58 protein-coding genes (1 of these 58 running past the window's edge) are annotated in these 53,801 nt (G+C 74.7%); 31 read left to right on the top strand and 27 right to left on the bottom strand.

Features of this window, described 5'->3' with window-relative positions; genetic code table 11:
* Positions 1–805: the 5' portion of a class I SAM-dependent methyltransferase gene (locus ACIQ8B_RS30170; protein WP_290009302.1), read on the bottom strand. 113 nt of this gene lie to the left of the window's left edge; the window shows 805 of its 918 coding nt (coding positions 1–805); it begins with the start codon at positions 803–805; its stop codon lies beyond the left edge, outside the window.
* A gap of 13 nt (positions 806–818) precedes the next feature.
* Positions 819–1,694 carry a hypothetical protein gene (locus tag ACIQ8B_RS30165; RefSeq protein WP_403551180.1) on the bottom strand — a complete coding sequence of 292 codons (876 nt, stop codon included), beginning with the start codon at positions 1,692–1,694 and terminating at the stop codon, positions 819–821.
* A gap of 238 nt (positions 1,695–1,932) precedes the next feature.
* On the opposite strand from ACIQ8B_RS30165, the gene ACIQ8B_RS30160 reads away from it, so the two are divergent.
* The 5 genes from ACIQ8B_RS30160 to ACIQ8B_RS30140 all read left to right on the top strand — a co-directional run bounded on the left by ACIQ8B_RS30160 (position 1,933) and on the right by ACIQ8B_RS30140 (position 5,627).
* A complete protein-coding gene (locus tag ACIQ8B_RS30160) occupies positions 1,933–3,462 on the top strand; it encodes an MFS transporter (protein ID WP_403551179.1) in 1,530 nt (509 codons plus the stop codon).
* A gap of 255 nt (positions 3,463–3,717) precedes the next feature.
* Positions 3,718–3,882: a 50S ribosomal protein L33 gene (gene rpmG, locus ACIQ8B_RS30155; protein WP_290009300.1), complete on the top strand. Its 165-nt coding sequence runs from the start codon at positions 3,718–3,720 to the stop codon at positions 3,880–3,882.
* Positions 3,883–3,934: 52 nt separating this feature from the next.
* A complete protein-coding gene (locus tag ACIQ8B_RS30150; protein ID WP_403551176.1) occupies positions 3,935–4,192 on the top strand; it encodes a type B 50S ribosomal protein L31 in 258 nt (85 codons plus the stop codon).
* Between the two features lie 47 nt (positions 4,193–4,239).
* Positions 4,240–4,365 (top strand): ribosomal protein bL36, encoded by a 126-nt coding sequence (locus ACIQ8B_RS30145; RefSeq protein WP_403551174.1) that lies wholly within the window; start codon positions 4,240–4,242, stop codon positions 4,363–4,365.
* Between the two features lie 197 nt (positions 4,366–4,562).
* On the top strand, positions 4,563–5,627 hold the full coding sequence (locus ACIQ8B_RS30140) for an NAD(+)/NADH kinase (RefSeq protein ID WP_403551172.1): 1,065 nt from the start codon (positions 4,563–4,565) through the stop codon (positions 5,625–5,627).
* Between the two features lie 20 nt (positions 5,628–5,647).
* Here ACIQ8B_RS30140 and ACIQ8B_RS30135 read toward each other — a convergent pair whose 3' ends face one another.
* Positions 5,648–6,070 carry a DUF6003 family protein gene (locus tag ACIQ8B_RS30135; RefSeq protein ID WP_403551246.1) on the bottom strand — a complete coding sequence of 141 codons (423 nt, stop codon included), beginning with the start codon at positions 6,068–6,070 and terminating at the stop codon, positions 5,648–5,650.
* A 120-nt stretch (positions 6,071–6,190) separates the two neighbouring features.
* A complete protein-coding gene (locus ACIQ8B_RS30130; protein WP_290009297.1) occupies positions 6,191–6,598 on the bottom strand; it encodes a DUF4190 domain-containing protein in 408 nt (135 codons plus the stop codon).
* Between the two features lie 280 nt (positions 6,599–6,878).
* Between ACIQ8B_RS30130 and ACIQ8B_RS30125 the strand changes: the two genes are divergently transcribed.
* A complete protein-coding gene (locus tag ACIQ8B_RS30125) occupies positions 6,879–7,307 on the top strand; it encodes an OsmC family protein (protein ID WP_106415809.1) in 429 nt (142 codons plus the stop codon).
* Positions 7,308–7,315: 8 nt separating this feature from the next.
* Here ACIQ8B_RS30125 and ACIQ8B_RS30120 read toward each other — a convergent pair whose 3' ends face one another.
* Genes ACIQ8B_RS30120 through ACIQ8B_RS30110 form a run of 3 tightly spaced genes read right to left on the bottom strand, consistent with a single transcriptional unit; the run spans position 7,316 to position 9,945 of the window.
* Positions 7,316–8,137, bottom strand: a complete 822-nt coding sequence (locus ACIQ8B_RS30120) for a polysaccharide deacetylase family protein (RefSeq protein WP_403551168.1) — start codon at positions 8,135–8,137, stop codon at positions 7,316–7,318.
* Between the two features lie 28 nt (positions 8,138–8,165).
* Positions 8,166–9,083: a DMT family transporter gene (locus ACIQ8B_RS30115; protein ID WP_403551166.1), complete on the bottom strand. Its 918-nt coding sequence runs from the start codon at positions 9,081–9,083 to the stop codon at positions 8,166–8,168.
* Positions 9,084–9,096: 13 nt separating this feature from the next.
* Positions 9,097–9,945 carry an SDR family NAD(P)-dependent oxidoreductase gene (locus ACIQ8B_RS30110; RefSeq protein ID WP_403551164.1) on the bottom strand — a complete coding sequence of 283 codons (849 nt, stop codon included), beginning with the start codon at positions 9,943–9,945 and terminating at the stop codon, positions 9,097–9,099.
* Between the two features lie 152 nt (positions 9,946–10,097).
* Here ACIQ8B_RS30110 and ACIQ8B_RS30105 point away from each other — a divergent pair, with 152 nt between their 5' ends.
* Positions 10,098–11,267 (top strand): galactosyldiacylglycerol synthase, encoded by a 1,170-nt coding sequence (locus ACIQ8B_RS30105; protein WP_403551162.1) that lies wholly within the window; start codon positions 10,098–10,100, stop codon positions 11,265–11,267.
* Positions 11,268–11,280: 13 nt separating this feature from the next.
* Here ACIQ8B_RS30105 and ACIQ8B_RS30100 read toward each other — a convergent pair whose 3' ends face one another.
* Together ACIQ8B_RS30100 and ACIQ8B_RS30095 are read right to left on the bottom strand one after the other, a co-directional pair.
* A complete protein-coding gene (locus tag ACIQ8B_RS30100; protein ID WP_290009422.1) occupies positions 11,281–12,051 on the bottom strand; it encodes a ribonuclease BN in 771 nt (256 codons plus the stop codon).
* A gap of 285 nt (positions 12,052–12,336) precedes the next feature.
* Positions 12,337–13,173 (bottom strand): MBL fold metallo-hydrolase, encoded by an 837-nt coding sequence (locus ACIQ8B_RS30095; RefSeq protein ID WP_290009293.1) that lies wholly within the window; start codon positions 13,171–13,173, stop codon positions 12,337–12,339.
* A 196-nt stretch (positions 13,174–13,369) separates the two neighbouring features.
* Here ACIQ8B_RS30095 and ACIQ8B_RS30090 point away from each other — a divergent pair, with 196 nt between their 5' ends.
* Positions 13,370–14,410 carry a DNA topoisomerase IB gene (locus tag ACIQ8B_RS30090; RefSeq protein ID WP_403551160.1) on the top strand — a complete coding sequence of 347 codons (1,041 nt, stop codon included), beginning with the start codon at positions 13,370–13,372 and terminating at the stop codon, positions 14,408–14,410.
* Between the two features lie 15 nt (positions 14,411–14,425).
* Here ACIQ8B_RS30090 and ACIQ8B_RS30085 read toward each other — a convergent pair whose 3' ends face one another.
* Positions 14,426–15,343, bottom strand: a complete 918-nt coding sequence (locus tag ACIQ8B_RS30085) for a UbiA family prenyltransferase (RefSeq protein ID WP_403551158.1) — start codon at positions 15,341–15,343, stop codon at positions 14,426–14,428.
* A 7-nt stretch (positions 15,344–15,350) separates the two neighbouring features.
* Between ACIQ8B_RS30085 and ACIQ8B_RS30080 the strand changes: the two genes are divergently transcribed.
* Genes ACIQ8B_RS30080 through ACIQ8B_RS30070 form a run of 3 tightly spaced genes read left to right on the top strand, consistent with a single transcriptional unit; the run spans position 15,351 to position 18,038 of the window.
* A complete protein-coding gene (locus ACIQ8B_RS30080) occupies positions 15,351–16,487 on the top strand; it encodes a type III polyketide synthase (RefSeq protein ID WP_403551244.1) in 1,137 nt (378 codons plus the stop codon).
* Between the two features lie 10 nt (positions 16,488–16,497).
* Positions 16,498–17,013, top strand: coding sequence for an isoprenylcysteine carboxyl methyltransferase family protein (locus tag ACIQ8B_RS30075; protein ID WP_290009291.1), 516 nt, complete (start codon positions 16,498–16,500; stop codon positions 17,011–17,013).
* The gene (locus ACIQ8B_RS30070) at positions 17,010–18,038 is read left to right on the top strand and encodes an NAD(P)/FAD-dependent oxidoreductase (RefSeq protein ID WP_403551156.1); all 1,029 of its coding nucleotides are present in this window, start codon (positions 17,010–17,012) and stop codon (positions 18,036–18,038) included. The genes ACIQ8B_RS30075 and ACIQ8B_RS30070 overlap by 4 nt, the downstream gene beginning before the upstream one ends.
* Positions 18,039–18,050: 12 nt before the next feature.
* On the opposite strand, the gene ACIQ8B_RS30065 is transcribed toward ACIQ8B_RS30070, so the two are convergent.
* From ACIQ8B_RS30065 to ACIQ8B_RS30055, 3 genes are all read right to left on the bottom strand, one after another.
* Positions 18,051–20,120 (bottom strand): SpoIIE family protein phosphatase, encoded by a 2,070-nt coding sequence (locus ACIQ8B_RS30065; RefSeq protein ID WP_403551153.1) that lies wholly within the window; start codon positions 20,118–20,120, stop codon positions 18,051–18,053.
* Between the two features lie 125 nt (positions 20,121–20,245).
* Entirely contained in the window at positions 20,246–21,058 is an 813-nt protein-coding gene (locus ACIQ8B_RS30060; RefSeq protein WP_403551151.1) for an alpha/beta fold hydrolase, read from the bottom strand.
* A gap of 176 nt (positions 21,059–21,234) precedes the next feature.
* Positions 21,235–21,603: an STAS domain-containing protein gene (locus ACIQ8B_RS30055; RefSeq protein WP_403551149.1), complete on the bottom strand. Its 369-nt coding sequence runs from the start codon at positions 21,601–21,603 to the stop codon at positions 21,235–21,237.
* Positions 21,604–21,940: 337 nt separating this feature from the next.
* Between ACIQ8B_RS30055 and ACIQ8B_RS30050 the strand changes: the two genes are divergently transcribed.
* Positions 21,941–23,674, top strand: a complete 1,734-nt coding sequence (locus tag ACIQ8B_RS30050) for a SpoIIE family protein phosphatase (RefSeq protein ID WP_403551147.1) — start codon at positions 21,941–21,943, stop codon at positions 23,672–23,674.
* Positions 23,675–23,707: 33 nt separating this feature from the next.
* Here ACIQ8B_RS30050 and ACIQ8B_RS30045 read toward each other — a convergent pair whose 3' ends face one another.
* The gene (locus ACIQ8B_RS30045; protein WP_106415822.1) at positions 23,708–23,950 is read right to left on the bottom strand and encodes a hypothetical protein; all 243 of its coding nucleotides are present in this window, start codon (positions 23,948–23,950) and stop codon (positions 23,708–23,710) included.
* 313 nt (positions 23,951–24,263) lie between these two features.
* Between ACIQ8B_RS30045 and ctaD the strand changes: the two genes are divergently transcribed.
* Both ctaD and ACIQ8B_RS30035 read left to right on the top strand, forming a co-directional pair.
* Entirely contained in the window at positions 24,264–25,979 is a 1,716-nt protein-coding gene (ctaD, locus tag ACIQ8B_RS30040) for a cytochrome c oxidase subunit I (RefSeq protein WP_403551144.1), read from the top strand.
* On the top strand, positions 25,979–26,353 hold the full coding sequence (locus ACIQ8B_RS30035; RefSeq protein ID WP_106415824.1) for a hypothetical protein: 375 nt from the start codon (positions 25,979–25,981) through the stop codon (positions 26,351–26,353). Before ctaD ends, ACIQ8B_RS30035 begins: the two co-directional genes overlap by 1 nt.
* A 313-nt stretch (positions 26,354–26,666) precedes the next feature.
* On the opposite strand, the gene ACIQ8B_RS30030 is transcribed toward ACIQ8B_RS30035, so the two are convergent.
* Positions 26,667–27,167 carry an N-acetyltransferase gene (locus ACIQ8B_RS30030; RefSeq protein ID WP_403551142.1) on the bottom strand — a complete coding sequence of 167 codons (501 nt, stop codon included), beginning with the start codon at positions 27,165–27,167 and terminating at the stop codon, positions 26,667–26,669.
* Between the two features lie 182 nt (positions 27,168–27,349).
* On the opposite strand from ACIQ8B_RS30030, the gene ACIQ8B_RS30025 reads away from it, so the two are divergent.
* Positions 27,350–27,928 (top strand): Dps family protein, encoded by a 579-nt coding sequence (locus ACIQ8B_RS30025; RefSeq protein ID WP_290009283.1) that lies wholly within the window; start codon positions 27,350–27,352, stop codon positions 27,926–27,928.
* A gap of 60 nt (positions 27,929–27,988) precedes the next feature.
* On the opposite strand, the gene ACIQ8B_RS30020 is transcribed toward ACIQ8B_RS30025, so the two are convergent.
* Both ACIQ8B_RS30020 and ACIQ8B_RS30015 read right to left on the bottom strand, forming a co-directional pair.
* A complete protein-coding gene (locus ACIQ8B_RS30020) occupies positions 27,989–29,131 on the bottom strand; it encodes a polyprenyl synthetase family protein (RefSeq protein ID WP_403551140.1) in 1,143 nt (380 codons plus the stop codon).
* A 137-nt stretch (positions 29,132–29,268) separates the two neighbouring features.
* Positions 29,269–30,828, bottom strand: coding sequence for an SDR family oxidoreductase (locus ACIQ8B_RS30015; RefSeq protein ID WP_403551138.1), 1,560 nt, complete (start codon positions 30,826–30,828; stop codon positions 29,269–29,271).
* A gap of 585 nt (positions 30,829–31,413) precedes the next feature.
* On the opposite strand from ACIQ8B_RS30015, the gene ACIQ8B_RS30010 reads away from it, so the two are divergent.
* Complete coding sequence (locus ACIQ8B_RS30010; RefSeq protein ID WP_106415830.1) at positions 31,414–31,881, top strand: universal stress protein; 468 nt, start codon at positions 31,414–31,416, stop codon at positions 31,879–31,881.
* A 10-nt stretch (positions 31,882–31,891) separates the two neighbouring features.
* Here the strand turns inward: ACIQ8B_RS30010 and ACIQ8B_RS30005 are convergent, their stop codons facing one another.
* Positions 31,892–32,074, bottom strand: a complete 183-nt coding sequence (locus ACIQ8B_RS30005; RefSeq protein ID WP_403551135.1) for a hypothetical protein — start codon at positions 32,072–32,074, stop codon at positions 31,892–31,894.
* Between the two features lie 55 nt (positions 32,075–32,129).
* Positions 32,130–33,647, bottom strand: a complete 1,518-nt coding sequence (locus ACIQ8B_RS30000; RefSeq protein WP_403551133.1) for an MFS transporter — start codon at positions 33,645–33,647, stop codon at positions 32,130–32,132.
* Between the two features lie 307 nt (positions 33,648–33,954).
* Here ACIQ8B_RS30000 and ACIQ8B_RS29995 point away from each other — a divergent pair, with 307 nt between their 5' ends.
* The 5 genes from ACIQ8B_RS29995 (at position 33,955) to ACIQ8B_RS29975 (ending at position 38,492) form a co-directional block, all read left to right on the top strand.
* A complete protein-coding gene (locus ACIQ8B_RS29995) occupies positions 33,955–35,025 on the top strand; it encodes a sulfite oxidase (protein WP_403551131.1) in 1,071 nt (356 codons plus the stop codon).
* 65 nt (positions 35,026–35,090) lie between these two features.
* Positions 35,091–36,053, top strand: a complete 963-nt coding sequence (locus ACIQ8B_RS29990; RefSeq protein ID WP_403551129.1) for a Rieske 2Fe-2S domain-containing protein — start codon at positions 35,091–35,093, stop codon at positions 36,051–36,053.
* A gap of 96 nt (positions 36,054–36,149) precedes the next feature.
* Positions 36,150–36,620: a hypothetical protein gene (locus ACIQ8B_RS29985; protein WP_290011510.1), complete on the top strand. Its 471-nt coding sequence runs from the start codon at positions 36,150–36,152 to the stop codon at positions 36,618–36,620.
* On the top strand, positions 36,617–37,792 hold the full coding sequence (locus ACIQ8B_RS29980; RefSeq protein WP_290011512.1) for a zinc-dependent alcohol dehydrogenase: 1,176 nt from the start codon (positions 36,617–36,619) through the stop codon (positions 37,790–37,792). Before ACIQ8B_RS29985 ends, ACIQ8B_RS29980 begins: the two co-directional genes overlap by 4 nt.
* Positions 37,793–37,802: 10 nt before the next feature.
* Entirely contained in the window at positions 37,803–38,492 is a 690-nt protein-coding gene (locus ACIQ8B_RS29975) for a phosphodiesterase (protein ID WP_403551127.1), read from the top strand.
* Between the two features lie 27 nt (positions 38,493–38,519).
* Here ACIQ8B_RS29975 and ACIQ8B_RS29970 read toward each other — a convergent pair whose 3' ends face one another.
* The 4 genes from ACIQ8B_RS29970 to ACIQ8B_RS29955 all read right to left on the bottom strand — a co-directional run bounded on the left by ACIQ8B_RS29970 (position 38,520) and on the right by ACIQ8B_RS29955 (position 40,990).
* Entirely contained in the window at positions 38,520–39,209 is a 690-nt protein-coding gene (locus tag ACIQ8B_RS29970) for a hemerythrin domain-containing protein (protein ID WP_290011515.1), read from the bottom strand.
* Positions 39,206–39,361, bottom strand: a complete 156-nt coding sequence (locus ACIQ8B_RS29965; protein WP_157951299.1) for a hypothetical protein — start codon at positions 39,359–39,361, stop codon at positions 39,206–39,208. The genes ACIQ8B_RS29970 and ACIQ8B_RS29965 overlap by 4 nt, the downstream gene beginning before the upstream one ends.
* Positions 39,362–39,486: 125 nt before the next feature.
* Positions 39,487–40,020, bottom strand: a complete 534-nt coding sequence (locus tag ACIQ8B_RS29960) for an SRPBCC family protein (protein WP_403551124.1) — start codon at positions 40,018–40,020, stop codon at positions 39,487–39,489.
* Positions 40,021–40,114: 94 nt separating this feature from the next.
* Positions 40,115–40,990: a PhzF family phenazine biosynthesis isomerase gene (locus ACIQ8B_RS29955; RefSeq protein ID WP_403551122.1), complete on the bottom strand. Its 876-nt coding sequence runs from the start codon at positions 40,988–40,990 to the stop codon at positions 40,115–40,117.
* A gap of 182 nt (positions 40,991–41,172) precedes the next feature.
* Here ACIQ8B_RS29955 and ACIQ8B_RS29950 point away from each other — a divergent pair, with 182 nt between their 5' ends.
* The 6 genes from ACIQ8B_RS29950 (at position 41,173) to ACIQ8B_RS29925 (ending at position 47,984) form a co-directional block, all read left to right on the top strand.
* Positions 41,173–43,491: an FdhF/YdeP family oxidoreductase gene (locus ACIQ8B_RS29950; protein ID WP_403551120.1), complete on the top strand. Its 2,319-nt coding sequence runs from the start codon at positions 41,173–41,175 to the stop codon at positions 43,489–43,491.
* A 230-nt stretch (positions 43,492–43,721) separates the two neighbouring features.
* Entirely contained in the window at positions 43,722–43,895 is a 174-nt protein-coding gene (locus ACIQ8B_RS29945; RefSeq protein ID WP_403551118.1) for a hypothetical protein, read from the top strand.
* Between the two features lie 27 nt (positions 43,896–43,922).
* Positions 43,923–44,897 carry a hypothetical protein gene (locus tag ACIQ8B_RS29940; protein WP_403551116.1) on the top strand — a complete coding sequence of 325 codons (975 nt, stop codon included), beginning with the start codon at positions 43,923–43,925 and terminating at the stop codon, positions 44,895–44,897.
* 763 nt (positions 44,898–45,660) lie between these two features.
* Positions 45,661–46,500, top strand: coding sequence for a patatin-like phospholipase family protein (locus tag ACIQ8B_RS29935; RefSeq protein WP_403551115.1), 840 nt, complete (start codon positions 45,661–45,663; stop codon positions 46,498–46,500).
* A gap of 62 nt (positions 46,501–46,562) precedes the next feature.
* A complete protein-coding gene (locus ACIQ8B_RS29930) occupies positions 46,563–47,381 on the top strand; it encodes a nucleotidyltransferase domain-containing protein (protein WP_403551113.1) in 819 nt (272 codons plus the stop codon).
* A 129-nt stretch (positions 47,382–47,510) separates the two neighbouring features.
* Positions 47,511–47,984 (top strand): SRPBCC family protein, encoded by a 474-nt coding sequence (locus tag ACIQ8B_RS29925; protein ID WP_290011525.1) that lies wholly within the window; start codon positions 47,511–47,513, stop codon positions 47,982–47,984.
* 88 nt (positions 47,985–48,072) lie between these two features.
* Here ACIQ8B_RS29925 and ACIQ8B_RS29920 read toward each other — a convergent pair whose 3' ends face one another.
* A complete protein-coding gene (locus ACIQ8B_RS29920) occupies positions 48,073–48,564 on the bottom strand; it encodes a hemerythrin domain-containing protein (protein ID WP_106415847.1) in 492 nt (163 codons plus the stop codon).
* A 125-nt stretch (positions 48,565–48,689) separates the two neighbouring features.
* On the opposite strand from ACIQ8B_RS29920, the gene ACIQ8B_RS29915 reads away from it, so the two are divergent.
* Positions 48,690–48,911: a hypothetical protein gene (locus ACIQ8B_RS29915; protein ID WP_403551110.1), complete on the top strand. Its 222-nt coding sequence runs from the start codon at positions 48,690–48,692 to the stop codon at positions 48,909–48,911.
* 19 nt (positions 48,912–48,930) lie between these two features.
* Here ACIQ8B_RS29915 and ACIQ8B_RS29910 read toward each other — a convergent pair whose 3' ends face one another.
* The gene (locus ACIQ8B_RS29910; RefSeq protein WP_403551108.1) at positions 48,931–49,446 is read right to left on the bottom strand and encodes a GNAT family N-acetyltransferase; all 516 of its coding nucleotides are present in this window, start codon (positions 49,444–49,446) and stop codon (positions 48,931–48,933) included.
* Positions 49,447–49,671: 225 nt separating this feature from the next.
* Between ACIQ8B_RS29910 and ACIQ8B_RS29905 the strand changes: the two genes are divergently transcribed.
* The 3 genes from ACIQ8B_RS29905 (at position 49,672) to ACIQ8B_RS29895 (ending at position 52,121) form a co-directional block, all read left to right on the top strand.
* Positions 49,672–51,099 (top strand): APC family permease, encoded by a 1,428-nt coding sequence (locus ACIQ8B_RS29905; RefSeq protein WP_403551106.1) that lies wholly within the window; start codon positions 49,672–49,674, stop codon positions 51,097–51,099.
* Between the two features lie 307 nt (positions 51,100–51,406).
* A complete protein-coding gene (locus ACIQ8B_RS29900; RefSeq protein ID WP_403551104.1) occupies positions 51,407–51,601 on the top strand; it encodes a hypothetical protein in 195 nt (64 codons plus the stop codon).
* 64 nt (positions 51,602–51,665) lie between these two features.
* On the top strand, positions 51,666–52,121 hold the full coding sequence (locus ACIQ8B_RS29895) for a tellurite resistance TerB family protein (protein WP_290011531.1): 456 nt from the start codon (positions 51,666–51,668) through the stop codon (positions 52,119–52,121).
* A 92-nt stretch (positions 52,122–52,213) separates the two neighbouring features.
* On the opposite strand, the gene ACIQ8B_RS29890 is transcribed toward ACIQ8B_RS29895, so the two are convergent.
* Together ACIQ8B_RS29890 and ACIQ8B_RS29885 are read right to left on the bottom strand one after the other, a co-directional pair.
* Positions 52,214–53,149 carry a M56 family metallopeptidase gene (locus tag ACIQ8B_RS29890; RefSeq protein ID WP_403551101.1) on the bottom strand — a complete coding sequence of 312 codons (936 nt, stop codon included), beginning with the start codon at positions 53,147–53,149 and terminating at the stop codon, positions 52,214–52,216.
* Between the two features lie 6 nt (positions 53,150–53,155).
* Entirely contained in the window at positions 53,156–53,542 is a 387-nt protein-coding gene (locus ACIQ8B_RS29885) for a BlaI/MecI/CopY family transcriptional regulator (protein ID WP_403551099.1), read from the bottom strand.
* Between the last annotated feature and the right edge of the window lie 259 nt (positions 53,543–53,801).

The following is a 53,801-nucleotide window of genomic DNA, read 5'->3' as shown; positions in this document are numbered from 1 at the left end:
CCGCCAGCCGCGGTGACTCCAGGTAGGCCAGCGCCTCGTCCACCCCCCGTGCGTCGACCCGCCCCGTCGCCTCCAGTTCCGGGCGCATGCGCTGCCAGGTGTCCGACCAGAAGTGGGCCGCCGGGCCGCCCGGGAGCAGGGGCGGGCAGACGACCTCCGCGCCGATGTCGCGCAGGCCCGCCTCGCGCAGGTAGCGGGGGTACGCCGGCACCTCGCCGATGTCGGTGCCGATCGTCGCCCGCAGCGCCGCCCACATGGCGTCCATGGTCCGCCGGTACGCGGAGGAGCGGTCACGGGTGTCGGGCAGTTCCACCGCGTCGCCGAGCACCAGCAGCCCGCCCGGGCGGAGCAGGCCCGCCAGCCGGCGGACGAGCCGCCGGCGTCCGGGCAGGTGCATCAGCACGAACCGGGCGTGCACCAGGTCGAACCTGCCCGGGTCCAGGTCCTCGTCGGTGATGTCCGCGGTGAGCACCCGCAGCCCGGGCAGCTCCCACGCGGTCAGGGCGCGGGTGTCCCGGTCCAGGGCGACGACCTCCGCCACGCCGGCGTCCTCCAGCAGCCACCGGGCGACGGTCCCGGTCCCCGCGCCGACCTCCAGGCACCGCATGCCCGGACCCGCGCCCAGCTTCCGGAGCCGGCGGGCGGTGACCGGGTCGTACACCAGCGCGGCGGCGTCGATGCGCTCCGACTCGTGCGGGTCCTCGGGCGTGAAGAGGTCCCGCCCGTAACGCCCGGGGCCGCCGTCACCGCCGGGCGTGCCCCCACCGTCGGGCGCGCCGCCCGAGGGAGCTGCCGGATCCGTCACCCGGCCACCCCGGTCAGTCGATCCCGCTCGGCGTCGGCGACGGCGTGCGCCCCGCGAGTACTTCCTGCAGCCGCTGCGTGCCCTGCTCCACCGCGGCCGACGTGGTGTCGTGGTCGGCGCCCTCCAGCCCGCCGTTGGTGACCGTGATCGCGTCCGCGCCGATCTGCACGGCGGCGACGTCCAGGCTCAGGGTGGCGGGGACGCCGTTGCTCTCGCCCTTCACCGTCACGGTCAGCCCCTGCCGGTTGTCGCCGACCTGCGGCAGCGACGTCTCGATGACCTGGACCGTGCGCTCCCCGGCGTCTCCACCGGTCAGCGTGAACTGGTCACAGATGTCGGGCAGCCGGCTCAGCCACTGCAGGGAGTCGTCCAGCTCCGCCTTGTCGTACGCGGCGACCTGGTACAGCAGCCGCGAGTCGCCCTCCTGGAAGCCGGTGAGCGCGGAGGCGCCCGTGGGCCTGCCCAGCAGGGTCTCGTCGAACAGTGCGTCGACCAGACGCCGGCAGTCCGCCGTGCCGCTCGTGCCGTCGACGAACGCGGCCACGTCGACGCTGCCCACCAGCAGCGAGTCCCGCCACTCGCGCGGGTCCCGCACCTGCGTCCAGTCGTCCTCCAGGTCCGCCGGGGTGATCAGCGCGTTCCGGGCGCCCTCCTCGCTGAGGTCCGACGGTGACGCCGAACCGGAGGGCGATTCGCCGGCGGGCGTGGAGGCCGCGGGCGACGTGGTCTGCGCGGCGAGGCCCCGCTCGGCGGCCGTGGACGAGGTGCCCGCCCCGGGCGACACGCTGCCGTCCGAACCGGAACAGGCCGCCGCGGCGAACAGCGTGCCGACGGCCAGGGCAGCGGCCAGGGCGCGGACCGGCCGGGTGAGCGGACGAGGGGTGGTCACGTGTGCCTCCTGTGGGACGGACGGTCGCCCGGCGCCTCCCCGCACCGGACACGCTTGCCCCCCTGACCTCCCACCGCACCACCGCACCGCCCGTACGACCAGCGCAGCGGAGGCATACAGGTGAGAGCGCCGGGAACACGGGCCCGTGGCTCCGGCCGGACGCGTACCGGCCCGGCGGCCGCGACGACTCCGACGGGCGCCCCCACGGCGCCCGCGCGGGAACGCTGATACGTTCCCGTTGCACCGCTATGTCCCGGAAAGGAAAGAAGCCACGTCCCCCACCGACAACGGCCCGACTCCGTCCACCGAGGCGGCCAGGCGCCATCCGAGGCTGTTCCGCGCCGTCCGTCGTCGGCAGAATCCGCCGCTGCGGCGGTCGGACATCACGGTGACGGACGAGCGGGCGGTCAAGCGTGCGGTGAAGGCCGCCTCGCTCGGCAACGCCATGGAATGGTTCGACTTCGGGATCTACGCGTACCTGGCCGGCACCATCGGCAGGGTCTTCTTCCCCTCGGGGAACGAGACGGCGCAGCTGCTGTCCTCCTTCGCCACCTTCGCGGTGGCCTTCCTGGTGCGCCCGCTGGGCGGCATGGTCTTCGGACCGATGGGCGACAAGATCGGCCGCAAGAAGGTCCTCGCCCTGACGATGATCCTGATGGCGATCGGCACGGCCGCGATCGGCATGCTGCCGACGTACGCGGCGGTCGGCTTCTGGGCCCCGCTGCTGCTGATCCTCTTCCGGCTGCTCCAGGGCTTCTCCACCGGCGGCGAGTACGGCGGCGCCTCCACCTTCATCGCCGAGTACGCCCCCGACCGGCGGCGCGGCTACTTCGGCAGCTTCCTGGAACTGGGCACGCTGGCCGGCTACACCGGCGCGGCGACTCTGGTCGTGGGGCTCACCGCCTGGCTCGGCTCCGACACCATGGACGCCTGGGGCTGGCGCATCCCCTTCCTGATCGCCGGTCCGCTCGGCATCGTCGGCATCTACCTGCGGCTGAAGCTGGACGACACCCCCGCCTACCTCAAGCTGGGGGAGGGCAACGTCCACGTCTCCGACGCCGCGAACCAGGTGGAGACCACCGCCCGCGGCGACCTCGCCAAGATCTTCCGGCAGCACTGGCGGGTCCTGGTGCTGTGCATCACCCTGGTCGGCGCGTACAACATCACCGACTACATGCTGCTGTCGTACATGCCGACGTACCTGTCCGACGAGCTGGGCTACTCCGAGTCGCACGGACTGCTGATCCTGGTCGCCACCATGGTGCTGCTGATGCTGATCATCAACCAGGTCGGCCGGCTCAACGACCGCTTCGGGCGCAAGCCGCTGCTGATGGCCGGCATGCTGGGCTTCCTCTTCCTGTCCGCGCCGGCGTTCCTGCTCGTGCAGGAGGGCAGCCTGCTCGCGGTGTCGGCCGGCATGCTGATGCTCGGTCTGTCCCTGGTATGCCTGCTCGGCACCATGTCGGCCGCGCTGCCCGCCATGTTCCCGACGCCCGTGCGCTACGGCTCCCTGTCGGTCGGCTACAACCTGTCGGCCTCGCTGTTCGGCGGCACCACCCCGCTGGTGATCACCGCGCTGATCGGCGTGACCGGCTCCGACATGATGCCCGCGTACTACGCGATGGCGGCCGCCCTGGTCGGGGTGATCGCGGTGGCCTGCATGAAGGAGACGGCGCAGCAGCCTCTGGAGGGGTCTCCGCCCTCGGTGCAGACCGAGGAGGAGGCCGCGGAGATCGTGCAGGCGCAGGCGCCGTCCCCGAAGTTCTGACGCGGACGCCGGCGAGGAGCACCACGCGCCGCCCGGGCCGGGGACCCCGGTTCTCGAAGCCCGGTGCGGCGCCGTCGGGGCCCTCCGCGGAGGGCACGCCGAGGGCAGGCCGCCCGCCCGTCCCGAAGGTCACCGGACCGAACCGGACGACACCGGCGCGGGTGGCGGAACAGGTGACCGGGGGCCGCTGTTACACCTGCTGCCTGACATGCGCGAGTCATTCGACTCGTGCGGTGACGGCGGAAGGAGCACCTCATGGCACGCAGCACGGCACGCCCCCTCGTCAAGCTGAAGTCCACGGCCGGCACGGGCGTCACCTACGTGACGCGCAAGAACCGTCTGAACGACCCGGACCGCCTGGTCCTGCGGAAGTACGACGCGGTCGCCGGACAGCACGTCCTCTTCCGCGAGGAACGCTGACCCACCCCGTCCCCGCCGCTTCCGGCGGCGGAGGCCGCGGGAAAGGGCCCCCATGAGGCACGGCACCCGCCCCGCCTCCCGCCCGGCCGTCTTCCGCGACCGCGCGGCAGGGTTCCCGTTCCTGACCCGCTCCACCCTCGACTCCGGCAGGACGGTCGAGTGGGAGGACGGCACGACCTGTCCGGTCGCCGACGTCGAGATCCCGTCGGCGAGCCACCCGTTCCGCACCGGCACCGCACGCGTCCTCCACACCGCGGGACGCGTGGAGCGCTTCGAGCGGCGCTCCGGCACCGCTCCGGCCCGCCGCTGACCGGGACCCGGCCCTTCCCGGGCGCCCCGGGTCCCCCACAGGAGCACGTGAGGAAGGTACGCAAGTCCCTGCGCTCGTTGAAGGCCAGGCCCGGCGCCCAGGTGGTGCGCCGCCGGGGCGTGACCTTCGTGATCAACAAGAAGGACCCGCGCTCCAAGGCCCGCCAGGGCTGACGAGCCGCAGGCGCCCCACGACGTCCGCACGGCCCGGCACCGCACTCCGCGGTGCCGGGCCGTCGGCGTGTTCCCGGCGCCGCCCGGCGGCCGCCTCCCGGTGCGGCGCACCCGCCGCGCGGCCAGGATGGAAGGACGTCACGGGACCGGGCGGTGACGCCTGGCGTGACGGGGCGGACGGCAGCCGGGAGGCGGAGATGACGGTGAACCGGGTCGGCCTGGTCGTGCACGGCGGACGCCCCGAGGCGGTGGCGGCCGCCGGCACGGTCCGCGACTGGTGCGTGGAGTACGGCGTCGCCTGCAAGGACGTCGACGTGTGGGCCGACGGCGGCCGGCACAGCGCCCGTCAGGAGGTGGCCGCCGCGGGCGACCCCGACCTGGTCGTCACCCTCGGCGGCGACGGCACGTTCCTGCGCGGCGCCCGGCTGGCCGCCGCCGCGGACGCCCTGGTCCTCGGCGTCGACCTCGGCAGGGTGGGCTTCCTGACGGAGGTGCCCATGACCGGGGTGCGCACCGCGCTGGACGCCGTCCACGAGGGCCGCCTGGCGGTCGAGGAGCGGATGCTGCTGACCATGCGCGCCTCCCGGCGCCTGGAGATCCCCGCGGACATCGAGGCGCTCATGCGGTACGGACGCGGCCCGCTGCTGCCGCCGACCAGCGTGCGCCCCGACTGCGAGACGGGCGGCGAGTGGGGCGTCCCGCTGGACGTGGCCGCCCTCAACGACGTGGTCCTGGAGAAGCTCGCCCGGGACCGGCAGGTCTCCGTCGGCGTCTACATCTCCGGCCGTCTGCTCGCCTCGTACTCCGCGGACGCGCTGCTGGTGGCGACCCCGACCGGTTCGACGGCGTACAGCTTCGCCGCCGGCGGCCCGGTCGTCTCACCGCGCGCGGAGGCGCTGGTGTTCACGCCGGTCGCGCCGCACATGACGTTCGACCGCTCGGTCGTGGCCGCGCCGGACGAACCCGTCGGACTGCGGGTCCTGGAGCGGTCCGGGCGGGCGGCCGTCAGCGTCGACGGCCAGGTCCGGGGCGTCATCGGCCCGGGCGACTGGATCGGCGTGTACGCGGCCCCCCGCAGGCTGCGCGCCGTACGCCTCGGCCCGATGGACTTCTACGGGCGGCTGCGCGAGCGGATGAACCTGACCGACGCGCCCGCGGCAGTCGCCGACGGCGCACCCGCCCCCCTGTGGCCGGTGAGCAGCCCCCCGCCCGGGGACCTGGCCCACCTCGCCATGCCCGTGAGCCCGGCCGCGCGGCCCTGACCGGGCGTGTGCCGGGGGACTCAGCGGGCGAGCGCCTTGACGGTCGTCAGGTCCTCGCCGGTCAGCTCCGCGATCCGGTGGGCGGGCACCCCGGCCGCCACGGCACGGGCGAGCAGCGCCTCACGGCCCTCCGCGCACGAGCGGTAGGCGAGCAGTTCCTCCTCCATCCGCGCGATGTCGTGAGGGGCGTTGAGCTGCCGCACGCGGCTCAGCTCCTCGTCGCCGAGGGGGACGGGCAGCCGCTCGGCGCCCTCCGGAATGGCCGAGGTCTCCTCCGGCGGCAACAGCCGCAGACCGGGCGACGTCACGGTGACCCCCTGAGCCTCCAGCCACGCCCGCACGGCAGGAGTGTCCAGGAAGACCGCGTCCTCCACGGCGGCGAGCGGCACTCCCAGAGACACGGCAGGGTCGTCGAACAGTACGACGTAGGCGTCGTCGGTCATCGTCGGTTCCTCCTGGAAGGCGTGTGGTCCCACTCCGGTGGACCTCCTCTACCCCTGATCGGGCGGTCCACGACAGGGACGCGGCACCCACGCCGCGTCCCTCCTCGATCGCACGAGCCCTTACCGGTCGTCGACCTCCCGGTCGAAGTCCCGCGCGCACTCCTGCCGGTCGCTCTGGCTGTTCGCGTGATCGATGCAGTCCTGGTAGTCCTTGAACTCGTCGCTGTTGATCACGGCCACGCCCAGCGCCAGCAGCACCGACGACACCACGAGGGCCAGCGCGCCCAGCACCGCGCCGATGACGGCCATCGTCCCGTTCGTCGCCACGCCCCGTTTGCCGCGCCGGAAGCCGAGCACACCGAAGACCACGGCCAGCAGGCCCAGCACGATGCCGCCGATCGCGGTCCAGAACAGCAGGGCGCCCACGATGCCCAGGACCAGTGCCGCGATGCCGAAGCCGTTGCGCCGTTCACCCGTGCCCGCCTGCTGCGGGTAGCCCGTCCCGTGGTGTCCGTGCGTCGAAGTCATCGGTGAGCCCTTCGGTTTGAGGGGTTGTCGGTTGCGCTTGCCCCGTCCGTGTGCCCGGACGGGTCACCGGCATGCCGGACGCCGGCCTCACCGCCCGGGACGGCGGCCGCCCTCGGCGGCAGGACGCCGCCCCGCCCGTGCCACCCGTCCCTCGCCTTCGTCCGGCCGCTCACCGCGACCGACGACCCGGACGGGACTTCCGCACGTCGTTCTCCCCTCCGGTGACGCGTCACCGGCCGGTGCGCACCGGGACCGCCGGGCGGCGGACTACTGTCGGCGCATGAGCGAAGCGTCCAAGCGTTCCGTCGTCGTCGAGCGGACGAGCAGCAGCCGGTTCACCGCCACCAACCCGCGTGGCGGGACCATCCGGTTCAGCACCGACGGGGGTGACGCCTTCACCCCCGTCGAACTGCTGCTCGCCGCCATCGGGGGCTGCTCGGCGGCCGACGTCGACGTCGCCACCAGCCGGCACGCCGAGCCGGCCGCGTTCACCGTGGAGGTGACCGGCGACAAGATCAGTGACGAGCGGGGCAACCGCATGACCGGCCTGCGGGTGACCTTCCACGTCGCGTTCCCGGACGAGGACGGCGCCGAGCGGGCCCGTGCGATCCTGCCGCGCGCGGTGCGGACCTCCCACGACCGCCTCTGCACCGTCAGCCGCACCGTGGAGCTCGGCACGCCCGTCACCACCGTGGTCGCGGAGGACTGACGGCCCTGTCACGCGTGCCATGACCGGCCGGGCGCCGACGGGCGCGGGACGGCGGCCGGCCCGCCCGGCATCAGGGGAGCGGTGGCGTGCACCTCCGCCGTGCCGTGCTCGGCGAGCGGGCCGACGGTCAGACCCGTGGCGCGGCACCCGGCCACCAGGTCGGGCAGCGCGCCCAGCGCGGCCCGCCAGCATCCCGGCGCCGCCGTGCGGTCCGTGTCGTGCAGCAGGACCGTACCGCCGCCGCGCAGGTCCGCCTCGACCGCGGCGCGCACCGACGCGGGGGTGGCCGAGGCCGTCCAGTCCCGCCCCCAGGCCGTCCACAGCACCGGACGCAGCCCCGCCGCGCGGGCGGCGGCCCAGCGCCCGGAGGTGAGGATGCCGTACGGCGGCCGGTACCACAGCGGAGTCAGCCCCGTGACGTCCCGCACGGCCTCGACGGCGCGGCGCAGGGAGCGGGCGTCGCGCGCCGGCAGCCACGGCCGGTCGTGGCCCCAGCCGTGCACGGCCACCTCGTGCCCCCGCCGCACCGTCTCCCGCACCACGGCCGGATGCCGTACGACCCCGTCGCCGAGGACGAAGAAGGTGGCCCGCACACCGAGGCCGTCCAGCGTGTCGAGGAAGCGGGGCGTGGACGCGGGGTCGGGTCCGTCGTCGAAGGTCAGGGCGACGTGACCGGGGTGTCCGACGCCGGCGAGGCGGGGGAACAGGCGGCCGCGGACCACGGGCAGCCAGGTGGCCGCGGGGCCGATGTGCGCCAGGGCGGCCGCGGCGAGCGGCAGCCCGACGGCCGCGGCGCGCCGCGCGGCGGACCGGGGGAGCGGAGCGGTCATGGCGGGGACCTCCTGATCACGGGGCGGCTCACCGAGGGTGGGACACCCGTCGCTGCGCCTCGGGGCCCGGGTCGTCCCGCGCCCTGGCCTGGTCCCAGCCGCCCCCGACCGACGGGGCGCGGGCCAGGCCGACGCTGCCCGCGCCCATCAGCGCGATGCCGATCACCTCCGGCACCACCCGCGCGCCGAGGCTGATCTGCTCCCCGAACAGCGCCCAGCCGAGGGCCACGCTGGTGAGCGCGTCGCCGAGGGTCAGGGCGGGCTGGGACGCGGCCAGCGTGCCCGCCCGGAACGCGGCCTGCAGCAGCAGGAACGCGATCACGCCCACCAGGGCGGTGGCGTACAGCGGCCATGCCGACAGGACGGCGGCCGGGCCGTCCGGGACCAGGCCGGTGACCTCCTTGAGCAGTGCGGCGGTCGCCGAGAACGACACGGCGGACGCCAGCCCCAGCAGCGCGGCGCGCGGCGCGCCCCGCACCGTGCGGGACACCGCCGTCAGCGACACCACCACCGCCAGCAGGGCCGATCCCGCCGGCCACCAGTGTCCGGGGACGGCCATGGACCGCCCGGGCGTCGGCGCGGCCGCGGTCAGGAAGAGGGACAGGCCCGCCGCGAGGGCGACGAAGGCCAGCCAGGTTCTCAGATCCGGGCGGCGGTGGAAGACCAGGCTCCCCACCGCCAGGGTGAACAGCAGCTCGGCCGCCATCAGCGGCTGCACCAGCGCGAGACTCCCCACCCCGAGCGCGGCCGCCTGGAACACCGTCGACAGGGCGAGCATCCCCGCGCCCGCCAGCCAGTGCGGCCGCCGCAGCACGCGCCCGAGCCAGCGCAGCGCCTGCCGCAGCCCCTGGCCGCTCCCCGGCTCGTCGGCGGCGGCCCGCCGCTGCAGCACGGAGGCCGCGGCGTTCGCCAACGCCGCGAGGAGCGCCAGGACCACGGTCAGCACGCCGCGGCGCCGCTCATCCGAACGTGGCGGCCAGCCGCCGGTACAGTCCCGGCGCCGCGCCGCGCACCCTGGCCGGCAGCCGCAGCCATCCGGGGACGTAGATCTCGTTCCGCCCCCGGACGACGGCACGCCACACGGCGTCGGCCACCCGCTCGGGCGGCACCGGCCGGGGCCGGGCCCGCGCGTAGGGCGTGCCGCGCCGGTCGAAGAACGGCGTGTCCACCACCCCCGGCACGACGAGGCTCACGCCCACGCCGGTGCCGCGCAGCTCGTACCGCAGGGCGTCGGCGAAGACCGCCACCGCCGCCTTCGACGCCGAGTAGACCGCCTCGCCCCGCACCCCGACGGCCCCCGCCAGCGAACCGACGAGCACCACGCGGCCGGAGCCCGCCTCCACCATGTGGGGGACCACCTGCCGCACCAGCCGCAGCGTGGTCAGCAGATTGACCTCCATCACCTCGTCGAAGGCGCGGCGGGACATCGCGGTGAAGTCACCGGCCCAGCCGACCCCGGCGCACGCCACCAGCAGGTCCAGCCGTCCCACCGCGTCCAGCGCGAACCGGGTCAGCCGCCGTTCGGCGGCCGGCCGGGTGAGGTCCTCGGGGAACACCGCGGCGGAGGCCCGCGCGGCGGTCTCGGCCAGACGCCGCGCGTCCCGCCCGTTGAGCACCAGACGCCACCCCTCCGCGGACAGTCTGCGCGCCACGGCGGCGCCGATGCCGGAGGAGGCGCCGGTCACCAGCGCCGTGCCCGGGCGCTGCGCCGCCGCTCCGGGACGCTCCCGTGCGTCGTCGGCGAACACCGCCGGTGTCCGGGTGCCGGAGGCGCCGGCCGTACCGGCGCGGGAGGGTGCGTGGGGCATGGGCTGACCTCGGCTGCTGGGCGGACACCGGAAGCGGCCGGCTGTGACCACTCCCGTCGTCCGGGAGGGGGTGAGCCCGGAGTATCCAGGTCAGGGACGCCCGAAACGCCCGGCGGGCGTTTCGCCGGCACGCCGGAGGTGACTCGGCGGACGTGCTTCCGTCCTCCCCGGCCGCACACCGGGGCGCCGCCCGCCGGGCCGGCGCCCGCCGGGTGCTGGTGATCAGCGCGAGCATGGGCGCCGGCCACGACACGGTGGCCCGTGAACTCGTCCGCCGCGCCCGCGCGCAGGGCCACGAGGCGGACACGGTGGACCTGATGCGGCTGCTGCCGTACGGCACGGGCTCCGGGCTGCGCGCCTTCTACCGGACGTCGGTGCGCCACGCGCCCTGGGTGTACGACGGCCTCTACCGGGCGTTCCTGCGCCCCGGCGACCACACCCGGCCCAGCGGCGTCCCGCTCGCCCGGCTCGCCGCCGACGGGCTGGTCCGGCTCGTGGAACGGACCGGCGCGGACGTGGTCGTGCCCGTCTTCCACCTCGCCGCGCAGCTCACCGGCCACCTCAGGGCACTGGGCCGGCTGCGCGTCCCCAGCGTCGTGTTCGTCCTCGACTTCGCCGTGCACCGGCAGTGGCTCCACCCGGGCAACGACGCCTGCCTCTGCCTCACCGACCAGGCCGCCGACGACGTGCGCGCGGCCGTGCCCGGCACGCACGTCGAGACCACGGGCCCGGTCGTGGCGCCCGGCTTCTTCGCTCCCGCCCCCGGCGCCGACGCGTGGGGGAAGCGGTTCGAGCGGTACGCCCCGGGACGGCCGCCCGTGCTGCTGTCCGCGGGCGCCTGGGGAGCCGCCGCGGGCCTCGGCGAGACCGCCCGGCTGCTGGCCGGCGCCGGTTACCTCCCCGTGGTGCTGTGCGGCCGCAACCAGGCGCTGCGGTCCCGCACCGCCCGGGTGCCGGGCGTGCTCGCCCAGGACTGGGTGACCGACATGCCGGGCCTGCTGCACGCGGTGCGCGTGCTGGTCGACAACGCCGCCGGCCAGACCGCCGTGCAGGCCCTGGCCGCCGGACTGCCGGTGGTCGGCCACCGCCCGCTGCCCGGACACGGCGCCGACGGGGTGCACCGGATGGCGGCGCTCGGTCTCTCCGGGACAGCCGCCGACGGCGCCGCCCTGCTGGACGTCCTGCGGCGGCTGACCACGGAGGGCCCCGACGCACGCCGGCGGCGGGCGGCACGCGGGCGTGCGGTCTTCCGCGCCGACGTCATGGAGCGCGCCACCGCCCTGGCCGGCCGGTCCGCCGTGCCGGCCCGCGGCCCGCGGTGACGGCGGTTCCCCGTCACTCGGCGCCGACCCGCTGCCGCTCCTCGTGCCGGTGCCGGTGACCGAGGTGGAAGTGGCCGTGGTGGGTGAGCAGCCAGTGCCCGAACAGTGCGCCGCCGTACACGACGAAGCCCACCCCGATCAGCCAGGACTCCACGACCAGGACCACGCCGACCGTGCCGTAACTGACGGCGTTGTCCACGATCAGCGGGGTGAAGACGTAGTACGAGAAGATGCGCAGGCCGATCAGGCCCACCATGGTGGCGACCGCGCCCGGGAGCAGGTCCCGCCAGCGGACCTGGCCGCCCAGCAGGAAACGCTGGCCCCACCAGAAGAACAGCACCCCGGTCGCCGCCGTCAGGGCGATCCGCTCGGGCCCGTGCAGCAGCGTGCGCGTGCGCACCTCCTGGTACAGGTACGCGGTCAGCACGACGAGCCACAGCGCCTGCCGCCACACCCGGTGCCAGGGGCCGTGCGGCAGCCGCCACACCCGTTCGTAGCCGTTCTGGACGCTGCCGCCCAGGGCGACGCCGAACAGGGCGAGGACCAGACCGCCCCAGACGCTGATGGCGCCCACCACCTTGCGCGGCGGGCTGATGATCTCCGTGAGCACCCGCGCGGACCGGCCGGTGAGCCCCATGCCGTCCGCCAGCCAGGTCGCGAAGCCGCCCCGGCCCAGCGGGTCCGCGGCGGCCACGACGATCAGCAGCGGCGCCAGGGTCACCAGCGCGAGGGTGGCGAAGCCCATGGCCCGGTGCATCAGCTCCAGCTCACGGCCCCGCGCCATCAGGGCGTGGGCGCCCAGCCACCTCCAGCTGTTCCGGAGCACGCCGAGGTACCGCCTCACGGTGCCCCTCCTTCGCCTGCCCGGACACGCGCCGCGAAGTGAGCCGCGGCGGGACCGGAGCGTCTCGTGCCACGCCGGGGACGGGCCGGGGCGCCGCGCGGCACCCGCTCCGCTCCCCGCGCCCATCATCCGGTGACCGCGACGGGGCCCGCCACTTCGCCCGCCCGCCCGGTCCCGCCGGACAGCCGCCCGTGACGGCCGCCCGGCGGAGCGCGGAGGCAGGGCTCAGCGGCGGGTGTCCCCGCCGACCGTCACCCGTTCACCCGGCCGGCAGCGCAGGATGCGTCCGCCGTGGCCGCGCCGGGCGGCCTCGTCGAGGAAGTCGGACAGCGGCGAGCGGAAGACGCCGTAGTCGTCGTAGTGGACGGGCAGCGCCCGGTGCGGACGGATCACGTCGAGCAGATCGGCGCCCTGCCCGGCGTCCATGGTGACGACCAGTCCACCGGGCAGCGTGGTCCCGCCCAGGTGCAGCACCGCCAGATGGATGTCGGGGTGCCGGCGGGCGATCTCGCGCAGCCCGTCGAACATCAGGGTGTCGCCGGAGATGTAGAGGACGAGGCGGATACGGCCGGAGCGGTCGCCGAACTCCAGCAGGCTCCCCATCACCGGCGGCAGCAGACGGCGGACCGGAGCCGGCGCGTGCCGCCCGGGCAGCGCGGTGACGCGGACCAGCGACGTGCCGCGCAGCAGGGTGTGGCTCTGCCAGGTGCGCAGGCCCACGGCGCGGTGGAACCCGAACACCCCTTGCAGGACACGGGAGGCGTGCGGGGTCGTCAGGAACGGCAGCCCCCGGTCCAGATGGCGCCGGGCCACCCGGTCGAAGTGGTCGCCGTGCAGATGGGACAGCACCACGGCGTCCAGGTCGGCGTGCGGGAGATCGGTGACGTCGACGGCGGGCTCGGTCAGCCGGCGCGAGACGAGGCCGTAGCCGAGGTGCGCCCGCTGTCCCCGGTGCAGGAAGTTCGGGTCGGTCAGCAGGGTCAGGTCCCCGTAGCGGATCAGCAGGGTGGCGTTGCCGATGAACTGCACCTCGACGGTGCCCGTGGGCGGTGTGTGCTGCACGGCGAACTCCCTCCGCCGTCCCCGGCGTCCCGAACACGCCCCGAGTGCTCCCGCACGGCCGTCCTACACCCGGCGGAAGCCGTCCGCGTGCCGGACGCGGGATCGCGGGTACCCGCGCCGGTGGTCCCAGTTCTCCATCCTCCCGGCCGCGCGCCCCGCCGCGTGCGACGGACGGGTTGCACGCCGGGAGGTCCGGTTGCGTCTCCGCCACAGTCGTCCCACCGACGCCGGGTACCGCAGGCTGCGTCACGGGCGTGGCTTCCGCTACCTCGACACCCGGGGCGAGCCCCTGCGCGACCCCGGGGAGCTGGCCCGCGTCCGCGCGCTGGTCATCCCGCCGGCCTGGACGGACGTGTGGATCTGCGCCCGTGCCAACGGCCACCTCCAGGCCGTGGGCACCGACGCCGCCGGACGCCGGCAGTACCTCTACCACCCGCGGTTCCGCGCCGAACAGGAGGCCGCCAAGCACGAGCACGTCCTCGACGTCGCCCAGGCGCTGCCCGCGCTGCGGGAGGCCGTCGAGGGACACCTCGCAGACCGGGGCCTGACCCGCTCCCGCGTCCTCGCCACCGCTGTCCGCCTGCTCGACCCCGGCTTCTTCCGCATCGGCAGCGACCGGTACGCCGAGCTCAACAACAGCTACGGCCTCACCACCCTGCTGCGGGAGCACTCCAGCTGCCGGGCGGGCGCGGTGCGGTTCAGCTACACCGGCAAGCACGGCAGGGAGATCATCCAGACCGTGGCCGACCCCGCCGTCTGCCGCAGCCTCACCGCGCTGCTGCGCCGCCGCGGCGGCGGCGACCGGCTCCTGGCGTACTGGGAGGGACGCGCCTGGCACGACGTGAGCAACGCCGACGTCAACGCGTACCTCAAGGATCTGGCCGGTCTCGAGGTCACCGCCAAGGACTTCCGCACCTGGCACGCCACCGTCATGGCCGCCGTCGCCCTGGCCGTCTCGGAGCCGGTCGCCCGCAGCGAGACCGCCCGCCGCCGCGCCATCGCCCGCGCCGCGCGCGAAGTCGCCGGATACCTCGGCAACACCCCCGCCGTCTGCCGCGCCTCCTACATCAACCCGCGCGTGATCGAGCTGTACGAGGAGGGCGTCACCGTGGCGCCCGCCCTGCCGCACCTGGGGAACGAGGCCGCGTTCGGCATCCCCGCCACCCAGGGCGCCGCCGAGCGGGCCGTGCTGAGCATGCTGCGCACAGGGACCCCGCCCGCCCCGACGGGGGAGTGAGGCGCGGAACGCCCCCTACGCGCCCCCGCCTCCGACCAGTTCCGCCCCGGACCACAGCAGCCGCGTCACCGCCATCCCCGCCACGCCCATCGCCGCCCGGAACGGCCACCGGCTGCGCCGCCCCGCCGCCGGCGCCGTACCCGCCACGGCCACCGCGCCCGCCGCGACGGCCAGGCACAGCCCGCCCGGACCCGCCGCGCCGGGCGGCCCCGCGACGACCACGCCCACGGCCGCCAGCATCACCAGCGGGGCCAGCCACCGGCAGACCGTACGGCCCAGCCGCTGCGGCAGCCCCCGCACGCCGGTCGCCAGGTCGTCCTCGATGTCCGGCAGCACGTTCACCAGATGCGCCCCCACTCCCAGCAGCGCCCCCGCCGTCACGGCCCACCACGCGGGCCAGGCGGGCCGCGACAGCCCCAGCGTGACGAAGACCGGGAGCGCACCGAACCCCACGGCGTACGGCAGCGGCGACAGCACCGTGTGCTTCAGCCGCAGGTTGTAGCACCAGCCCGCCGCCACCCCCGTCAGATGCGCCGCCGCCGCGCCCGGTCCGCCGAGCAGCGACAGCGGCACGCACAGCACCAGGGCCGTCCATGCCGCCCCCGCCACCGCCCGTGCGGACAGCCGCCCCTCCGCCACGGGCTTGTCCGTCCGCCCGCAGACCGTGTCGCGGCGCGCGTCGGCCGCGTCGTTGCACCAGCCCACCGACAGCTGACCGGCCAGCACCGCCGCGCCCACCGCCGCCGCCCCCGCGGGACCGTGCCCCGCCGCCACCGCCAGCGCGGTCACGAACACCGTCACGGCCAGCGCCGGCTCCGGATGGCAGCAGCGCAGCAACGCCAGGAGACGGTGCGGCGGCGTACGCGGAAGAACCCCGGTCGGGTGGTGGGACACGGGTGCACGGTAGCCGGGCGGCGGTGGTGAGGAAGGCATGACCGACATGCGTGTCCCTCTCATCGCCGACCCGGCGCCCGCCGCCCCTCCGCCTCCGGACGCCGCCGCGGCGACCACCGCCGTCGCCGCCGTGCACACCGCGCTGCCGCCCCACCACTACCCCCAGGACCGGCTCACCGAGCCCATCGGCGACCTGTGCCTGGCCCCGGGCGCCGACCGCGCCGTGCTGCGCCGCCTGCACGCGTCCGCCGGTGTGCGCACCCGTCATCTCGCCCTGCCCATCGAGCGGTACGCGGCGCTCCGCGGCTTCCGCGAGAGCAACGAGGCGTGGCTGACGGCGGGCCTCGACCTGGCCGAACGGGCGCTCACCACCGCGCTGGCCCAGGCCGGGCTCGCCCCGGCCGACGTCGACCTGCTGGTGTGCGCCTCCATCACCGGCGTCGCCGCCCCGTCCCTCGACGCCCGGCTGGCCGGACGGGTCGGCCTGCGGCCCGACGTCAAGCGGCTTCCGGTGTTCGGCCTGGGCTGCGTCGCGGGCGCCGCCGGCCTGGCCCGCGTCCACGACTACCTGCGCGGACACCCCGGCGGGACCGCCGTGCTGCTCACCGTCGAACTGTGCTCGCTGACCCTGCAGAAGGGCGACGACTCCCGCGCCAACCTGGTCGCCGGCGCCCTGTTCGGCGACGGAGCGGCGGCCCTCGTCGCCCGCGCCACCGCGACCGGCCGAGCGGGACCGGAACCGGCCGCCGGACCCACGGTCCTCGCCACCCGAAGCCACCTCTACCCGGGCACCGAGCACCTTCTCGGCTGGGACGTCGGCGCCGGCGGCTTCCGCGTCGTCATCGACCCCGCCGTCCCCGCACTGGTCCGCCGCGACCTGGGCGCACAGGTCCGCGGCTTCCTCGCCGGACACGGCCTGGGCATCGCGGACATCGGCGCCTGGGTGTGCCATCCGGGCGGCCCCAAGGTGCTGGAGGCCGTGGCCGACGCGCTCGCCCTGTCCGACGACGCCCTCGCCCCGTCGCGGCGCTCGCTCGCCGCCGTCGGCAACCTGTCCTCCGCCTCGGTCCTGCACATCCTCCAGGGCCTCACGGAGGCCCACCGGCCCGCACCGGGCACCTGGGGACTGCTGATGGCGATGGGCCCGGGCTTCTGCTCCGAACTCGTCCTGCTGCGCTGGTGAGGCGCCCGTCATGATCTGGTACACGCTGCTCGTCCTCGCCGTGGCCGTCGAACGCCTCGCCGAACTCGTCACGGCCCGCCGCAACGCGGCGTGGACCCGCGCACGGGCCGGTGTGGAGCACGGCCGCGGCCACTACCCCGTCATGGTCGTCCTGCACACCGGCCTGCTCGCGGGCTGCCTGCTCGAACCCCTCCTCGCCGGCCGCCCGTTCCTGCCCGCCCTCGGCTGGCCCGCGCTGGCGCTCGCCCTGCTCGCCCAGGCCCTGCGCTGGTGGTGCGTCGTCACGCTGGGCCCGTACTGGAACACCCGGGTCATCGTCGTCCCCGGCGCCCGCCTCGTCGGCGGCGGTCCCTACCGCTTCCTCCGCCACCCCAACTACGTCGCCGTCGTCGTCGAGGGCGCCGCCCTGCCCCTGGTGCACTCGGCGTGGATCACGGCGACCGTGTTCACGCTGGCCGACGCGGTGCTGCTGACCGTGCGCATCCGCTGCGAGAACGCCGCCCTCACCCGAGCGGTGCCCGCGTGAGACGCCCCGACCTCCTCGTCGTCGGCGGCGGACCGGCGGGCCTCGCCACCGCCCTGCACGCCGCCCGCGCCGGCCTGGACACCGTCGTCGCGGAACCCCGCCCGGCCCCGGTCGACAAGGCGTGCGGCGAGGGCCTGATGCCCGGTGCCGTCCGCGCCCTCACCGCCCTCGGCCTGCACGCCCCCGGTCACCCCCTCACCGGCATCCGCTACGTGCAGGGGCCCTGCCGTGTCGAGGCCGCGTTCCGCCGGGAGCGGGGCCTCGGCGTCCGCCGCACCGACCTGCACACCGTCCTGCACCGTGCGGTCCTCGACGCGGGCGTGTCCGTCCTCCCGCTGCGCGTGGACGGCGTACGGCAGGACGCGGACGGCGTGAGCGTCCCCGGGGCGGGACTGCGCGCCCGGTGGCTCGTCGCCGCCGACGGCCTCCACTCACCCGTGCGCCGCTCCCTCGGCCTGGACCGCCCGGCCCGGACCGTGCCCCGCTACGGACTGCGCCGGCACTACGCCGTGCCGCCCTGGTCGTCCCGCGTCGAGGTGCACTGGGGACCGGACGCCGAGGCCTACGTCACCCCGCTCGGTCCGGAACTGGTCGGTGTGGCCCTGCTGACCGCACACCGGGCCCCCTACGACGTCCAGCTGGCCGGCTTCCCCGAGCTGGCCGCCCGCCTCCCGCCGCACACGGCCGTCACCCCGGTCCGCGGCGCCGGGCCCCTGCGCCGCCGCTCCCGCACCCGCGTGCACGGCAGGGTCCTGTTCGTCGGCGACGCCGCCGGATACGTCGACGCGCTGACCGGTGAGGGTGTCTGCCTCGCCCTCACCGGCGCCCGCGCCCTCGTCGCCAACCTCCGCACCGGCACGCCCGGCCGCTACGACGCCGACTGGGCCCGCGCCACCCGCCGCTACCGCGTCCTGACGGAAGCGCTGGTCAGGGCGCGTCAGCAGCCCGTGCTCGCCCCGCACATCGTCCCCGTGGCCGCGCGCCTGCCCCGGCTGTTCGCCGCGGCGGTCCAAGCCCTCGGGTGAGCCGGCGGGCGGTCACCCGCAGTCCGGATCGGGGCCGAGGAGCAGCAGGGCGATGTCGTCGCCGGGCGTGGGGGCGTGCCGGACGAGCGTGTCGGCCATGGCGTCCAGGTCACAGGGGTCGGACTGCTCCACCAGACCGGCGAGGGCGGCGGTCGCGTCGTCGGGGTCCACCCCCGGCGCCTCGACCAGCCCGTCGGTGTAGAGCACCAGCACGCAACCGGGCGGCAGGGCGCACTCCAGCGACGGGTAGCGGGCCGTCGGGTCGATGCCGAGGAGCAGACCGGGCGGGATGCTCAGCAGCTCGGTGCGCCCGTCGCCGTGCCGCAACAGGGGCGGCGGATGCCCCGCGGTGGCCAGGCAGGCCCGCCCGCGGCCGAGGTCCAGGTGCGCGTACAGACAGCTGGTGAAGAGCCCGGGGTCCAGGTCGGTGAGGAGCCGGTTGGTGCCGCGCAGGACGTGGTCCGGGGGCGCGCCGACGGTGGCGTGGGCGTGCACGGCGGTGCGGACCTGCCCCATGAGCGCCGCCGCGTCCACGTTGTGCCCCTGCACGTCCCCGATGGCGGCCGCCGCGGTGTTCTCGTCGAGGCGGATCAGGTCGTAGAAGTCGCCGCCGACGCCCAGGCCGCGGGCGGCCGGCAGATAGCGGGCGGCGACCCGCAGCCCGGGGACGCGGGGCAGGCTGTGGGGGAGCAGCGCCGACTGGAGCCGGTGGGCGAGGCGGTCCTTGTTGTCGTAGAGGCGGGCCCGGTCGAGGGCCTGGCCGACCAGACCGGCCAGGGAGGTGAGGACGGCGCGTTCGCTGGGCGGGAAGCCGTGCGGCCGGTCGTAGGAGAGCAGCAGGGAGCCGATCGGGTGGCCGGAGGAGATCAGCGGCAGGACCGCCCACGCGGCCCTGCCGTCCTGGTGCGTCACCTCCGGGTACGCGGCCGCCATCTGCTCGAGGGTGGGAAAGAAGGCGGGCTCCCCGGTGGCCAGGACCGCCGCCCCCGGAATGTCCCGGCTCAGCGGCACGCCGTCGAACCGGGCGAGCAGCTCGGTGCTGTAGCCGCGATGGCCCACTATCCTCAGCCGGCCGTCCTCGGCCGTCATGAGCACCATGGCCTGGGCGCCGAGGGCGGGCAGCAGCTGGTCGGCGGTCTGGTCCACCACGTCCTGCACCCCGACGGCCTCGGTCAGCGTGGTCGCCAGGTGCATCAGGTGGTACAGCACCGTGGCCCGGCCGGGACCCCGCGTCGTCTCCGCGACCGGATCCGCGTTCTGCTGATCGGTGGCGCGGTCGATGCGCACGCTGATGCCGGAGGGGTCCGGGTACAGCTCGAACGACAGCCAGGTGCCGGGAGGCCGCAGCACCCGGAACTCCTGCGGGGCCCGGCTGATCACCGCCGCGCGGTAGCGGTCCTCGACATGGGGGACGTCCATCCACGGCAGGACCTCCCACGGCAGGGCGCCCAGCAGGCGGTCCGGGGCGGCGCCGACGAGTTCGGCGGCGGCCGGGGTGACGAGGGTGATCCGGCCGTGCAGGTCGAGGGCGACGTACCCGCCCGGCAGCCGGTCGAGGAGCGCCGTGCCGGCCCATGCCTCGGCAGCCGTCGGAGTGCGCCCCGGCTCCGGCGGCAGGATGCGCGGCCGGCCGGCGGAGAGGAGCGGCTCGCCGCGCCGGGCGGCCTGCTCGAAGAGGTGGCCGAGGCGACGGGAGCCCGCGCGGACGGCGTCGTGCTCGGCGCGGCTCAGCTGCGGCGGGTGCCCGCTCGGCCAGAGCAGCACCAGCCCTCCCCGGATTCCCTTGTCCGACGCGACCGGTACGGCCGCCAGGGCGAAGTCGTAGGGGAGCACCACCGCCGGCCGCGGATAGCGGCGCGCCATCTCCACCTGGCCGTTCACCCACACCAGGCGCTCCTCGCGCACCGCGTCGGCCACCGGTACCGGGTCGCTCACCGCCACTCTGCTCCACGGCGCGACCATCTCGCGTGAGGCGCCGGACACCAGGATCAGCCAGAGGGCACGACGGTCGGGGGTGAGGACGTAGAGCAGGGCACTGGAGGCCCCGGCCGCCCGCACGAGTTCGGTGAGCGCGGTGTCCATCAGCCACCCGCCCGGCCGCCCGGCGCGGGCGGGGCGGGTCCGTCGACCGGTGCCGCCCGAACTTCTCCCATACCGGGACACTACGCCGAAACCGTACCGGAGGCATCCAGCGCCGGGGCGGCAGGTCAGGCGGCGCCGCCTCGGGCGGACGGCCCGGAGGCCCCGGCGCGCAGCACCGGCATCATCGTCTCGACCTCGCCCCCCGCGAGGTGGTCCAGGACCATCCGGTTGACCTCGGCGGGCTTCTCCAGCGGCACCAGGTGGGACGCGCCGGGAACGACGGCCAGCCGGGCGTCGGGCAGGGCGCGGTACAGGGCCGCGGTGTGCTCCAGGGTCATCAGGTCGTCGTCGCCGCTCATGACGAGCGTGGGCGCCCGCACGCCGGCCAGGTCCCCGGCGTCGAGCGTCGGCTGGGTGCGCCACATGTCGATCACCCGCGTCGCCACGGACGGCCAGTGCTCCGGCCCGTCCGGGCTGACGGCCACGTACAGCTCGCGGAAGAAGGCCAGGCCGGCGCTGTCCGGGGTCATCGCATCCAGCATCCCGGGCGCCATGAACGCCTCGGAAGCGGGGCGGAAGTTCGCCCCGATCAGCACCGTCCTGCGCACCAGGTCCGGCCGTGCCAGGGCGGTCAGCAGCGCGACGACGGCGCCGTCGCTCCAGCCGACCAGGTGTGCCGGACCGCCCACCACGGTCTCCAGGAACGCCACCGTGTCGTCGGCCATGCCGGTGTACGTCAGCGGGCCCCCGACGTCCGGGGTGTGGCCGTGCGCCCGCCGCTCCGGCAGATAGAGGCGGTGGGCCGTGGCGAGGCCGGGCCGCTGCGCGCCCCAGGTGTCGTTGGTGCAGAAGCCGCCGTGCAGCAGCACCAGCGGATCGCCGGAACCCTCGGTCTCGTACCAGGTCCTGACCCCGGGAAGGTCCGCGTAGTCGCCCATGCCTCCCGGCCCCTCTCCGGGACGGACGCCGCCCCGGGCCAGTCTCCGGCACGCCCCGGAGCACCGCAACGCGACCGCGGCGGGCCTCGCGGAGACGAACGGGTGCACGGGAGCGGCCCCGCCTCGGACCGTCCGACGAGAACCGTCCTGCGGCCCTGCCCGTGGGGCGGGCCCGGTCAGGGCGAGGACGGCCGGGAGGCGCGGAACGCCTCGGCGACGCCGGAGTGGAAGGTGAACACCTCGTCCAGCCCCACCATGCGCAGCACCCGCATCTGGGCGGGGGCGACCCCGGCCAGGCTGAGCCGCGACCCCTTGTCCTGGGACCGCCGGTAAGCCGTCACGAACACGGTGATCCCCGACGAGTCGCAGAAGGTCAGCCCGGACAGGTCCAGCACCACGCCGCACGGACCGAACGGCGCCTCGTTGACGGCTTCCGTCAGCAGCGGGGCCGTGTGATGGTCGAGCTCACCGGCCACCTCCAGGACGTACGGGCCCGTGGCACTGGGGCGGGGTGTCACGGTGAACGTCTCGTCCGGTACGGACACGGAGTCTCCTCGGCGGGGTTTTCGGCGCATACGGGGTGAGCCTGACCTCCGCCCATCTCGTGGTGCCCGGCCGGCCGGTTCATCCTACGAAGTGCCGACCGGTGACTCGCGCACGCCCCGGGACTCGCGCTTCCCGTACCCGCCCGGACCCCTGCCGGCCCCGGCCCGGACCCCGCGGCGGTCCGCGGACCCGGGGCGGACGGCCCCACGGGTGAGGGACGTGTGATGATCTGGAGGGTCACATCGTGCTTTCCGGTTCCCCGTCACGGTCCGGCCGAGCACTCGGAACGCGGGAACCGTGACCGGTTCCCCGAGCGACAGTCGGCGTGGAGGGGACATGGACACGACGGCCGAAGGGGCAGAGCCCGGAGGTGAGGACGCCGGAACGGTCCCCGACGAGGCGATCGGCGACACGCTCGCCCTGATCGGCACCGGCGCCTACGCCGTGGACGGACGGGGGACGATCGTCGCCGTCAACGCCGTCGCCGAGCGGATGCTGGACCGGTCCGCCGCCGAACTCGTCGGCGGCGACGCGCACGACCTGCTGCACCGCAACGCCCGCGGCGAGTCCATGCCGACCTCGCAGTGCCGTATGCGGCCCGCCTTCCTCGCCGGCCGCCCGGCCCAGGACGACGACGAGTGGTACGAGAAGGGCGACGGCACGCTGCTCCCCGTCGCCTGGAGCATCGTCCCCTGTGCCGCCGGGGCCCACGACACCCTGGTCCTCGTCCTGTTCCACCCCCGCGAGGCCGTCACCGGGGCGCACGGCCCTGCCACGGCCCGCGGAGGGACGCTCGACGAGCTGGAGCGGCTCGCCCTGCTGGCGGAGACGACCACCCAGCTGACGTCCACCCTCTCCGTCGACGAAGCGCTGCGCCGTCTTGTGTCACTGGTGCTGCCGCGCCTCGCGGACTGGGCGGTCGTCGACCTGATCAGCGAACACGACGAGGTGTGGCGCACCAAGGTGGTGCACATCGAGGACGGCGTCCCGGTCTCCCGCCGTGATCTGGAGGGGCCGATGGCGCCCGTCCCCGCCGAGTCCCCGATGCCGCTGTCCCGGGCCCTGCGCGGCGTCTCCTCGACCATCGCCGGCCCCGAGACCTACGAGCGGTCCCCCGACTCGGGCATCGCCGTCGAGCAGCGCCGGCTGTTCGAGGCCACGGGCATGCACTCGGCGGCCATCGCCCCCATCCGCGGTCTGCGCGAGGTGCTCGGCGCCCTGACCCTCGGCCGGTCCGAACAGGCCGAGGCGTTCACCCCCGCCGACCTCACCCTGCTCGAGGACATCACCCGCCGCGCCGGACTGGCCCTGGACAATGCCCGCCTCTACCAGCGGCAGCGCAAGGTCGCCGAGACCATGCAGCGCTACCTGCTGCCCCAGCTGCCCCGCGTCACCGGCCTGGAGATGACCTCCCGCTACCTGCCCGCCCCGGACGCCTCCCACGTCGGCGGCGACTGGTACGACGCCTTCACCCTCGGGGACGGCGACACCGCGCTGGTCATCGGCGACGTCTCCGGGCACGACCTGGAAGCCGCCGCGGGCATGGCCCAGCTCCGCAACGTGCTGCGCTCCTACGCCTGGTCCCAGAACGAGCCGCCCGGCCGCGTCGTCGAGCGGGTGGACCGTGCCGTGCTGCGCATCACCGACGTCTCCATGGCCACCCTGGTGCTCGCCGTTCTGGGGACGGACCAGGAGGGGCGGTGGACCCTGCGCTGGACCAACGCCGGCCACCCGCCCCCGCTCCTGGTCACCCACGAGGGCGTGGCCGGCTACCTCACGGACGGCGGCGGCATGCTGCTGGGCACCGGCGCCGACCGTCCGCGCGGCGACGGATCGACGGTCCTGCCGCCGGGGTCCACCCTCGTCCTCTACACGGACGGGCTCGTCGAGTCCCCCACCCACTCCATCGACGAAGGGCTGGAGCGGCTGCGCCGGCACGCCGCCGTGCTCGCCCACCGCACGGTCGAGGCGTTCACCGACGAACTGCTGCGCAGGGCGCGCCCCGCCGACAACGACGACGACGTCGCCCTCCTCGCCGTGCGCGTCGGCACCCGCCCCGGACACGGCTGACCCGCCTGAGCGGGCGAAGGGCCCGTCCGCCGGTCAGCGCATGCCGTCGCGGAGCCGGGCGACGGCCGCCTGGAGGTCGTCGAAGGCCTGCTGTTCGCGCCGGGGGCTGGTGCGCGCCGTCGGCAGCAGGCTGTCCCGGGCCGCACGGGCCCGCGCGTACGCCTCGAAACGGGTGACCACGTCGGCCACGGCGTCAGGAGGCGGTGAGTCCTTGTGCGAGGGGTCGCGGGACGGCAGGGAGCGTCCCTCCCGCCGCGCGTTCGTCCGTCCGGTCATGCCCCGCATCCTTACCGGGCCTCCGGCCGCTCCACACTGCACGCCCCCGGACACGGACCCCCGGCCGATGTTGCCGGGAACGGGCAAGGAGGGCGGGGACGGCCCGGATCCGGAGACGGCCCGGGACCGTCCACGAGACGTTCATGGAACGACGCCACTCGCACGGGTGAAGTCGCCGTCCGCTCGGCGGGTGTGGGAACTCGACGCCCGGTTACCTGACATAGCGTCGATCCGGCACACCCGTGCCGATCGCGCCCGCGACGGCGTGCCTGCCCTCCCGGCCGATCTCCGCGCTGTGACCCGAAGGACCTCGATGGCGACACACACGACTGAACCCCTTTCCCCGGTGCCGGCGGCGGAGGGACGACGAGGGAAGGGGCGAGTGGTCGTCTCCTGGCTGACGACGACGGACCACAAGAAGATCGGGCACCTCTACCTGATCACCTCGTTCGCCTTCTTCCTGGTGGGCGGTCTGCTCGCCATGGTGATCCGCGCGGAGCTGGCCCGCCCCGGGATGCAGATCGTGTCGGAGGAGCAGTACAACCAGTCGTTCACGATGCACGGCACGATCATGCTGCTGCTGTTCGCGACGCCCACGTTCGCCGGGTTCGCCAACGCCATCATGCCGCTGCAGATCGGCGCCCCGGACGTGGCGTTCCCCCGGCTGAACATGCTGTCGTACTGGCTGTTCGCCCTCGGCGGCCTCATCGTGCTGGGCAGCTTCCTCACGCCCGAGGGCGCGGCGGACTTCGGATGGACGGCGTACCCGCCGCTCAGCGGCGGCGAGCGCACCCCGCACGTGGGCGGCGACCTGTGGGTCATGGGCCTGGGGCTGTCCGGCTTCGGGACGATCCTCGGCGCCGTCAACTTCATGACCACGATCATCTGCATGCGCGCCCCCGGCATGACCATGTTCCGGATGCCGATCTTCACCTGGAACGTGCTGCTCACGTCCGTGCTGGTCCTGCTGGCGTTCCCGGTGCTGGCGGCGGCGCTGTTCGCGCTGGAGGCGGACCGCCGGTTCGGCGCGCGGATCTTCGACCCGGAGAACGGCGGCGCGCTGCTGTGGCAGCACCTCTTCTGGTTCTTCGGCCACCCCGAGGTCTACATCCTGGCCCTGCCGTTCTTCGGCGTCGTGAGTGAGATCATCCCGGTGTTCTCCCGCAAGCCGATCTTCGGCTACATGGGGCTCGTCGGAGCGACCATCACCATCACCGGCCTCTCCGCCACGGTGTGGGCCCACCACATGTTCGCCACCGGCGCGGTGCTGTTGCCGTTCTTCTCCTTCATGAGCTTCCTCATCGCCGTGCCGACGGGCGTGAAGTTCTTCAACTGGATCGGCACCATGTGGAAGGGCAGTCTGTCCTTCGAACCACCGATGCTGTGGGCGGCCGGCTTCCTCGTCACCTTCCTGTTCGGCGGTCTGACGGGTGTTCTCCTGGCGTCCCCGCCGGTTGACTTCCACGTCCACGACAGCTACTTCGTCGTCGCCCACTTCCACTACGTGCTGTTCGGAACGATCGTGTTCGCCATGTTCGCCGGATTCAGCTTCTGGTGGCCGAAGATGACCGGCACCATGCTCGACCAGCGGCTGGAGAAGGTGCACTTCTGGACGCTGTTCGTCGGCTTCCACGCCACCTTCCTGCTCCAGCACTGGCTGGGCGCCCAGGGCATGCCCCGCCGCTACGCCGACTACCTCGCCGCCGACGGGTTCACCGGCCTCAACACGGTCTCCTCCATCGGCGCCTTCCTGCTCGGTCTGTCGACGCTGCCGTTCCTGTACAACGTCTGGAAGACCGCGCAGAAGGGCGAGAAGATCGAGGTCGACGACCCCTGGGGGTACGGGCGTTCGCTGGAGTGGGCCACCTCCTGCCCGCCGCCCCGGCACAACTTCGTCACCCTGCCCCGCATCCGCTCCGAGTCGCCCGCCTTCGACCTGCGCCACCCGGCCCTGGCCGGCGTCGACCAGGCGGAGAACACCGGTCAGCGCGACGTGATCGACCCCGGCGGCCACAAGGGCGACCGCTGATGGCGCGGGCCCGGTCCCGTCGCGCCCTCGCGCACGACGCCTCGGCCGTCATGGCCGAGGCGGAGGGCATCGTGATGGCGCGGTCCCACATCGCCGAGGCCCGCCGCGAGGCGGAGGCACTCTGCGCCGACCTGCCGTGGCTGACCACCGCTCAGGCCGAGGACCTCACCCGGCACTACGTCGGCCGGCGCATCGACCTCACCCGGCAGATGCTCCGCACGACGGTCCGCCGCGCCGAGGAACTGCGCCGCGAGTACGAGGCCCGGTACGCCGAACTGCGCGGGGCGCTCCTGAGACGCCACGTGGCCTGGGCGTCCGGCCTGCTGGCCTGCGGCACCGGGATCAACGCGGCGCTCTGGCTGTTCACCCGCTAGAGGCGGCCCGCCGCAGTACCCGGCCGAGCCGGCCGGTGGGCGTCCGGCGGGCCGTGACCGACAGCCCCGCCCGCGGGAACCGCGCGTCGTAGCCGTGGTGCCCGCCCGCAGCGGGGTGCCTTCCGGGGAGGCGAGGGCGGCTTCCCCACGACGGCGGGCCCGAAGGCGGCCGTGCCGCGCGCCGGGACGCAGCCGGTGCGAACGGGCTCGCCCCTGCCGGTGCCGGGAGTGCCGGCGCCCGTTCGGCGCGAGCCGTGACGCGGCCGGCCTCCGTGAGACCGCGCGCACCCTCGCGACGCCGGCCCCCTGATCCCTAACCGAGGTCCGGCAGCTCCAGCCACTTCTCCCAGGTGAGGTCCCGGCCGATGAAACGGGGCCGTTCGAACGGCCAGTCCTCGGCGATCCACCGCGGGACGAACGCGTCCAGCGCCCGCTCCAGCGGGCCGCCCGCCTCGTCGTCCACCACCCACCAGGAGATCTCCGCGTCCGCGCCCTCCTTCTCCGGCGGGTCGATGTAGACGCAGCCGCGCAGCGCCGTGCGTTCCGGGTTCTCGATCGTGTAGTTGAACGACTCGTGCGCCTCGATCTCGGCGGCGTGCCGCTCCAGGTCGGCGAGGTTCGCCTCGTACGTCATGGTGGCCGGGGGCCAGCCCCAGGCGGGCCCGAAGACCGACCACAGCCGCTCGCGCGACCCCATCACCGCCGGATAGTCCAGCGGCGCGTCGGTGCCGCTGATCGGGCGCAGCCGGTGGCCCGCGCCGCCGGGGATGCCGACGTGCAGGGGGTGGACGAAGTCACGCGGAAGCCAGGTCATGAGCCGGAGCCAACCACGCGCCGCCCCGCCCGGCAAAGGAATATGCGAGTGGACCGCGGAGATCGTGGCCCACTGCTCCAGACCGGTGAGATGCGCGGGGGTGCGCAGCGGTGAACGCCGCAAACAGCCGACGAACCGCTTATCTGGATGTCCGAGCATCGGACGATCGCAAGGAGCCCATCGTGTCGTCACCGCCTGCCGAACCCTCGTACACCGTGCCGGGCCTGCGCACCCAGGACAGCGGACGGATCATCGAGCTGTTGCAGATGCGACTCCACTCCCTCAACGACCTGCACCTGACCCTGAAACACATCCACTGGAACGTCGTCGGACCGCACTTCATCGCCGTGCACGAGATGATCGACCCTCAGGTCGACAAGGTGCGGGACATGACCGACGACATCGCCGAGCGGATCTCCACGCTCGGCGGCGAGCCGAACGGCACGCCCGGCGCGCTGGTCGGCGCGCGCACCTGGAACGACTACTCCATCGGCCGGGCCGAGGCGATCGAGCACCTGGGCGCGCTGGACGTCGTGTACACGAACATCATCGAGGACCACCGGGAGGCGATGCGGGAGACCGAGGAGGCCGACCCGGTCACCCAGGACATGCTCATCGGGCAGCTGCGCGGCCTTGAGCTGTTCCAGTGGTTCGTCCGCGCCCACCTCGAGTCCAGCGGCGGCAAGCTCAGCACGCGCGGCGCCACCACCGAGACCGGCGCCGCCGGCCAGGCCGCGGAGCAGGCCCGCCGCCAGCCCTGACCGGCGCTCCCGCATCGGCGACCCACCACGATCCGGCCCGGACCGCGGCGGGCCCGGGCCTCACACCGCTTCCCGCACCTGCGGGGCCGTGATGCCCGACGCGCGGGCGACCAGCGCGGCGAACTCCCGCCGTACCGCGGCGCCCGCGTCCGTCTCGCCGAAGTGCCGCAGAGCGGAGTCCGCCAGCTCCGCGATCTTCTCCTCCACCACGGCCCGGGCACCCGTCCGCTCCAACGCCGCCCGTACGCCCTCCACGGCGCGCTCCGGCAGCGCGGGTGCGCCGGGGGAGAGGAGCGCCACGGCCTCCTCGTCTTTGGTCGCCCTGCCGAGTTCCAGGGCGACGGCCAGCAGATAGGTGAGCTTGCGGCTCCGCAGGTCGTCACCCACCGGCTTCCCGGTCAGCGCCGGATCGCCGAAGGCGCCCAGCAGGTCGTCCCGCAACTGGAAGGCGAGCCCCGCGCACCGGCCGGCCGCGCGCAGCGCCGCCGTCACCGCCTCGTCCGCCCCCGCCAGTGACGCGCCCAGGGCCAGCGGCCGCTCGACCGTGTAGAGGGCGCTCTTCAGCGTCGCGATGGTCAGCGCCTCCTCGACGCCGGACGCGCCGGCCGCCTGCGCCTGGAGGTCGCGGTACTGCCCGGCCACCATCTCCTCGCGCATCGCCCGCCACTCCCGGTACACCCGGGGCCCGTTCGGGGAGGCGAGCGCGATGTCCGTCATCAGGTCGTCCGCCCAGGCCAGGGCCAGGTCGCCGGCCAGGACCGCCGCCGAGTGCCCGAACGACTCGGCACCGCCCGTCATGCCCTCCGCGCGGTGCATCCGCGCCAGGTCCACGTGCATCGAGGGCGCCCCGCGCCGCAGACGGGACCCGTCCATCACGTCGTCGTGCACGAGCGCGCACGTCTGCACCAGTTCGAGCGCCACGCCCGTCCGCAGCAGCGGGCCGGGGTCGCCCGCACCGCCCGAGGCCCGCCAGCCGCACCAGGCGAACGCCGTGCGCAGCCGCTTCCCGCCGCGCCGGGCGAACGCGGAGACCCGGCCCGCCACGTCACGGGCGAACACCGCGTCGAGGTCGTAGGCCCCGGACATCCGCTCGTCCAGCACCTCGCCCAGGACCCGCCCCACGGCCCCGGTGGCGGCGTCGGCGGTGAACGGTCCACCGGCCCGGTCCGCCGGTTCCTCCGTCGCCGACCGCAGTTCACGCATGCACAGCCCCTTTTCGTCGTCCGCCGCCCGCCCGCTCGCGCTCGCCACCGAGTACCCGGGAAAGGGTCCGTCGACCTTTTCCGGCGCCTGCGACGGCCCGGAGCGCCCGCGCGGCTCCCGAGATACCGGACCGGACATCAGCGGCGGACGCCTGTCCGTCGCCGGCGGGTCCGCCGGCTGGCCGGTCCGTCCGCGCCCTCGGCCGCCGCGAGGGCGATGTTGCGGGCCATGCCGCCGAACACGAGGGCGTGGAAGGGCGACACCGACCACCAGTACGCGTGGCCCAGCAGGCCCCGCGGATGGAACAGGGCGCGCTGCCGGTACCGGGTGCGGCCCGCACCGTCCGTCTCCACGCGCAACTCCAGCCACGCCAGACCCGGCAGCCGCATCTCGGCGCGCAGCCGCAGCAGCCGCCCCGGTTCGATCTCCTCCACCCGCCAGAAGTCCAGGGAGTCTCCCGCCCGCAGCCGGTGCGGGTCGCGCCGTCCGCGGCGCAGCCCCACCCCGCCGACGATCCGGTCCAGCCGCCCGCGCACCGCCCACGCCAGCGGGAAGGAGTACCAGCCGTGCTCGCCGCCGATGCCCTCGATCACCTTCCACAGCGCCTCCGGCGACGCGGGCACCACCTGGTCCCGTTCGTCCCGGTAGAGGCTGCCGCCGGCCCAGTCGGGGTCGGTGGGCAGCGGATCGCTCGGCGCGCCCGGCACGGAGGCGGACGACCAGCGGGTGGCGACCTGCGCCTCCCGCACCCGCGCCAGCGCCAGCCGCAGCGCCTCGTCGAAGGGCAGGGGCCGGCCGGGGGCGTCGGGCACGTACCGCGCGATGTCGTGCTCGCGGCACACCACCTCGTGGCGCAGCGACTCGGTGAGCGGCCGGGCGATCGCGGCGGGCACCGGGGTGACCAGCCCGACCCAGTGGCTGGACAGACCGGGCGTGAGCACCGGCACGGGCAGGATGACCCGCCGTCGCAGCCCGGCGACCGCGGCGTAACGGCGCATCATGTCCCGGTAGGTCAGCACGTCCGGGCCGCCGATGTCGAAGGCCCGGTCGACGTCGGGCGGCATCTTCGCCGAGGCGACCAGGTAGCGCAACACGTCGCGCACCGCCACGGGCTGGGTGCGGGTGTGCACCCAACTGGGGGTGACCATCACCGGCAGCCGTTCGGTGAGATAGCGCAGCATCTCGAACGACGCCGACCCCGAGCCGATGACGACGGCGGCCCGCAGCACCGTCGCGGGCACCGGCGAGTCGAGGAAGATCCGCCCCACCTCGGCGCGGGACCGCAGATGCGGCGAGAGGGTGTGCTCGGGCACCCCGTACGGGGTGAGTCCGCCGAGGTAGACGATCCGGCGCACCCCCGCCGCGTGCGCCTGCTCGGCGAAGGTGCGGGCCGCCCGGCGGTCGGTGTCCTCGAAGTCCGCACCGGTGCCGAGCGCGTGGACCAGGTAGTACGCCACGTCGACGCCCTCCATCGCCCCGGCGACGGACGAGGCGTCGGTGACGTCGCCGCGCACCGTCTCGACGTCCGGCGCCCACGGGTGGTCGCGCAGCTTGTCGGGGGAGCGGGCCAGGCACCGGACCCGGTGGCCGGCCTCGAGGAGCGCGGGGACCAGGCGTCCGCCGACGTAACCCGACGCCCCGGTGACCAGGCAGTGCGGTCCCGCGCCGTTCCCTTGGCCCTGCCCGTCCACGGTCATCCCTCCGCACGGTCGATGTGACACCGGATCCTGTCCCCGATCCTCACCTCACGCGCCCGGTACCGCGCGCCGTCAGGCGGCGCGGGGACGAAGTGGGCAGGCAGGAGGACGGGCGGCGGGGATCCGTACGGGTGACCCGGGGGAGGCCGGCCGTCACCGGGGACCGCCCCCGGGCCCTGCCGCCCGGACCGACGGCCGCCGTCACCGCTGCCCAGGGCCCCGGCACCGGCGTCGGCCCGCGGCTCGGCGTCCCGTCCGTCCGTCGGCGAACGCGGCACCGGGCACGACCCCGGACGCCTGGCGGACGGACGACCCGGACCACGCACTTCCGGCACACCCTCGTCCGCACCGACGACGGCACCCGGTACGGGGCGCGCGGCAACGGCTGGACGACCCGGGAGCCGCACTTCGTGCGGGACCGACGAGGCACCTCTGGGGTGGGCGGCCTCGCGGCGGATCGATCCGCCGCGAGGCCCCGCTGCCCCGTACGGACCCGCTGGGCTCGGCATCCGGCGCCGTCCGCCGGAGGCTGGAGACCGGACGGGGCGCACGCCGGCCGCCCCGGGCCGAGCGTGAGGAGAGAGCGTGGACGAGCAGGACCGCGTCGTGGTCGGGGTGGACGGCTCGCCGTCGTCGCGGCAGGCGCTGCGCTGGGCGGCCCGCCAGGCCGCGCTCACCGGAGGGACCGTGCAGGCGCTGACCTCCTGGGACTACCCCCAGTACCACGGCGCGCTGGGCTGGCTGCCCCCGTCGAGCGGTGACGAGGAGGCCCTGGAGGCCAGGGCGCGCGAGGATCTGACCCGGTGCGTCGAGGAGACGCTGGGCGTGCGGCCGTCGGTGGACGTCCGCACGGAGGTCCGGTACGGCACGCCGGCCAGTGTGCTGCTGCGCGCGGCGCGGGACGCGTCCCTGCTCGTGGTCGGCAGCCGGGGCCTGGGCGGCTTCGCCGGCCTGCTGCTCGGCTCCGTCGCCCAGCACTGTGTGCAGCACGCGGCCTGCCCGGTCGTCGTGGTCCGGGAGGACACGGCCACCGGTATCGGCGAGGGGGAGTGAGAGGCCCGGCTCACCCGCGCGCCGCGGTGCGCACCAGTTCCCGGGCCAGGTCCGCGGCCGCCGCGACCGTGCCGAGGGACAGGGGGCGGGTGGCCACCGCGCCCTCGTGCAGGACGAACAGCCGGGCGGCGAGCGTGGCCGGGTCCGCGCAGCGGTGGCGCGGGCGCAGGAGGAACTGGCCCGCAGGAGGCACGTGGGGAAGATCGTCCTGCATCCCGGGGCGCCGGCGGCGCGCTGACCGGCCGGTGTCAGGTCTGCCGGGAGTGCACCGGACTGTGGGCGGCCTCCTCCGGGCACTCCCCGTGCGCCGCGCGCCTGCGCCGGTCGCGCGTCCAGTCGTACGCCGCCAGGGCGAGCGACGCCAGCATCGCCGTGAGGGCCGCGCCCAGAGTGAGGAAAAGGGCCGTCTGGAAGTCGTCGCTCCGGCCGAGCGTCAGGTAGAACAGGCCCGGCAGGGCGGCGGTGCCGACCGCCGCGCCGAGCCGCTGCCCCGTCTGCAGGGCGCCGCCCGCCGCGCCCGCCATCCGCACCGGCACGTGCCGCAGCGTCATGGTGATGTTGGGCGAGACGACGAACCCGCCGCCGATGCCGCCGATGAACAGCGCCGGCGCGGCGAGCCAGGGCGCGTGGTCCAGCGGCGCGAAACGCAGCAACAGGGCGGTCGTGCCGAGGCCCACGATCACGCCCGTGAGGCCCCACACGGTGAGCAGCCGCCCGAACCGGTCGACCAGCCGCCCGGACACCACCGCCGCCCCCGCCGAGCCGATGGCGAACGGGGTCACGGCGAGGCCCGACTCCAGCGGCGAGTAGCGCAGTCCCTCCTGGTAGAACAGCGCGAAGACCAGCCAGACACCGCTGAAGCCGACGAAGTACAGGGTGCCGACGCCCGCGCCGACGGCGTAACCGCGCACGGTGGAGAACAGGCGCGGGTCGAGCAGCGGCGTCGTCCCCCGGGCGAGCAGCCGCCGCTGCCGCCGGACGAACACGGCGAGGACCGCCGTGCCGACCGGGAACAGCCACCACAGCCGGCTCAGCCCGCCGGCCTCCGCCTGCACCAGCGGGAACATGAACGCCAGCACGCCCAGGCCGAGCAGCAGCACGCCGGGCACGTCCACGTGGCCCCGTCCCGACTTCCGGGTCCGCGGCAGCAGGCGGCGGCCCAGCAGCACGGCGAGGACGCCGATGGGCACGTTGACGTAGAAGATCCAGCGCCAGCCCTGCATGCCGTCGGCCAGGGCGAGGATCGCGCCGCCGACGACGGGCCCGGAGGCGGAGGAGATGCCGACGGTCGCGCCGAAATAGCCGAACGCCCGGCCGCGTTCGGCGCCGCGGAACATCTGCTGGATCAGCGCCGAGTTCTGCGGCGCCATGAAACCGGCCGCCAGCCCCTGCGCGAGACGCGCCACGACCAGCAGGGTGATGTCGGGGGCGGCGCCACAGGCCGCGCTGCAGAGCACGAAACCGCACAGGGCGATCAGGAAGATCTTCCGCCGGTCGAGCGCGTCCCCGAGCCGGCCCGCGGTGACGAGGGCCAGGGCGAAGGTCAGCGCGTAGCCGGACACCACCCACTGCACCTCGGCGGGGGAGGCCCCCAGGTCCTTCTGCACGGTGGGCAGCGCGACCGCCACGATCGTGACGTCCAGCAGGCTCATGAAGCCGGCCACCAGCGTGACCCACAGGGCTCGCCACCGGCGCGGATCCGGCTCGTACGCGTCCCCCTGGGCACCGGGCTGCCGGTCGCCCGCCCCTGACGCCGACGCTGTCACACGCAGTCCTCTCGCAGGCCCGAACAGGGCGGACATGTTCCCCGGCCGGGCCCGGCGCACACCCGGCGTGCCAGGAAAAAGCCGCCCGCCGATCCCCTCCGTCCGGCTCGGTCGGCGCATCCGCGGCCCGCGCGCCGTGGACGTGCCGCGGCCGGTGACGCAGCAGCACACGACCGAGGGCCCGGTCATGGGCGACGCCTGACCAACGGCCGGAGGCCTCACCGCCCGGCCGTGCCTGACCGGCGATCCGCCCGCCCGGTCCCGCTCGACCGGGCGCGTCCCCGGGGACAGGCGGACAATCACGACCATGGGCATGTGGGGCAAGCGGGACGACATGGTGGTCCACGGGCAGGAACCGTTCAACGCGGAGCCGCCCGGGGCCGTGCTGGCCGGCGCGGCGGTCACGCCCGTCGACGCCTTCTACAGCCGCAACCACGGTCCGGTGCCCCGCCTCGACCCGGCGGACTGGCGGCTCGTGGTGGACGGCCTGGTGACGCGCCCGCTGCTGCTGTCCCTGGACGACCTGTCGTCCCGCTTCGACGCGACCGAGGCGACCGTCACCCTCCAGTGCGCGGGCAACCGGCGCGCCAACCTGACCGCCGTCCGCGCCGTCACCGGGGAGACGCCCTGGGGGCCGGGCGCCCTGTCGACCGCCCGGTTCGGCGGGGCGCGCCTCGCCGACGTCCTCGCCCACGCCGGGGTCGCGCCGGAGGCCGCCCACATCGCCTTCCACGCCCCCGACGTCTCCCCGTCCGCCGACCCGCCCCAGCCGTACGAGGTGTCCGTCCCGCGCCACCGGGCGCTGGCCCCGGACGTGCTGCTGGCCTGGACGATGAACGGCGCCCCGCTGCCCACCGTCCACGGCGCGCCCCTGCGGGTGGTCGTACCGGGCTGGATCGGCGCCCGCAGCGTCAAGTGGCTCACCCGCGTCACCGCGCGCACCACCCCCTCCGACGGCTACTTCCAGGCCACCGCCTACCGCCTCCCCCCGGCCGGACGTGACACCGAGGGCGTCACCCTCGGCCCGCTCCCGCTCAACTGCGCCGTCCTCACCCCGTACGACGGCGCCGTCCTGCCGCGCGGCCCGGCCGAGGTCACCGGATACGCGCTCGCCGGCGAAGGGCGCACCGTCGCCCGGGTCGAGGTGTCCACGGACGGCGGCCGCGCCTGGTCCCGTACCGCGCTGGACGAGCCGGACGGGCCGGAGGCGTGGCAGCGGTGGCGCACCACCCTCGACCTGCCGGCCGGCGACGTGCACGTCCTGGCCCGGGCCTGGGACTCCTCCGGCACGGGCATGCCGGAGTCCCCGGCCTCGCTGTGGAACCCCAAGGGCTACGTCAACAACGCCTGGCCCCGCGTACGCCTGCGCGTCCGCTGACCGGCCCCGGCCGCGCGGGCCGCCTCCCGTTGTTTGCCCGCCGCGCGCGGGGAAACTCAGCGCCCATGAGCAAGAAGCCTGGGCGCCGCCTCCTCGGACAGAACCGGATGCTGTGGCTGCTGGACGCGCTGGAGCGCGATCCCGGCCGTGACCAGCTGATCGACGCGCTCGGCGCACGCGTGCGCGCGCTGCCGCTCGGGCGCGTCCGGAACGTACTGCACGGCAAGTGGCTCGGCCACCCCGTGCACCCGATGACGATCCACCTGCCCATCGGCAGCTGGATGTCGGCCGCCGTGCTGGACCTCAAGCCCGGCCGGTCCCGGCAGGCCGACCTCCTGGTCGCCCTCGGGCTGGCCGGGTCCGTCCCCACCGCCGTGACGGGCCTGACCGACTGGGCGGAACTCCGCCGCGAACAGCAGCGGGTGGGCCTGGTGCACGCCATGGCCAACACGGCCGCCGTCGGCCTCTACGGCGCCTCCCTCGTGCTGCGCCTCACCGGCCGGGGCACGGCCGGACGTGCCCTCGGGTACCTCGGGCTGACCGCGGTCGGCGTCGGCGGGCTGCTCGGCGGCCACCTGGCGTACCGGCAGGCGGCCGGCGTCAACCACGCCGAGGAGGTCCCGCACGTCGTGCGCGACGGCTGGCACCGCGTCGGCGGCGTCGACGACTTCCCGGTGGGCGAGCCCGTACGGTGCCTCGTGGACGACGTGCCGGTCCTGGTGGTGCGGGAGACCGGCGGGGAGGTCCACGCGCTCGCCGAACGCTGCAGCCATCTGGCGGGACCGCTGTCCGAGGGCACGGTCGCCGACGGATGCGTCCGCTGCCCCTGGCACGGCAGCGTCTTCCGGCTCTCCGACGGCTGGAACGTCGAGGGTCCCGCCACCGCGCCCCAGCCCGCCTTCGACACGCGCGTGACCGACGGCCACGTGGAGGTGCGGCTGCCCCAGCACGACGTGCCCGAGACGCCGTACGGCAGCGAGGCGTTCGCGGAGACCTCCGCCGACGGGCACCGGCCCCCGCGGCGGTGACGCACGCGCGGTGCGCCGGAAGCGGCCGTTTCGTCGCGCCCGGCGCGGAAACCCGGCGCCTCACGGTGACCGCCGGTGACGAGTGGGAGGCAGTGGATGAAGAAGGCGTTGTGGATGGTTCCGGTCGCCGCGGCCGGCGTCGCGGCGGCACGCAAGGCCGGGACGGCGGCGCGCGGCGGCGATGACGACCGGGCGGGCGACCGGTGGCTCACGGTGACGGTGAACCGTCCCATGGAGGACGTCCGGCAGGACGGCAAGCTGCCCGAGCCCCTCGAGCGGCTCGCCGACCGCATCGAGGTACGGACACAGCCCGCACCGGGCGACCGCGGCACGGAGCTGGCCGCCCGGCTCAAGGAGCCGGTGCCCCCCGCCGCGACCTCCGTGCCCTCGCGCCTGGCAGGGAAGGACCCGCGCCAGGAGGTACGGCACGCGCTGCGCGAGGCCAAGGCCGTACTGGAGACGGGGGAGGTCATGCTCCCCGACGCACCGCCGACGGCCCGGCCCACACCGGGCGGCCGGCTCGTCGGCCTGCTCAGCCGCCGCTCCGGCGGGGAGGGAGTGCTGTGAAGGCCCTGTGCTGGGAAGGCGTCAACAAACTGTCCGTCGAGCAGGTCCCCGACCCGGAGCTGCGCAACGACCAGGACATCATCGTGCGGCTCGTCGCGGGCACCACCTGCGGCTCCGACCTGCACCTCATCGGCGGCTACATCCCGGCGATGCGCGCCGGGGACGTCATCGGCCACGAGTTCGTCGGCGAGGTCGTCGAGACCGGGTCCGCGGTGCGCCGCCACAAGGTGGGCGACCGGGTCGTCGTCTGCTCGTTCGTCGGCTGCGGCCGCTGCTGGTACTGCGCCAACGACCTGTGGTCGCTGTGCGACAACACCAACACCAACCCCGGTGTCGGGCAGGCCCTGTTCGGCTACGAGACCGCCGGCATCTTCGGCTACTCGCACGCCATGGGCGGCCTGCGCGGCAGCCACGCCGAGTACGTGCGGGTCCCGTTCGCCGACTACGGCGCCTTCACCGTGCCCGAGGGCATCGACGACACCAGTGCCCTGTTCCTGTCCGACTCCGTGCCCACCGGATGGATGGGGGCGGACCTCGGCGGGGTGAAGCCCGGCGACGTGGTGGCCGTCTGGGGGTGCGGCGCCATCGGCCAGATGGCGGCGCGGGCGGCGATCCTGCTCGGCGCGGAACGCGTCATCTGCATCGACCGCATCCCCGAGCGGCTGGAGATGACCGAGCGGTACATCGGCGCCGAGACCATCGACTACACCACCACCGACGTGGCGGCGGAACTGCGCGAACGCACCGGCGGCCGCGGCCCCGACGTGTGCATCGAGGCGGTCGGCATGGAGGCCCACAGCGACGGGCCCATGCACCTGTACGACCAGGCCAAGCAGCAGCTCCGGCTGCAGACGGACCGCCCCACCGCCGTACGCCAGGCCATCCACGCCTGCCGCAAGGCGGGCACCGTGTTCGTCCTGGGCGTGTTCGCGGGCGCCGTCGACAAGTTCCCGCTCGGCGCCGTGGTCAACAAGGGGCTCACCGTGCGCGGCGCGCAGATGCACGGGCAGCGCTACGTCCCGATGCTCCTCGACCGGCTCGCCGCCGGGGAGATCTCCACCGCCCACCTGGCCACCCACTCGGTGTCCCTCGACGACGCCCCCACGGCGTACGACATGTTCAAGCACAAGACCGACGGCTGCGTCCGCGCGGTCATCCGTCCCGGGCTCTGAGGGGCCGTCCATGGCCGGCGTACTGAAGACCGCCCACCGGGCCGCCGCACAGGTGGCCCGGTGGCGGGGCGCGCCCGCCGTGCACCCCACCGGGGTGCTGTGCTCCGGCACGCTGCACGTCACCGGGCGCGCCGACCGCCCGTGGGGCGAGCCCTGGCTGGACCGGCACGCCTCGTACCCGGTGACCGTGCGCTGGTCCCACGCCCTGGGCACGCCCCGGCGGCTGCCGGACGCGCTCGGCCTGGCCGTCCGCGTCGAGGACGCCGGCGGCCCGGACCGGCCGCTCGACCTGCTGTTCACGTCCAGCGGCACGGGCCGCCTCGGCCGCCACCTGCCGCTGCCGCGCCCCGACGCCCTCACCGGGGCGTACTCCACCCTGCTGGCGTACCGGACGGGGGAGTGCGAGCGGGTGCTCGCCGCGTTCCCGCTGCTCGATCCGCCGCACACACCGCGGCCGACGCTGTGGCAGGAACTCGCCTGCCGTCCTGTGCGGTTCCGGCTGTGCGCCGCCGCGGCCGGTGAGCCCTGGCGCCCGTTCGCCTCCCTCGCCCTCGAAGCGGTGCACCCCGCCCCCGCGGAGACCACGGTGTCGTACGACCCCGTCGCGCACAGCCTGCCCGGCCTGCGGCCGGCCGGACGCCTCAACCGGCTGCGCGACGCCGCGTACGCGGGCTCCCGCCACGGACGCGGCGCCGCATGATCCCCTGGCTGTGTCTCGCTGTGCCCGCTAACCGCGCCGGCGGGCGGAACGGACCGCCAGGGCGACCGCGCCTCCGGCCGCGACCGCTCCCGCCACCACGAGGGAGGCACGGCGGGCGGCCGGACCACTGCCCGGCGTCAGGTCCCGCAGCCGGTCGAAGGCGCTGAGCGGGACACCCCGCAGCGCGTTCCCGGGCGGACGACGGGGCACGCCCGGATGCGGCCGGGTCGGGGCGGTCACCCGTACGGCCTCCCACGCGGCGCCGACGCGCCGCAGCTTGCGGTCGTCGAACGCGGTCCGCAGATGCGGCAGCAGCTCGTCCTCCTCGTCGCGGATGTCCTCCCGGATGAGCGCGAACGCCTCCTGGATCCACTCCGCGCGCCGGGGATCGCCGGGGGAGCGTTCGATCCGGGCGATCAGTTCGTTGATCGCCTGGTGCTCCTCCTCGACCCGGCGGGTCAGCGCCTCCCCGTCCGGGGCGACGCGCCGCAGCAGCGGCCACAGCACGGTCTCCTCGGCGAAGGCGTGGCTGAACACCAGCTGGACGATGTCCAGCCACAGCCTGTCGCGTTCGCCGGGCGGGAGGTCCGCGGACCGGTAGCGGTTCATCATCGCGTCGAGCCGTGCGTGGTCCCGGCGCTGCCGCATCAGGATGCTGTCGTCACCACCGAGCGCGTCGGCGTCCTGTCCGGAGATCGACACGGCGGGTGCGGTCACGGCCGCCCTCCGGACGTGTCTCCGGAGTCCTGGGCGTCCGCGCCGCCGGGCGCCTCCTGGTCCCGGGACTCGTCCTCCTCGGGGTGGACGTCCTTCTCGCCCGTCTCCTGCTCCAGCGGATGGGTGAGGTCCTTGTCGTCGGGGGTGCTCATGGTCGCTCCTCGGGTCGGTTCCGAGCGCCGGGTTCCCCGGAAGGACCGGACCTCGCAGCCGAACCGGGTTTTTCTCGCGCGCTTCCGTCCCGTCCCGCGCGTGGACCGGCTGTCGCTCCCGTGGGTCAGCCGACCGGCCAGCCCGCCACGCGGCTTCGCGGGGGCTCCGCCTCCAGGGGCCGCACATGCCCCTTGCGGATGACGCCGCGCCAGGCGCCGCACTCCTGGCCCACCCCTTCGATGAACTGCTTGAAGCGGCCCAGCTCGGCCCGCACCAGCCGCGGTGTCACCGGCGTCCGGTGCACCAGGTGCCGCTTCGTCGGCCGGGCCACGGACCGCAGGCTCACCACGATCCCGGTGCGGTTCGGGTCCAGGGAGCGGAACCGCACCTCGCCCCGGTGCCCGGCCCAGCGGCCGAGGCCCTGCCACGCGATCAGCTCGTCGGGATGCTGTTCGACGATCTCCGCCGTGTACGTCCAGGTCGCCCAGCCGGTGCCGATCTCCCACCGGGTGAGGTTCGGGCGGAGCTGCTCGACCCCCTTCACCCAGCGCATGAAGCGGGGGAAGGTTTTGAACTGGGTCCACTGGTTGTAGGCGGTGTGCACGGGAACGGCGACCTCGATCGCCTCTTCGACGGACTGCGCGGCTGCTGCAGGCATGGCCCCACCTGTCGCTCGGGTTCTCTTCCCCAGTGTGCCCCGCATGCCGCACCGCTACCACGCGTCTCCGCCCGGTCGCCCCCCGCCCACGCCGTCAGCCGATGCGTACGCCCGCCCCGGTGACGCGGACGCGGGGGTCGCCCGCGCGCAGGGTCACCGTGAGCTCCCCGGGACGGCCCAGGTCCTCGCCCTGCCGCAGCGTGAGGACGGCGTCCTCGGTGACCAGGCCCAGCTCACGGGCGTACCCGCCGAACGCGGCGGCCGCCGCCCCGGTCGCCGGGTCCTCGACGACACCGCCGACGGGGAACGGGTCACGGACGTGGAACAGCGTCGCCGACTCCCGCCACACCAGCTGCACGGTGGTGAGGTCCAGGCGGTGCATCAGCGCTTCGAGACGCTCGAAGTCGTAGGCCAGATCGGCCAGACGGGCACGGGTGGCCGCCGCCAGCACCAGGTGGCGGGCGCCGGCGTACGCGATGCGCGGCGGGAAGGCCGGGTCGAGGTCGGCGGCGGGCCAGTCCAGCGTGGCCAGCGCCTCCGCCAGATCGGCGTCCGCCACGTCCTCGACGTACGGCTCGACGCTGGTGAGCGTGGCCCGGACCGCGCCGTCCTCCTCCGTCACGTCCACCGGCACCGGGCCGGCCTGCGTCGCGAACAGCAGCGGACCCGGGCCCTGCCGCTCGGCGAGCGCGACGGCGGCCGCGACGGTCGCGTGCCCGCAGAACGGCACCTCGGCCTTCGGACTGAAGTACCGGATGCGGTACGTCCGTCCCTCCGGCCCGTCCAGCCCCTCCGGCGGGGCGGTCAGGAACGCGGACTCCGAGTACCCGAGCCCGGCGGCGACGGCCAGCATGTCCCCGTCGTCCAGGGCACCGGCGTCCAGCACCACCCCGGCGGGGTTCCCGCCCGCGGGGTCGCTGGAGAAGGCGGTGTAACGCAGCACCTCGGGCCGCGACGCGATCGTTGTCATACGCGCGACAACATGCGCGGAGACCGTGATGTTCCCCCGGCCGCCGAAGGGGAACCCGGGGGCCGCGCTTCCCCCCGGCCGCCCGGCGGCCGGGGCAACCCCATCGGCGGAAGATCATGTGGCCGTCACCCCACGGGAGCGTGAGACTGGGAGACGTCCGCGTGTCCGGTGAAGGAGAGTCCATGCCCGAGCGGCCCGACGACGGTTCCCAGGAGCGGCTCACCGTGACACCGCCCAAGAAATGGGCCACGGGAGCGCCCGCGGTGATGCACGCGCTGGAGTACTCCCTCGAGCAGACCTCCCCCCTGCGCACCGGGCAGACGCTGCTGACCATGAACCAGGTCGACGGCATCGACTGCCCCGGCTGCGCCTGGGCCGACCCGGCCCCGGGACAGCGGCACCGCAACGAGTACTGCGAGAACGGCGCCAAGCACATCAACGACGAGGCGACCACCCGCCGCATCAGCCGCGACTTCTTCCGCGAGCACACGGTGTCCGGCCTCGCCCGACGCTCGGACAAGTGGCTCAACGACCAGGGCCGGCTCACCGAACCGATGGTCAAGCGGCCCGACTCCGACCACTACGAGCCGATCAGCTGGCACGACGCCTTCGGACTGCTCGCCGGTGAACTCACCTCCCTCGACTCGCCCGACGAGGCCGTCTTCTACACCTCCGGCCGCGCCAGCAACGAAGCCGCCTTCGTGCTCCAACTGTTCGCCCGCGCCTTCGGCACCAACAACCTGCCCGACTGCAGCAACCTGTGCCACGAGTCCAGCGGCTACGCCCTGCACGAGACCCTCGGCACCGGCAAGGGCACGGTCAGCCTGGAGGACATGCACCACGCCGACCTGATCTTCGTCGTGGGACAGAACCCCGGCTCCAACCACCCCCGCCAGCTCTCCGCGCTGGAGACGGCCAAACGCAACGGCGCCCGCATCATCGCGGTCAACCCGCTTCCCGAGGCCGGACTGCTGCGTTTCAAGAACCCGCAGAAGGCACGCGGGCTGATCGGCCACGGCACCCCGATCGCCGACCGGTTCCTGCAGATCCGCGTCGGCGGTGACCTCGCGCTGTTCCACGGCCTCAACCGGCTCCTCCTGGAGGCCGAGGACGCCCGCCCCGGCACGGTGCTCGACCACGACTTCATCCGCACCAACACCGAGGGGTTCGAGGAGTTCGCCCGGCACGTCCGCGCCGTCGACTGGGACGACATCCTCACCGCGACCGGCCTCACCCGCGAGGAGATCGAGCAGGTCCGCGACGACGTGCTGCGCTCCGAACGGGTCATCGTCTGCTGGGCGATGGGCATCACCCAGCACAAGCACGCGGTGCCCACCATCCGCGAGTTCGTCAACTTCCTCATGCTGCGCGGCAATCTGGGCCGTGCGGGCGCCGGAGCCTGCCCCGTGCGCGGCCACAGCAACGTACAGGGCGACCGGACGATGGGCATCTGGGAGAAGATGCCGGACTCCTTCCTGGACTCCCTGCAGCAGGAGTTCGGCTTCGACCCGCCGCGCCACCACGGACTCGACTCGGTGAACGCGATCCGCGCGATGCTCGAGGGCCGCGTCAAGTTCTTCCTCTCCCTCGCCGGCAACTTCGTCCGCGCCGCACCCGACAGCATGGTCACCGAGGAGGCCATGCGCGCCTGCCGGCTGACCGCCCACATCTCCACCAAGCTCAACCGGACGCACACCGTCTGCGGCCGTACCGCGCTGATCCTGCCGACCCTCGGCCGCACCGAACGGGACGTGCAGTCCGGCGGCGAGCAGTTCGTCACCGTGGAGAACTCGATGAGCGAGGTGCACACCTCACGCGGACGCCTCCAGCCGGCCTCGCCGCTGCTGCTCAGCGAGGTCGCCATCCTCTGTCGCCTCGCCCGCCGCACCCTCGCGGGACGCGGCCCCGACATCCCCTGGGCGGCGTTCGAGTCCGACTACGGCGAGATCCGGGACCGCATCTCCCGCATCGTGCCGGGACTGCACGACTTCGACCGGCGCGTGGTGCGCCCCGGCGGCATCCGGCTGCCCAACGCGGTCAACGAGGGCGTGTTCCACACCGAGGCCGGCAAGGCCCGGTTCACCCGCAACGACCCCGAGGCGCCCAGCGTCCCCGACGGCCACCTGCTGCTGCAGACGCTGCGCTCCCACGACCAGTGGAACACCGTCCCCTACACGGACAACGACCGCTACCGGGGCATCCACGGCAGCCGGCGCGTCGTCCTCGTCAACCCGCGCGACCTCACCGAACTGGGCCTCGCCGACGGGGACCGCGTCGACCTGGTCGGCGTGTGGACGGACGGCACGGAGCGGCGCGCCGACGGCTTCACGGTCGTCGCGTACCCCACGAAGGCCGGGACAGCGGCCGCCTACTACCCGGAGACCAACGTCCTGGTGCCCCTGGACAGCGTCGCCGACGGCAGCAACCAGCCCGCCTCCAAGAGTGTCGTCGTCCGGCTGGAGCCCGCGCCCCGGCCGGCTGCGGCGCCGGTCCCCGGCTGAGCGGGACGGCGGCCGGGACGTCCGTCCATCCCTTCGACACGTGCGCGCGGCCACCGTGTGGTGCCCGGTGCGGGTCGACCACGTCGTCGTGGTCTCCCGCCGGCCGCGCTTTGAAGGGCCGCATTCCGAGGCGCGCTTCTCTTCGCCGGCGGGGCGCGCGAGGCGATCGACACGGTGCGGGACCTCGCGGGGGAGCGGGGCGCCGGCGAGGCCGCCGCAAACGGCGGCCGGTGGTCCTCGGACGCGGCGAGCGGCACTTCGGGCCGGTGGACGGGCGCGGCAAGCACCTGCTGGAGGACCCGCGCGTCGTGATCCCGGGCGCCGGGCCGTGCGCCTGGTCCGCCGCGTCCGCCGCTGACCGGCTGACCGGGCACCGATCCGCCGCCCGCCGCAAGATGGGATGAGGGGGCCGACGACCGAGAGGTGCGGTGATGGGTGACAACGCCGACGACACCGGGAACGACGCGGCGGAGATCGAGGAGACGGACGCCTACGACGCCGGCGAGGGCGGGGACGAGGAAGCCGTCGCCCGGCCTCCGGCCGCCCCCGCGGACACGGACGTCTTCCTCGACGTCCCGCTGCTCAAGGTCGACGAGATCGACCTGGACGTCGAGGATCTGCGCGCCCATGTCTCGCTCCAGGCCGAGGTGCTCGACCTGCTGAAACTGAGCGTCGGCGCGGACGTCTCCCTCGGCCGGGTGCACCTGGGCATCTCGGGCGTGGAGGCCCAGGCCCGGCTCAAGGTGCGCCTCGACAACGTGGCCGTGATCGTCGACCGGGTGCTCACCACCGTGGACCGCAACCCGGAGATCCTCACCGAACTGGCCCGGGGCGTGAGCGCCGCCGTGCAGGACGTCGGCGGCGGAGCCCGGGAAGCGGTCGGCGCGGTGGGCACGGGCGCGGGACAGGCCGTCCAGGACGTCGGACGCGGCGCGGGAGGAGCGGTCCGGGACGTGGGCCGCGGCGCCGGCGGAGCCGTCGAAGAGGTCGGCCGGGGCGCCGGGGGCGCGGTGCGGGAGGTCGGCGCGGGGGCCGGGGAGGCCGTCCAGGACGTCGGGGGCGGGGTCGGCGAGGTCGCGGAGGACGTGGGACGCGGCGCGGGAGCGGCGGTGGAAGAGGTGGGCGGGGGAGCGGGGCGCACCGTCCAGGACGTCGGCTCGGGGGCGGGGCAGGCCGCCGAGGGAGCGGGGGAGACCGTCGCCGGGGCGGCCCCGGCCGGGCCGGAGGCCGCGGACGCGGCGGGCGGCGCCCCGGCCCCCGCTCGCAAGGCGACCCGCTCGGCCGCGAAGAAGCGCACGGCGGCCGAGGGCGGCACCGCCAAGCGCCGGGTGCGCGGCGAGGACGGCAAACCGCCCCCGAGGCGCACCCGCCGCCGCACCGTGGGGGAGCCGGGAGAGCCGCCCTGAACGCCCGCGACCCAGGGCGACGACCCGAGGGACATCGCCTTCCACGCGACGGTCCACGCCGACCGCCTCCGCTTCGCCGACGCCCCCCGCACCGCCGTCCGCTTCCCGGGCACGGGCGACCGTGCGTCGGTCAGCCACAGCGACCGCACCCACCTCCCGGACCAGGTCGAACCGGGCGTGGACTACCGCGACGTCACGGTCCGCTACCGCCTGGAGACGGGCGTGCCGGACGCGGACGGAACCGCGCCCAACCCCGGCGACCTCCCCAGCGGTGCATGATCGCCGTACACCGCCGGAGGACGTGAAGACGACCGGGCAGCCCGCGCGCCACCTCTGCTCGGTGCGGCACGGCGAGGCCCTGCCCGACGAGAGCGGACTCACGGGGAACGGCCGTCGGCAGGACCCGCCACCGCCCGCCCGGGGACGGTGCGTGGTGCTCGCCGGGTCGGCGGCGGTAGCGCTGGGGGCACCACAGATCGGGGGCAGGCGTCGCTGACTGCCCGGTGCCGGCACCGGCATCGTTTCCGGTGCCGGTCCATGGAGAAGGAGTGCCGGTGCCGAGGTCCGGCGGCGACGAGGAGAAGCCGGCGCCGGCGGTGACGGACGCCGTCGGCACGGCGTTCCGCGCGCGACGTCCCTGCCGGGGCGCGCCTTGGCGGGGAGTGCTCCCCGCTTCGCTGGTAGGCTTCTCGACATCAAACGGGGAGGTGTCCCCGCTTAGTGTGTCGAGGCGTCTGCCGCAGGCAGGGGAAGGGGAGGAGCCGTGCCGGACAAGGCGCTCGTGCTGGGCGGCGGCGGACCGGTGGGCGGGGCCTGGCTGACGGGGATGCTCGCCGGACTCACCGAGGCGGGCGTCGGCCTCGACGCCGCCGACGTCGTGATCGGCACCTCCGCCGGCGCCGTCTTCGGCTCCCGCCTCCGCTGCGGCACCCCGGCCGCGGAGCTGTACGAACGCCAGCTGTCCGGCGCCGACGCCGTGCGCCTGCCGGTGACCGCACGCCAGACGGCACGGTTCCTGTGGGCCGCCCTCGGGTCCCGCGACCCCGAGCGCTCGGTCGCACGCCTGGGCCGCACGGCGCTGCGCGCCCGCACCGGACCCGAGTCGGACGTTCTCGGCACGGTCGGCCGGCTGCTCGGCGAGGCGCGTGACTGGCCGGGGCGCGAGCTGCGCATCGCGGCCGTCGACGCACGGGCCGGGAAGGTCGAGGCGTTCGACGCGCGCTCCGGGGTGACACTGCTCGAAGCGGTCGCGGCGAGCTGCGCTGTCCCCGTCGTCTGGCCGCCGGTCACCGTCGCCGGACGGCGCTGGATGGACGGCGGCAGCCGCTCCACCGCCAACCTCCAGCTCGCGCACGGCTGTCGGCGGGTGCTGGCGGTCGTGCCGGTCCCGCGGGCGGTCGGGCCGCACCCGAGCGCTTCCGAGCAGGCCGCGCGGCTCACCGAGGAGGGCGCGCACGTCGTACTGCTGTGCCCGGACGAGGACGTCCGCCGCGCGATGGGCCGTGACCTGGCCGACACCGCACGCGGTCCGGCGGCGGCGCGGGCCGGGCACGCGCAGGCCCGTGGGGTCGCCGCCGAGGTGGCCGGCGTCTGGGGGCGCTGACCCCCGCGACGGAACGAAAAACGCGGTCGCAGCGCCGGGCCCCGTTCGGCACACTCGACCCGATGGACGAGATCTCCCGCGTCGCGGACCGGCTGCAAGAGGTCGACGGTGTCGTCGCGGTCGCCCTCGGCGGCAGCCGCGCCCGCGGCACGCACCGCCCCGACTCGGACGTCGACCTGGGGCTGTACTACCGGGCTCCGCTCGACACGGCGGCGTTGCGCCGGCTGGCCGCCGGACTGTCCGGAGACACGGCGGAGGTCTCCGAGCCCGGCGGCTGGGGCCCGTGGGTCGACGGCGGCGCCTGGCTGACCGTCGACGGTACCCCCGTCGACTGGATCTACCGCGACCTGGACCGCGTCCACCGGGTCTGGCAGCGGTGCCGCGACGGACACGTCGAGACCGGCATCCAGGCCGGCCATCCCTACGGCTTCTCCTCCCACACGTACACCGGGGAGGTGGCCCTGGCCCGCGTCCTCACCGACCCCACCGGCGAGCTCACCGCGCTGCAGACGGAGATCCGCTCCGGATATCCCCGGCCCCTGCGGAACGCGCTGGTGGGACAGGCGCGCTGGGAGGCGCCGTTCATCCTGGCCGCCGCCCGCAAGGGCGTCCCGCGCGGCGACGCCTTCCACGTGGCCGGCTGTCTCCACCGCGCGGTCGGCCTCCTCGTCCACGCCCTGCACGCCGACGCCGGCGCCTGGGTGCTCAACGAGAAGGACGCGGTCCGCTCGGCGGGCGCGCTCCCGTCCGCCCCCGTCGGCTTCACCTTCCGCGCCCACGCCCTCTTCGGCACGCTCGACGCGTCCCCGGAGCGCCTCACGGCCGCGATCGACGACGCCGACCGGCTGGCCGCCGACGTACTGGACGCGCTCCCCGGCTGAGCGCGGACGGCATCACGGATTTTCAGGCGCCGCCTGCCGGGTACCCGCCGCACCGGACGACCCGTACAGGGCGAAGGGCCGACGTGCCCGGCACGCCGGCCCTTCGCGCAGAGAAAACCAGGAGGATCCATGAGCACGGTCAAGGAAGCGGTCGACGTGAACGTCCCCGTCCGCCGGGCCTACGACCAGTGGACGCAGTTCGAGGACTTCCCGCGCTTCATGGAGGGCGTCGAGGAGGTGACGCAGCTCGACGACCGCCACAACCACTGGACCACCAAGATCGGTGGGGTGAAGCGTGAGTTCGACACGGAGATCGTGGACCAGCTCGTCGACGACCGGGTCACCTGGCGGACCATCGACGGCGACACGAAGCAGCGCGGGTCGGTGCGGTTCGAGCCGCTGGACGACACGCACACCCGCGTGGAACTCACCATGGAGGTCGAGCCCACCGGCATGGCCGAGAAGGGCGCGGACGCCCTGGGCATCATCGACCGCCGGGTCAAGGGCGACCTGCACCGCTTCAAGGAGTACGTCGAGAAGGGCGGCAGCGACGGCGGCTGGCACGGCCGCATCCGCCCTGAGGACCCGGCCGCCGGGCACTGACACCCGGCCACCGGAGACACGCGGAGGCCGGCCCTTCCCGGACGAGGGAGGGCCGGCCTTCCGCAGGCCGTACCACCGGCCGTGCGTGTCAGGACTCGACGATCTTGCGCACGTTGTCCACGGAGCCGCAGCCGGACTTCAGCTGGCGCTCCCGCTCCTCCCGGAACGCCTTGCCCAGCTCCTCACGCCGCTCCATCGCCACGTTCTCCCGGGCGCCGTTGAGGATCGTGCGCTCCTCCTCGTCGGCGTGGTGCGTGACGGCCTCGACGAGCTCCTCCAGCTTCTCGTCCCACTCGTCGCTGCCGATCTCCTCGACCTCGAGCAGGGCCAGCAGGGCCTGGTTGCCCTCGTCGTGCTCCTCCTCGCCGTGCTCGACCTCGTCGTCGTCGATCTTCTTGTAGCGCTTCAGCGCGGGGTACACCTCGGACTCCTCGGCCAGTGCGTGGGCGATCAGCAGGTCCGAGAACTCGCGCAGTGCGGCCCCCCGGTCGTCCTCGACGCTGCGCATCCGGCGGAACAGGTCCTCCATGCGCCGGTGGTCCTGGAGGATGAGCTCGACGACGTCCGATGTCTCGGGCATGACTGCACTCCTTACATGTGAGCGGACTCGGCGACTACCGAATGCCCCGTCCCGCCGGTCTGAGTACTCCCGATTCCCGGGGGAACCCTCCGGGGCGCACCGGCCGGTCACCGGTGTACGGACCGGTGACCTCGCGGAAGCCCGCCGTCGGCCACGGAACGTCGCCCGGCGGCCCGGCGAAGACGGCCGCCGCGATCATCGCGTCGGCCGCACAGCAGCCCGCGCCGCCGCGGCTGGTGCCGGGCAGCGACGCGTACGCCTCCGTCCGCGACGCCCCGGCCGGACGACTCGCCGACGTCGGCACCCAGAAGGAGTCCGCCGCGGCCACCTGCTTCCCGGCCGCCTGACAGCCGGGCCGGCGGAGGGTCAGGACGGTGCGAGATCGGTGCGTGGGTCGATCGCCCAGTGATTGCTCCGCAGGACCCGGTCCGCGAACGCGACCTCCCGCTCCGCGACGAAGCGGAAGCCGAGGGAGCGGCAGATGCCGTTCGAGGCGGGGTTGTCCGCGGCGGGGAAGGCGTGCACGACGCCCCAGCGGTTCTCGTCGCGGGCCCGTTCGAGCAGGGTGCGGGCGGCGCGCTTGCCCAGGCCGCGGCCCTGGAACTCCGGCAGGATCATCCATCCGATCTCCGGGACCGGCCCGTCGTCCGTGTCGTGCGACCACAGGGTCACCGTTCCGGCCACCACGTCGGGCGCGGCCGGATCGGGCACGATCATCTTGATCCACGAGACGTCGGCGGCCGCGTCGCGCGCGTCCCGGCGCACCTTGTCGGGTATGCCCTCCCGAGGCAGCGGGCCGCCCAGGTGGGCCATCATCACCGGGTCGCACCGCATACGGATGTACGCGTCCACGTCGTCCGGCACGACATTCCGCAACTGCACGGCGTCCTCCTCGCTCGGCCTGGAAGGACCCTACTCGGCCGTGGGACCCGGCGGGACCTGTCACGCGGCGGCCCCGCACCCGGTCACGTACTGACGAGGGGGGCGGGAACCGGCCCACCGCGACAGCCGCCGTCCCCCGCCTCCCGAGGCCGGTGTGACGCGACCCATCTCCGCACCGCCACATGCACGAGCGTGTTTTCGCCGGCACGGGGGAGACGGTGCGGTATGGCAAGACGAGTCGGTCACGAGGCAGCGACGCGGACGCAGGGCGCGGCACAGGGGCCGACGGCCCTCAAGCGCGCGCTGACGACCCCGCTGCTGTACTTCTTCATCCTGGGCGACGTGCTCGGCGCCGGTGTGTACGTCCTGGTCGGACAGGTCGCCGCCGACTCCGGGGGAGCGGTGTGGGTACCGCTCGTCGTCGCACTGCTGCTGGCGATGCTCACCGCCGCCTCGTACGCCGAGCTGGCGACGAAGTATCCCCGGGCCGGCGGCGCCTCCCACTACGCGACCCGCGCCTTCGGGCCGTTCGCCGGCTTCGTCGCGGGCTTCTGCATGCTCGCCGCCGGCATCGTGTCCGTGGGGGCCCTCGCCCGCGGCTTCGGCGGCGACTACCTGTCGGCCTTCGTGACCCTGCCCGTGGGACTCGTCGCCGTGGTCTTCCTGGGCCTGCTCGCGCTCGTCAACGCACGCGGCATCAAGGAGTCCACCCGCGCCAACGTCGTCGCCACCGTCGTCGAGGTGGGCGGCCTGGCCGTCATCGTCGTCCTCGGCGCGTGGCTGCTGCTGCGCGGCGACGGCGACCCCGGCCGGCTCACCGAGCTCGGCACGCCGGAGAAGGGCGCGGCGGCCGCCGTGCTGAGCGGCTCCGTGCTGGCGTACTACTCGTTCGTCGGGTTCGAGACCTCGGTGAACGTGGCCGAGGAGACCCGCGACCCGCGCCGCTCCTACCCCCGTGCCCTGTTCGGCGCGCTGGCCACCGCCGGCGCCGTGTACGTGCTGGTCGGTCTCGCCGCGTCCGCCGCCGTGCCGACCGCCGAGCTGGCCGCCTCCAGCGGGCCGCTGCTCGAAGTCGTGAAGGAGGCGGGCGGTGTACCGCCCAAGCTGTTCAGCGCCATCGCCCTCGTCGCCGTGGCCAACGGCGCCCTGCTCACCGGCATCATGTCCTCCCGCCTGGCCTACGGCATGGCGAAGGACGGGCTGCTGCCGGGCGCGCTGACCAAGGTGCTGCCGGGCCGCCGCACCCCGTGGGCCGCCATCGCGGTCACCACCGGCCTGGCGATGCTCCTCGCCCTCACCGGCAGCGTCGCCACCCTCGCGTCCACCCTGGTCCTGCTGCTTCTCGTCGTCTTCCTCATGGTCAACACCGCGGTCCTGGTGCTGCGCCGCGACCCGGGGACGGCCGACCACTTCCGTACGCCGGTCGTCCTGCCGGTGCTGGGCATCGCGTCGTGCGTCGTGCTCGCCACGCAGATCGAGGCCGCGGTGTGGCTGCGCGGCCTGGCGATCGTGGCGGTCGGCATGGTGCTGGCCGCGATCAGCGCCGCCGGGCGCTCCAGGCGCGTGGACGACCACGCCGAGGAGGGTGCGGGGGAGGACCCGGAGAAGGCCGCGGGGAGGGACGCGGACGAGGACGCGCCGCAGCGCGACTGACCGTCGCTGCGGGACCGGACGCGCCCTTCAGGCGTCCACGACCTCGTCGACGCCCTCGCGGGCGCGCAGCATCTCGCGCTCGCCCCCGCGCCGCGACGTGGCCGACCCGCCGCTGCCTCCCGCCTGCGGGCGACCCGTTTTCGGCCGTTTCCGGTGAGCGCTTCCCGCCGTGCGGCTCACGGGCCGACCGCGCCTTATGCTTCTACGCGTCTGTAGAAAGGGTCGTCCAGCGGTGGGCCTGACGCACGCTCAGGAGGACACGGATGGCTGCGAACCGCCCGGTCAGGGTGTTGAGCACGGCCCTGGCATGGCAACCGCCGTCGCGGCGGGCGCCGCGGGTCTCGCCGTCGGTGTCGTCGGCGGCATGGTCGCGGCCGAAGCTGTCGACGAGATCGGCGACTTCTTCGAGGGCTGCCGGCGGCCCGCCTCGGGGCCGCCGGCAGCGAGACGGCTGATCGCTGATCGCACCCCGCCCCTGCTGGTACCTTCTACATTGTTGTAGAAAGAATGGGAGCCCGGACGCCCCCCTTCCGTCCGGGCTCCCACCCGACACGTACGGAGCTCTCATGGCCCTGTGGGACCGCCTCAAGGAGTCCGCATCATCGATGCAGACCCAGCTCATGGCGAAGAAGAACGATCTGAAGAGCGGCGCCTTCCGTGACGCCAGCATGGCGATGTGCGCGCTGGTCGCCGCCGCCGACGGCACCGTCGACCCCGCCGAGCGGCAGCGCGTCGCCCAGCTCATCGCCACCAACGAGGTGCTGCAGAACTTCCCCGCCGACGATCTGCGCCGCCGCTTCGAGGCCAACCTCGACAAGCTCACCGCCGACTTCGCGTTCGGCAAGGTGAGCGTCATCCAGGAGATCGCCAAGGCGAAGAAGAAGCCCGCCGAGGCACGGGCCGTGATCCAGATCGGCATCGTCATCGGCGGCGCCGACGGCGACTTCGACAAGGACGAGCAGGCCGTGGTCCGCGAGGCGTGCTTCGCGCTGGACCTGCCGCCGCACGAGTTCGACCTCTGACCGGTCGCGTCAGACCTCTGACTGCGACCTTGACACGCGAAGGGCCGGAACCGTCACGGTTCCGGCCCTTCGCGCAGCCCACGCGGTCGCGGTCACAGCGGCGTGGCCGCGTACAGGATGAGCACCATCGTCACCGCAGAGTTCGCGGACGACATCGCCGACACGACGGCTCCCGTGGCCGCGCCCCACGCCGCGACGCCCACCGCCGTGAACAGGGAGGGCCAGGTGCGCACCGCCGGCGCGGGCCCGAGCAGGGCCGCCACCCTGCGCGGCACCGGTCCGGCCGCGGCGAAGCCCGCCAGCGTGGCCACCGGGGTGCCCCGGGACACCAGCGCCGCCCTGCCGATGGCGCGGGCCACGGTGCGGCGGCTGCCGACCGTCTGCGCCGCGTCCTCGTCCGCCCACCGCTCCGTCGTGTACGCCACCGCCGTGCGCAGCGGCCGCAGGAACGGGTTGGCCTGGGCGGCCAGTCGCACCGTGAGGAGGAAACGGTGGTGACGGGCCGCCAGATGGGCTCGCTCGTGGGCGAACAGCGCCCGGCGCTCGGCCGGTTCCAGACAGTCCAGCAGAGCCGTCGTGACCACCACACGGCCCCGTCGGCCGCCGCCCGGAAGCGCGTACGCGTACGGCGCGCTGTCCGGCAGGACGGCCACCTCCGTGTCCCGCAGTCCCGCCAGCGCCCGATGGATGCGGCGACGCACCCGAGCGTGCCGCCACCAGGTCCGGCCGCACGCGACCAGCACGGCGAACAGCGCGGGGATCGCCGCCTTGCCCACCACCTCGTCGTACGGCACCGCCGCCCGCACCTCGGGGTCCGACCAGCCGTCGGGCAGTGGATTGCCGGGCAGCTGGGCGGTGCCGACCACCATCACCAGGGCGAGACAGAGTGTGCTGCACGCCGCCATCACCGCGGCCACCCCGGTCAGCAGCCGCGTCGCGGTCCGCGGATGCAGATGCTGCTCGGCCAGGCGCGCGATCGGCCACGCCGTCAGCGGCAGCACCAGCGGCAGAAAGACGAAGACCCCCATGAGGCTTCAGTCTTCCCCGTCGCGCCCCGCCGGACGCAGCAGCTCCCGCAGCAGCCGCTCGTCGTCGGGCCCCAGGCCGGTCACGAAGCTGGCCAGGACAGCCTCACGGTCGCTCTCGGAGTCCAGCACCTTCCGCATCCGCCGGGCGGCCAGTCCCGCCTGGTCCAGCGCACACGTCCAGGCGAACGACCGGCCCGCCCGCTCCCGCGTGACGGCGCCCTTGGCCAGCAGCCGGGTCAGGATGGTGATCACGGTCGTGTACGCGAGGCCGCCGCCCAGCCGCTCCTGCACCCAGCCGGCGGTGGCCGGTCCGTCCGCCTCCTTGAGCGCCGACAGGACCAGAGCCTCCAGCTCACCCTGCCCCCGCCGGGGACGCTGCCCCTGCTCGCCCACGTCCTGTCTCCCCTCTGCCGCCGTGTGTTTCCCGCGCGGCCATCGTATAGACGTCCGCACCTCACCCGGCCCCACGCCGAGTGCGGTCGCGTGCCGAGCGGCGCACGCGACGTACGGTCGCACGCCCTGCCCTGTGATCTCTACAGTGATGTAGATTCGTAGCTCCGGGCCCGCGCCGCGGGCCTCGACCTCACCCGCCGAGAAGGAGTACGCAGTGGGAGTTTCCCTGTCCAAGGGCGGCAACGTCTCGCTCAGCAAG

The organism is Streptomyces sp. NPDC096105 (assembly GCF_044763335.1).
In the GTDB taxonomy this organism is placed as follows: domain Bacteria; phylum Actinomycetota; class Actinomycetes; order Streptomycetales; family Streptomycetaceae; genus Streptomyces.
Note: the sequence above shows the minus strand (reverse complement) of the source record. Positions and strands in the feature narration are given on the sequence as shown.

Excerpts from the sequence above, each read along its gene's own strand:
- ACIQ8B_RS29940 (WP_403551116.1), top strand. The coding sequence starts at position 43,923 with ATGGGTGACAACGCCGACGACACCGGGAACGACGCGGCGGAGATCGAG.
- ACIQ8B_RS30120 (WP_403551168.1), bottom strand. The coding sequence starts at position 8,137 with ATGACCGCTCCGCTCCCCCGGTCCGCCGCGCGGCGCGCCGCGGCCGTC.
- ACIQ8B_RS29990 (WP_403551129.1), top strand. The coding sequence starts at position 35,091 with ATGAGCAAGAAGCCTGGGCGCCGCCTCCTCGGACAGAACCGGATGCTG.
- ACIQ8B_RS29895 (WP_290011531.1), top strand. The coding sequence starts at position 51,666 with ATGGCCCTGTGGGACCGCCTCAAGGAGTCCGCATCATCGATGCAGACC.
- ACIQ8B_RS30085 (WP_403551158.1), bottom strand. The coding sequence starts at position 15,343 with ATGCCTTCCTCACCACCGCCGCCCGGCTACCGTGCACCCGTGTCCCAC.
- ACIQ8B_RS29975 (WP_403551127.1), top strand. The coding sequence starts at position 37,803 with ATGGCCGGCGTACTGAAGACCGCCCACCGGGCCGCCGCACAGGTGGCC.
- ACIQ8B_RS29965 (WP_157951299.1), bottom strand. The coding sequence starts at position 39,361 with ATGAGCACCCCCGACGACAAGGACCTCACCCATCCGCTGGAGCAGGAG.
- ACIQ8B_RS30075 (WP_290009291.1), top strand. The coding sequence starts at position 16,498 with ATGATCTGGTACACGCTGCTCGTCCTCGCCGTGGCCGTCGAACGCCTC.
- ACIQ8B_RS30050 (WP_403551147.1), top strand. The coding sequence starts at position 21,941 with ATGGACACGACGGCCGAAGGGGCAGAGCCCGGAGGTGAGGACGCCGGA.
- ACIQ8B_RS29925 (WP_290011525.1), top strand. The coding sequence starts at position 47,511 with ATGAGCACGGTCAAGGAAGCGGTCGACGTGAACGTCCCCGTCCGCCGG.
- ACIQ8B_RS29905 (WP_403551106.1), top strand. The coding sequence starts at position 49,672 with ATGGCAAGACGAGTCGGTCACGAGGCAGCGACGCGGACGCAGGGCGCG.
- ACIQ8B_RS30100 (WP_290009422.1), bottom strand. The coding sequence starts at position 12,051 with ATGGCGCGGGGCCGTGAGCTGGAGCTGATGCACCGGGCCATGGGCTTC.
- ACIQ8B_RS30150 (WP_403551176.1), top strand. The coding sequence starts at position 3,935 with ATGAGGCACGGCACCCGCCCCGCCTCCCGCCCGGCCGTCTTCCGCGAC.
- ctaD (WP_403551144.1), top strand. The coding sequence starts at position 24,264 with ATGGCGACACACACGACTGAACCCCTTTCCCCGGTGCCGGCGGCGGAG.
- ACIQ8B_RS29900 (WP_403551104.1), top strand. The coding sequence starts at position 51,407 with ATGGCAACCGCCGTCGCGGCGGGCGCCGCGGGTCTCGCCGTCGGTGTC.
- ACIQ8B_RS29950 (WP_403551120.1), top strand. The coding sequence starts at position 41,173 with ATGCCCGAGCGGCCCGACGACGGTTCCCAGGAGCGGCTCACCGTGACA.
- ACIQ8B_RS30130 (WP_290009297.1), bottom strand. The coding sequence starts at position 6,598 with ATGACTTCGACGCACGGACACCACGGGACGGGCTACCCGCAGCAGGCG.
- ACIQ8B_RS29960 (WP_403551124.1), bottom strand. The coding sequence starts at position 40,020 with ATGCCTGCAGCAGCCGCGCAGTCCGTCGAAGAGGCGATCGAGGTCGCC.
- ACIQ8B_RS30035 (WP_106415824.1), top strand. The coding sequence starts at position 25,979 with ATGGCGCGGGCCCGGTCCCGTCGCGCCCTCGCGCACGACGCCTCGGCC.
- ACIQ8B_RS30060 (WP_403551151.1), bottom strand. The coding sequence starts at position 21,058 with ATGGGCGACTACGCGGACCTTCCCGGGGTCAGGACCTGGTACGAGACC.
- ACIQ8B_RS30045 (WP_106415822.1), bottom strand. The coding sequence starts at position 23,950 with ATGACCGGACGGACGAACGCGCGGCGGGAGGGACGCTCCCTGCCGTCC.
- ACIQ8B_RS29955 (WP_403551122.1), bottom strand. The coding sequence starts at position 40,990 with ATGACAACGATCGCGTCGCGGCCCGAGGTGCTGCGTTACACCGCCTTC.
- ACIQ8B_RS30065 (WP_403551153.1), bottom strand. The coding sequence starts at position 20,120 with ATGGACACCGCGCTCACCGAACTCGTGCGGGCGGCCGGGGCCTCCAGT.
- ACIQ8B_RS30020 (WP_403551140.1), bottom strand. The coding sequence starts at position 29,131 with ATGCGTGAACTGCGGTCGGCGACGGAGGAACCGGCGGACCGGGCCGGT.
- ACIQ8B_RS30135 (WP_403551246.1), bottom strand. The coding sequence starts at position 6,070 with ATGACCGACGACGCCTACGTCGTACTGTTCGACGACCCTGCCGTGTCT.
- ACIQ8B_RS30140 (WP_403551172.1), top strand. The coding sequence starts at position 4,563 with ATGACGGTGAACCGGGTCGGCCTGGTCGTGCACGGCGGACGCCCCGAG.
- ACIQ8B_RS30080 (WP_403551244.1), top strand. The coding sequence starts at position 15,351 with ATGCGTGTCCCTCTCATCGCCGACCCGGCGCCCGCCGCCCCTCCGCCT.
- ACIQ8B_RS30110 (WP_403551164.1), bottom strand. The coding sequence starts at position 9,945 with ATGCCCCACGCACCCTCCCGCGCCGGTACGGCCGGCGCCTCCGGCACC.
- ACIQ8B_RS29920 (WP_106415847.1), bottom strand. The coding sequence starts at position 48,564 with ATGCCCGAGACATCGGACGTCGTCGAGCTCATCCTCCAGGACCACCGG.
- ACIQ8B_RS29985 (WP_290011510.1), top strand. The coding sequence starts at position 36,150 with ATGAAGAAGGCGTTGTGGATGGTTCCGGTCGCCGCGGCCGGCGTCGCG.
- ACIQ8B_RS29995 (WP_403551131.1), top strand. The coding sequence starts at position 33,955 with ATGGGCATGTGGGGCAAGCGGGACGACATGGTGGTCCACGGGCAGGAA.
- rpmG (WP_290009300.1), top strand. The coding sequence starts at position 3,718 with ATGGCACGCAGCACGGCACGCCCCCTCGTCAAGCTGAAGTCCACGGCC.
- ACIQ8B_RS30030 (WP_403551142.1), bottom strand. The coding sequence starts at position 27,167 with ATGACCTGGCTTCCGCGTGACTTCGTCCACCCCCTGCACGTCGGCATC.
- ACIQ8B_RS29890 (WP_403551101.1), bottom strand. The coding sequence starts at position 53,149 with ATGGGGGTCTTCGTCTTTCTGCCGCTGGTGCTGCCGCTGACGGCGTGG.
- ACIQ8B_RS30015 (WP_403551138.1), bottom strand. The coding sequence starts at position 30,828 with ATGACCGTGGACGGGCAGGGCCAAGGGAACGGCGCGGGACCGCACTGC.
- ACIQ8B_RS30125 (WP_106415809.1), top strand. The coding sequence starts at position 6,879 with ATGAGCGAAGCGTCCAAGCGTTCCGTCGTCGTCGAGCGGACGAGCAGC.
- ACIQ8B_RS29930 (WP_403551113.1), top strand. The coding sequence starts at position 46,563 with ATGGACGAGATCTCCCGCGTCGCGGACCGGCTGCAAGAGGTCGACGGT.